Raw genomic sequence first — 47,365 nt, forward strand, 5'->3', positions numbered from 1 at the left:
TTGATATACAGCGTGCTGGCTTGGCCAACGAAGCCGATCGGGGTGCCGGAGGCGTCGGTGACCTCCGTGCCAAACGGCAAGGGGGTTCCGTCGGGCTGGTGCGCTCGCAAGAGGTAAGATTGCCGGCGATCGGTGTCAAACTTCAGATAATTGACGGCACCAAAGTAGGGAACAATATTGCCCACGTTGCCGAGAATTTCGGCACCGGACGCATTCTCCGAGTTGGATAAGGTGATGGTGTTTTGGCGATAAGGGGTGGCGTAAGGCACCAGTGCCAGGCCGTCGGCATTTGTGACGATACTTTGGTCACCGTTCACGACCAATCCTTTGGCCTGCGGCGCGTCCACCACCGTCAGAGTATTGCCGACCTCGTTCGAGGCCAGGATATGCCAAGGGATCGCCACCAGGCTGCCACGGGCACTGATGCCGGTTTGCCGGTAGTCGCGCGATTCACTGTAGGCGCCGCCAAGGGTAGAGGAGTTGGCCCGATACGCCGCGTTCAGGCTGGTCATGTTTGCCCCTTTGCTCTGGTTGGCTCCGGCAATGGAATAGCTTAATCGGTTGGATTCAAGCGCCGTGCCGCTCAAACTGACGTTGCTTTGTTGGTAGCGCGAGTCGGTCATCGCCAACCCGGTGCTCAGATAGGCGCTATTGTCGAAGGCGCTCAGCGGTACGCTGAACGACAGGTAATAACGCGTCTCTTCTTTAGCCGCGTTACTGTGCACTCGGCTGGCTGAGAGGTTGTAATTGATGTTGCCCAGCGTATTGGCGTACCCCAGTTGATATTCACGAGTTTTATCATTCTCGCTCCAGTAATCACGCTGGGTCCCGGAGAAGTACAGCGTACCCCAGTGGTCGCTGAGGCGTTGGTTCAGACTAAGGTTAAAGGTGTTACGTGGCCGTGCTGAGCGCAGGGCGTCCAGCGTATTCAAGTCCAGATCGGCCACTTCTGTTGCGGTCGCGTCGGTTAAATACTGCCGCCTTCTTTGTTCCAGTTGACGGAAGCCTTCATTCGAGTAAATGGCGTCGGTGAACGAGTAATAGCCGCGGGTAGAATAGCGGTATGCCGCCAGCGTGAAGTTGGTGGCGGTGCTGTCCAAAAACTTACTGTAGGCAATGCGATAGCTTTGTCCGCTTTCCGTTTGGTTCTTCAATCGGGTGTTGGCATGGGTAACATCCAGCGACACCGCCCCGAAAGGCAAATTCCAGCCGGTACCGAGCAGATAGGCATGGTAGTCGTTGCTGGTGGTGGTGCCACCATAGGCGGTTACCAGGTTATTCAGACCATATTGCAGGGTGCCCTGGACAAAGGTCGGGGAGTAATCGGTATTGATCTGATTCACTTTCCCGGCGATCAGGCTATATTTATACACCCTTTGCTTTAGCATATTCGGCACGGCGGAGAAGGGTACGGTAAAGGATTGCTTGCTGCCGTTCGCTTCCTGTACCACCACCAGAAGATCCCCGCCTGAGCCGGTAGGCGGAATGCTATCTATGGTGAAGGGACCTGGCGCCACATTTTCCTGATAGATAATGCCGCCGTTTTGCGAGATCTTCACCAGGGCATTGGTCTGCGCCACCCCACGGACTACCGGGGAATATCCCTGTTGAGAATTGGGTAGCATATTGACGTCGGATGCCAGCGAGACGCCTCGCAATCTGATGGAATCGAACAGTTCGCTCGACGAATAGAAATCACCGGCCTTGAAATCCGACTTGATAGACGCGATACCCTGTTGCACGTAGCGGGTGGTATTTTGCCAACGATTGCCGCTGCTTGAGTAATGGCTGAAGGTACTGCTGTCGCGTAATTGCCAGCCGGCCAGATTTAATCCGGAGTCCAGGCCGAGATAAAAGTCATCGCTGTTGGCGCCGTTGGCCGTTTTGGATTTTACGCTGTAGTAACTGGTGTTATAAGACAGCAGCAGGGCGGAAATGCCACGATCCCAAAATTGGGGAGCGACATAGCCCGCTTCTGAATGGAGCATATGGGCCTGCGGCACGCTGAGTTGCAGGCTGAGCGTTTGAACATCCATTTCTGCATGTCCGCCCTGAACCAACTGTTGCAAGGTCAGAACGGCATTTTTGGACAGGATATTTTGCAATTGACCGAGATCGATGTCCAAAGCAGCGGCATCTGCGTGGCTGATTTTGACATCATCTTTGGACTGGCCCAGCTTCAGGGTAAAACGACCTTTCCAGTTGCCGTTAACGTAAACATCGAACAACTGATTGCCTGCCGGCAGATCGGTTTCCTTATAAAAACGGGACAGGTCAGATTCTTTTGAGGCACCAGCCAGCAGACGGGTATCAAAGGTCACGGCTGCCAGGGACTTATTGAGCAGTAATAATGAAGACACCGTCAGTAAAGAGAGTACTTTTTTATTTAGCTTCATTCTGCGCACTCTTGTTTATTCTGCGGTGAATGTTTTGCTGTTGTAGGCACCGAAGTCATCCACATAGATCAGTGTGAATTTTTCTTTCCCCTTGACGGGAAAACGGCTTGCCGTTGTCAGCGTAGAAAATGGCGCAACCATGACCGGTGCGGATAAAAGTGGCTTTTTATCTTGGGCGCTGATGTTTGAAATGGAAAAGTAATAGGGGGATTTATTGGCTATCTTTAGCGTTTGGCCCAAAGCAGAAAGCAAAATCTCTTTATCGGAATAATCAGGCCCCCCTTGCAGCTTTTGCGGACGATAAAATAGCTTTAGCCTGGACTTTACCGCCAGTTGCAGCGTGTTTTTATCTTTTAAATTTTCCGGTACCGGTGGGATATCAAGCACGTTAAGGAAAAATATCGATTCGCGATCGGCAGGCAATGTCACCGCGAGTTTTTGTATGCGCAATTGCTGGCCGCTGTTTTTAGCGACTTTGACTACGGGCGGCGAAAGTAAAAAAGGGACTTTTGCCGTCTCTGGTGTGGAATTGATATCACCATTATCAATCCATGCTTGAACCAAAGAAGGGGCATCGCCGCTATTATTAAGCTGTACGACAATTTCTTTGTTTTTTTCCGGGTAAATAAATCGGGTACCATTGATAACAATATTTGCATTTGCAGAAACGGTGATAAAGATCAGGCCGCTAACCAGCGTGCTATATTTCATTTTAGCCCCTAAATGGCCAGATCCAGCAGGATGGATCTGGCCAATATTCATCGATTACTGATATGAAATGGTATAAGTCAGATTGGAGCTCAGAGGTCCGGGTTTAGCGGCCAAGGTATTGGTTTTGTAGTAATAGGCATCAAATGTCAGCGTTTCGGTATCCGGAGATTTCTTATCGCCTTTTAGCGTGGTTTTGTAAGGCACATTCAAAGGAATGGCCGTGGTTTTTCCTGTTTCGGTCAATGCGAAGCCCACATTTTTGGCCGTGGTAGCATCGTTTTCATTGACTGAGTTATTAAGCAGATATTTGCCGTCGTTAGATATGTTATCTGCAGAGGAGAAATAAATTTGTAGTGGACCTCCGGCGGTTACGGAAGCCGGTGCGCAGTCGGAAAATGTCAACGCAAACGACTTTTTGTTCTTGTTGATAAGCCCTACAACGGCGCTGGCATCAGCAACGGTGATAGGCGATAACGCCACGGTGAAGTCCGCGCTTTTACCTCCGTTAATGGTGCAGGTGGTATCGGTAATAGCGCCGGTGAATGAAATTATGCCACCCGCGGCACTGCCGGCGGCCATGACTACCGGGGTAGCAATGATACTTGCCAGCACTGCGCAAGAAAGAAGTTTCTTGTTCATATTACGCCTCGTTAACAAGTTGAAGTTTGAATATCTACTGCGGTTGTCTTGAATCATTGTTTTTTGGCAAAATAAAGCCATACACAAGAACGTGTATTTTTGTTTGAAAACCAAGTGCAATCTACAGCCAGACAGGAGGTGGGGGAATTAACCTGCTTGGCGAATATATAGTAGTTCTGATGTTTCGGTAAAATCAACAGCGGGGGTTAAAAAATACCATCACCATTTAGTTTAGTTACGTTTAATGTTTGTTAAATTGGTTAAGAATAGTCTCTGTTATTTTATTTGGTGCTTTGAGTTTCACTGCATTGCGCGATTAAATTAAGAATTATCTTTCTTTTTAGGATTTATTTTTTCGTCATAATGGGAATGTAACTTGTTTTTTCATGTTTTTAACTGTTTATGGTACGCATGATATCTGGGGAATATCCATAATGTTATAAAGTGATAGCTTTTCAAACGATTCAATAAGGGGCTTCCATTGCCTGAATACTGGTGCTGCGGCGTGAAATCTACGCATATAAAACAAGGGTATTGGTAGGTGCTGTTGATAAACACCGGTTTTTCACCGTGAGTATCACTGCTTGTTGGGCGGCCCAGGCCAGTGTTTGTTATAATTATGTGCAATAAGAGTTCGCCGTGATGGCACTGACTTATTTTTCACCAGCAGCTAGGTTAGCGAGACTTGCCATGAATAAAAAACGAGTGCTCATCATCGAAGATGATATGGATGCAGCAGAAGTACTGGAGGCTTACCTGGTGAGAGAGCATTTTGTGGTTTCCATCGCGACCGATGGTGTGAAGGGGTTGGATATGGCGCAGCAATGGCGTCCGGATCTGATCTTGCTGGACGTATTACTGCCAGGTATCGCTGGAACTGAAGTCCTTAACCGGCTGCGTAAAAAAATGGATACTCCGGTGATTATGATATCAGCGATGAGCGATGCCTCGGACAAGATAGGTGCCTTACGCTATGGCGCAGATGATTATATCGTTAAGCCTTACAATCCCGGCGAGGTGATGGCGCGGGTACAGGCTGTTATGCGTCGTTATTCAGAACGCATCGAGCACACGGACCTTCTTTCATTTGGCCCCTTGCAGTTGGATACTGAGGCGATGGCGGTATCAGTAGATCTGCCAACAGGGGAAACACGCTTTCTAACCCTGACCCCTACCGAGTTAACCCTGTTGGCCATTTTTTTACGTGCGCCCACCAAGGCGTTCACGCGCCAAGAGTTGCTGGAAAAATGCTTGCCGGAAAGCGATGCTTTGGAGCGGGTGATGGATACTCATATCTATAATCTGCGCAGAAAGCTGGAAAGTGTTGGCATTACCAATGTGTTGCTTACGGTAAGGGCGATTGGCTATCGATTTAAGCCGCTGTAAGTCACTTCAGTGTGATATTGACCTTTGCTTAGCCGGTTCGGTTTTGACGACCATGCCGGCCGAAGAGAGTACATTTTGTTAATAACAAAATAATATAAGTTATTCCAATGTCATTTCGGTATTGATAAAACATTGATAATTCATGCATGGCATCTGGATAATTGACCTGTTTAATTCGGTTAAGTAATTTCGGGGAGAGCCAGTGTGAAGCCAATAATCTTATCTCTGTTTGTTTCTTTTTTTTTGTTTCATTCAACCTACGCAGCGTCGCAGCCATCCGTGAGCGGTATTAGTGCTACGCTTAACAGTAAAGGGGTAAAATATCACGATTTTTATTTTAAAAAATTCAATTTAATTCAATCAGATCGTCAATATTATGCTTTTGGAAATAGAGTCAATAACGACGACAGGGGCCAGCAACATTTCGTACCAAAAAGTGTCCGTGGATTGATTCAGAAGCTAAAGCGTGAAAGTCGCCATGGTGCAAAGTTTCACTCAAGTACACCCAATACTGATATGGCTCACTTGCAGATTGGAGGAAATTCAGAACAGCCTGTTGAATATTTATTAACCGCTAAAACCTGATCTTCCAATAAGGGACTAATGTAAAAACGATAGGGTGATTTATGATTAGCGAAAGCCAAGGAAAAATCATATTGGCAGATCTTTGCGGTGGTATGGGACAAGCTTTTGAGGAGTTTTTTAAAACCTGTACTTCTTTTAAAACCTCATTATTGTATCTTTCGAATCCTGATTTTAAAACATTGGATTACCATGTGAAAAATAACCGTTTAACTTCCGTGGTGTTTTTTTATTTAAGCGGGGAGGTTATTTCACAGGCCTATGAGGTTGACCTTATTACAAAATTTTACACTAGAAACCCAAGGGCTCGTGGAATCATCATGCTGGGAGATACCGGATGTCTGACAAGGGTACTGCACCTTTCCTTTCCTTATACGCTAATTCATAAGCGCGACACATTGTTCGAGGTGGAACGGCTGGTGGGATTGGGGATAAGAAAAAACAAACAGCTCAGCGACTGGAGCCAGCGACTTTTGGTTATGGAAAACAGCATGCGATGGGTCGATAAATTGAATTCACTTACCCGCAGAGAGAAAACGGTGATGAGGGATTTGATGATTGGCCTGTCCCCGGTGACGATTTCCAGAAAAATGCAGCTGAGTATTAAAACTATCTCAAATCATAAACGCAATGCCTATTTTAAGTTGGGAATAAGTCACTCGGTTCATTTGTTGAACTTCAGTGCGGGATGTTTTTCAACAATGCGTTATTAGATACAAAAGGGTAAGGGGGCTTACGTTTCCCTAGCCGATCAGAGTCATGCAACAAGGCTATACTAGCCTGAAAAGCATCGCTAAGTTCCGGGTACTGTAGGGCATCCGACCTGCAGTTAGCGGTTTTGAATAAGGGTATGGTTTGCTATGGGTAAGCCTGAAAAAGGTGTTTCGTTGTGGCATTGGATCACGGTACGTATCCTGCTGGTGGCGATAGGTACTCTTGCACTTATCGCCGGATGTATGTGGTCGTGGTACACCTATCTGAATTTTTTTGTGGTGCGATCGATGCCGGACGCTGTCAGGAAAGAGTTCCTGGCCTTGGTTAAAAATCCGGAAAGCAACCTGCAACGCTTTCATGGAATTGTTGATGAATGGTATGGCGTCGATTTTTCCAGCCCTTTCTCCTTTGCGATTGACTGGAAGCTGCTGACGCTTTACGCCTGCGTTATCGTCCCATTTATCATCATTCTGGGGCTGTATACCGCCAGGCCGCTGTCAGAGCAATTTACGCGTTTGGCTATGGCAGCCCGTGCAGTATCCAGGGGCAAGTTCACGGCTCGGGCCGGGTTAACCAAAAATGCACCGGCGGAACTTATCAAGCTGACTACGGACTTCAATACCATGACAGGCCGTCTTTCAGCTTTCGATCGTGAGCTAAAAACCTCCCATGCCGCGATGGCACACGAACTTCGTGCTCCATTAACTGCCGCCATGGGACGGCTCCACGGGGTCATTGATGGCGTTTTTCCCCCTGAAAAGCATCATCTTACGATGATCATGAATCAACTCACGCATTTGAATCGGTTGATTGATGATTTGCATCTTTTGTCTCTTGCCCAAGCGCGGCAGCTGACTTTGGATAAGTCACCGGTCGATGTCATTGAGCTGTTACGGGAAAAGGAAGCCTGGCTACAGCTTCGTCTTGATGTGGCGGATTTTTCTTTTAACATCTCGGCTTGTTCACCTTTGATTGTCCTGATTGATCCCTTCCGGATGGGGCAGGTATTCACTATTCTGATGGACAATGCGCTGAACTACGCCACTGAAGGTAAGGTATTGGATATCACTCTGCGTGATTATCAGGATCATATCGCTATCACTTTTCGCGATCATGGGCCTGGGGTGAGTCATGAGTTTATACCGCTGATGTTTGAGCGTTTCTCCAGAGCGGACAGCTCAAGAGCACGCAATTTCGGCGGTAGTGGGCTGGGTCTGTCAATTGCCAGAGCAATTTGTGAACTGCATGATGGGCATTTGGTAGTTAATATTCATCCTGAAGGAGGTATGCGCTTCATTATTCAACTACCAGTGAGAAATATTTTATCCAAAGGGTGAGCTATCGGATAGCTTTTTAGGCTGTCGCGCGTGCTGCAAGTCTTCTTCGGATATATCATTTAACGGTGAGGTATCTAAGGTATCAAAGATATCTTCAATGAATTTTCTCTGCGCATCTGTCAACCCCCAGTCGCCAGGTATTTCTGGTGGGTTTAATTTCCCTGTCCGGTTTTTTATATTCATAACAGCCAAAGAACTAATAAAATAACGCCCAACCAAAATATGCTACAAAATGTAAATATTGCTATCCAAACTTTACGCCGAAGGTTCCAGTCTGTTTCGTTGTTCATCCTATATTTCCCGTCGATTACTTATTTCGGTTATTATCAGTTCAGACGATTTTTTATAAATGAGAATAGTCTCTGGAACAGCATTTTTAATATGTAACAATTTGCTACGGTACGGATAGAAATAAATAAGGCGGTCTAGTCTTACGCATTGATGAGACAATTGTCTTGTGAGGGGGAAGGGAAGATAAATTACAGGTAATAATTTTACGTATGAATGCAAAAAGCCCGCTTAAGTTTCCTTAAGCGGGCTTTTCTAATATGGCTCCTCTGACTGGACTCGAACCAGTGACATACGGATTAACAGTCCGCCGTTCTACCGACTGAACTACAGAGGAATTGTCTGAACGGGGCGCATCATATCCAGCCGCCCAGAGTGTGTCAACGCTAAATTCACCGATTCGGCGCGACTGCTCAGCATCTGAGCAATTCGGACGTGGTTATAGCAGTTCTGTGCCGCCCTCAGCTTGCCAGCGTTGCAAACGCGCGAGCGTATCTTGTTTATAGAAGCGGCAGAAATGCTGGTATAGCGCGGGAAAACGGTTGGCCAGCAGTTCGGGAGCGCTGAAAAAATACTCTGACAGCACGGCAAAGCACTCGGCCGGATCGGTCGCGGCGTAGGCATCCATGCTGGCGGCGTCTTCGCCGACCATGTCGATCTCGTCCTGAAGGTTTTCCATCGCAGCGTGCAGGTCATGTTCCCAGGCGGCAATGTCGCGTAGCGGAATAGGGGGGACCCCCGTAGCGCTGCCGCCATTGCGCATATCCAGTTTGTGCACCGCCTCGTGGATCACCAGGTTAAAACCGGAGAGATCGAAAGAGTCTTGCACGTCTTGCCAATTGAGTACGATCGGCCCCTGTTCCCAGCTCTGGCCAGATTGTACTACGGGCCCGGAATGCACCAGGCCGAAATCATCCTGCCATTCATCTTCCACCACAAAAGGGGTTGGGTAGAGCAAAATCTCATTGAAACCGTCAAGGCATTCGGCACCCAACTCCATTACCGGCAACGCGAACAGCAGGGCAATGCGCGCCTGCATTTGCGGCGTCAGCACCAGCCCCTGTAACGGAACAATGCGTTTTTGCTGCAAAATCTGCCCGGCAACGGCAACCAGCCGTTGTTGTTCCCGCTCATCCAGCGGAGAGAGCAGGGGAATTGCCAGCGCGTCTTGCCACTGGGCAAGCGTTTCCGCCTGCGGTTGATGCGTTTTCCACGGCCATTTAATCATCGCGTTGCTCGCAAAGTCTTCACTTGAACATTAGGCTGGAGGCTAACTCTGTAAAAATGCCGCAAAAAGGGGCATGATAGCAAGCACTTGAAGGAGAGATGCCGGAGCGGCTGAACGGACCAGTCTCGAAAACTGGAGTAGGGGCAACTCTACCGGGGGTTCAAATCCCCCTCTCTCCGCCATTATTCAATCACTTACAGACGATTTTGTCTGTGATCCACGCCTCACATGCCCCATCGCGATCAAAAATCACTGCTGCTGCCCAGGGCGGCGCTGCTTATTGCCTTGCCTGAACAAAACCCTTTCTTTTTATTCTGACGGCAAAGAGATAGCTGATAACCAAAAAGGCACATTGGAAGATAAAGAAAGGCTCGAACCATTGGTGATTAAGGTAAACGTAATAGCCATTGTGCAAGACATCAACGGTAATGATGGCTAAGGTGCTGGCGATGCCGGCCTTGGGCTTGGCAATGAGAAGATAAGCCGCGAGTGGGTCAAGGAATGTCAGACTGCCCCAAAATAAACGGCTGGCGAGGAATGCCTGTTCGCCATAGCCATAATCCCAGAGAAAACCAAATTTCAGGGCGGCAACAAGATGATTAATTGTCGCAATGATTAAGCAAATGGCTAAAAAATAACGCATCGCATTGGCGTTGTTCATAAGTCAGCTTGCCTTAATGCCCCAAGGGCGGCGTTATCCAGCGCAATGACGGATTTTATGCTGGAGGCGATGAGTGCAATGATGGATTCTCGGGGGCCTGAACGCCAGGCATCGCTGGCATAGAAGGCACTTTGGCTGGTTTCGAGATGTTCTGCGTTATCGTAGGCCCGGATTAAATAATAGCTATCCGGATCATGCAAGGATTGACCATAACGAACAACATCCATGCCGCAGGTCCGGTGCAACGGCACACTTATCTCATGCATGATTTGATGAAATGCCTCGCCAGTGCCTGTTTGTAGGCTATACAACAGAATTTCTACGGTTTTCATTCCACCTCCTTGATGTTGTGCCATCATGGCACGCAGAATACTGTTTTTTCAACCAGTATCCCGCAGGTGCCGTACCAACCTGTGCCCCCATAACGCCTCAGAAATAATGCCCGCCCATTGCCTTGCAGTATTTTATGGCTCACCTACTATCATTTAATCATCACTTTTTTTGCGGGTAATCACTATGTTTGCACTGTTACGCACATCAATGGTTGGCGCTGCGGCATTGTTATTGATCGCCGGTTGCCAGCAAAAGGCGCATAAACCGGTGCCACCGCTGCAAGCGCAGTTGGATCAGCTTTCTACGATGCTGGCCGGTAGCCATTTCCTGCGACAAAATTGCCACCGTTCGGACATTCCTGACGATGTAAAATTACAACGTACAGCGATGCGGGTAGCGGAGCATCGCGGCTGGGATACCCATGCAGCGGGCTATCAGCAATTACCGGCAATGGCCCAGGCACGTTATCTGGCTGTGCTGGAGGATCGTCAGTTGCTGACGGATAAATGCACTGTGATGGAGAATCGCACCGCAAACTTTATTGCCGCAGCGAAGTCCGATCAGGAGGACTATATGGAGTAGTGCGTGCCTGATGCATGCCGGTGTGGCGTGCTGCGTATCAGCCTATTCCCAATTCTTGGCGCATTCTCAAAAAATTCTTTGCAGGATAACGATCTGTCGCTCATTATTTGAAATGTTGTTTCACTTTTATCTCATGAGCCGATCTTGAACCCATATGTCGCCCTGCGTCAGCGCGTAGAAAACACCCCCTGGTATGGCAAACGGAAAAGCTACCGCGTGCTGTTTTGGCGTGAGATCACGCCGCTGGCGGTGCCGATCTTTATGGAGAACGCCTGTGTCCTGCTGATGGGGGTATTAAGCACCTTTCTGGTGAGTTGGATCGGCAAGGAGGCGATGGCCGGGGTGGGGCTGGCCGACAGCTTCAACATGGTGATTATCTCGTTCTTTGCCGCAGTGGACCTGGGGACGACGGTGGTAGTGGCCTTCAGCCTTGGCAAGCGGGATCGTAGAAGAGCGCGCGCGGCGGCACGTCAATCGCTGGTGTTGATGACCCTGGTTGCCTTGGGGTTGGCTGCGGGGATTCATTTGGCGGGCGAGCAGATTATTGATGTGATCGCCGGTGCCGCCACGCCAGAGGTAAAGGCGCTGGCACTGTCTTATCTACAAACGACGGTATGGAGTTATCCCGCTGCGGCCATTGCACTGATTGGCAGCGGTGCGCTGCGTGGTGCCGGGAATACCAAAATCCCGCTGCTGATTAACGGCGGCATGAATATCCTGAATATTATCATCAGCAGCATACTGATTTACGGCATGCTGGGCTGGCACGGCCTAGGCTTTATCGGCGCGGGGTTAGGGCTGACCATCTCCCGTTATCTTGGCGCTATTGCGATTATTTACGTCCTGATGATCGGTTTTAACCCGGCGCTGCACATCACACTGAAAAGTTACTTTACCCCCTTAAAACTCAATATCCTCTGGGAGGTGTTGGGGATCGGTATTCCTGCCAGCATCGAGTCGGTGTTGTTTAACGGGGGCAAGTTACTGACTCAAATGTTTGTCGCCGGTATGGGTACCAACGTGATCGCCGGCAATTTTATCGCTTTCTCTGTCGCCTCGTTGATCAACCTGCCGGGCAATGCCCTGGGGTCGGCGTCGACCATTATTGTGGGAAAACGCCTGGGGAAAGGGCAGATAGCTCAAGCGGAAAGGCAACTGCGTCACATTTTCTGGCTGGCGACGATTGGGTTAACGGTGATCGCCTGGGGCACGGCACCTTTGGCGGGGATATTCGCCTCGTTTTATACACAACAAGATGACGTGAAGGAGGTGGTAAAGGTATTGCTCTGGCTTAACGCTGCCTTTATGCCTATCTGGGCGGCTTCGTGGGTATTGCCCGCCGGTTTGAAAGGGGCGCGCGATGCCCGTTTTGCCATGTGGGTGTCCATGTTGGGCATGTGGGGCTGCCGTGTGGTTGCCGGTTATACGCTGGGCATTATGTTGGGCATGGGCGTTGTTGGCGTCTGGTTGGGGATGTTTATGGATTGGGCGGTACGCGGTGCGTTGTTCTACTGGCGTATGGTCAGTGGGCGCTGGTTGTGGAAGTATCCGCGCATAAAACCGGGCGTCACTGAAGAAAAAACCGTCGTGAAGTGACCCTTAGCTGTCAGTCGGCCCTGGCTGATTATTGTCCTGCCGCCATTTGGCCGGTGACACGCCGTGAACCTGCTTGAAGGCTTTGGAAAAGTGCAGTTGATTTTCATAACCGACAGAAATTCCCACCACTTTGATTGCCGTCTGGCTATTACGCAGCAGGCTGGCGGCGATATTCATGCGGAAGTTAAGTAAATACGCCTTTGGCCCGATACCGTAAGCGTTTTTAAACAGCCGACACAGGTAACTGCGGTTGATGTTGCAGTAGGCGGCCAAGCGTTCAATGGTAAGCTGTTCATGGTAGCGGTTTTCAATGAGTTTAACCGCCTTATGCAGGTGCTGCAGTTTGTCGCTTGGGAGCTCGCCGCCGCCTTGCAGTGCGTTATCGATCAGCGCAGAAAAAAACAGGTAGCTCAGGCCGAGCGTCTTTAGCCTGTGTTCATCGCCATGACTAACCAGTTGTCGCAGATAACGCAGTGCCAGTAAGGAGTCTTCACTTTGACGCGGGTGATAGATCGGAAATTGGCGGCTCAGGCGGCACTCTTCAAAAATTTTGCCGGCAACCAGCCCGTCGACCTCCAGCCACATGTAGTGCCAGGGATCTTTTTTGTCGGCGCGATAGGTGGTTACGTCGTGCGGGTGGATCAAAAAACCTTCGCCGGCAACCACGGGAAATGAGCCGTATTCAGTGCTCAGTACACCGGTGCCACTTATCACATAATGAAATAAATAGTGCTGGCGTACCGCAGGCCCAAAGCTGTGCCCCTTGTCACAATTTTCCTCACCATACTGGTACAGATTCAGTTCGATGTTGTCAGTGCGACTCAACGTAAAACTCTTGTGCATCCGCTATGGCTCCTGTTTTTTCCCCACTGTAGCAGTGTCGTTGCGGCAACCCAGTGAAATGCGCTCCAGATCCAGACCTGGCTCACAGTTTTTGCGGTGCGTCATTTTTCGCCATAACACGGTCACATTTATCCATATATCGTTCAGGTGTTGCAGGGTAATTTCAGCCTATCGAAAACACGTGCAGCGGAGAAATACGATGATTAAAGTGACATTTATGGGCGCAGGCAGCACCATCTTCGCCAAGAACGTACTCGGCGACATCATGGCGACGCCGGCATTGAAGGAAGTGGACATTGCGCTGTATGACATTGACAGTGCGCGCCTTAGCGAATCATTCGCTATGCTGAACAATATCAATCGCAATATTAATGGCGGCAGGGCGAAGATCACTCCTTATCTCGGGGTTGAAAATCGCCGTACGGCCTTGAAAAATGCCAACTATGTGGTGAATGCCATTCAGGTCGGTGGTTATGATCCTTGCACGATCACCGACTTTACCATTGCGAGAAAGTACGGCTTGCAGCAGACCATTGCCGATACCCTGGGAATAGGTGGGATCTTCCGCGCACTGCGCACCATTCCGGTCATGTTTGATTTTGCTCGGGATATTGAAGCGGTTTGTCCAGATGCCTGGTTGCTGAACTACACCAACCCGATGGCGTCTTTAACTGGTGCCATGCTGCGTCATACGGGTGTGAAAACGGTGGGCTTGTGTCACAGCGTGCAGGTTTGCGCGGAAACGCTGCTGAAAAGCGTGGATATGCCGACCGATGATGTGCAGTTCCACATCGCGGGCATTAACCATATGGCATGGCTGCTGGATGTTCGTCGCCACGGCGAGGATTTGTACCCAGAAATTAAACGTCGCGCCAATGCGTTACAGGGCAAGCATGATGATATGGTGCGCCATGAAATCATGAAAACCTTCGGCTATTACGTTACCGAATCTTCCGAGCATAACGCGGAGTACATGCCCTATTGGATTAAACGCCATTACCCAGAACTGATTGAGCGCTTTAACATTCCTCTCGACGAGTACCCGCGCCGCTGTATTGAGCAGATCGAACAATGGCAGCAACGTAAGCTGGCGCTGACCCATGACGCCAACCTAACTCACACGCGTACCCATGAGTATGCCTCTTACATCATTGAAGCAATGGAAACCGATCGCCCTTACAAGATTGGCGGCAATGTGCTTAATACCGGTTTGATTACCAATTTACCGGCAGAGGCCTGTGTCGAAGTGCCTTGCCTGGTCGATGGGCAGGGGGTCACGCCATGCTACGTCGGTCATTTACCGGAGCAACTGGCCGCGCTCAACCGCACCAATATCAATACCCAACTGTTGACGATCGAAGCTGCGGTGACGCATAAACGTGAGGCGATTTACCATGCAGCACTGCTGGATCCACACACTTCTGCCGAGCTGTCGATTGATGATATTCGTAAACTTTGCGATGAGCTGATTGAAGCCCACGGCAATTGGCTACCCGCTTACCACTGATCGCTGAACTACCCCGTATTACCTCCTCAAAACGCACAAGGCGCAGGGCTTCCTGCGCCGTCATAAATGGGATGGTGAGCCATGTTTTATTTGAAAAACAAGAACTTTTGGATCTTTGGTGCCTTCTGTTTTTTCTATTTCTTTATCATGGGGGCGGTGCTGCCGTTCTTTCCGATTTGGTTGCATGACGTTAACCAGCTCGATCAACAGCAAACCGGACTGGTGTTCGCCTGTATGGCGCTGTTTGCCCTGGTATTCCAACCCATTTTTGGTTTTGTCACCGACAAGTTTGGCCTGAAAAAACATCTGTTGTGGATGATCATCTTTCTGCTGCTGTTTCTGGCACCGTTGTTTATCTACGTGTTCTCGCCGCTGCTGCAAACCAATTTTGTGCTGGGGGCGGTGTTGTGCGGTATTTACCTGGGATTGGTCTGCAGCGGAGGATCGCCGGCGATTGAAGCCTATATCGAGAAAGTGAGCCGGCGCAGCCAATTTGAGTATGGCCGCGCACGCTTATTTGGCTGCATCGGCTGGGCGATTTGCGCGTCGATCGTCGGCTATATGTTCACGATTAACAATCAGTTTGCGTTTTGGTTGGCGTCGAGCTTTGCGCTGGTGTTGGCCGGTCTGCTTTATTTGTTTAAACCCGAGCAGGGCAACACGCTGGCGGTCGCAGAGGGTTTGGCGTTGAACAACAAACCCATCAAATTAAAAGCGGCGCTGAGCCTGCTGAAGATGCGTAAGTTCTGGTGCCTCGTGATGTATATCGTCGGGGTAGCCTGTGTGTATGACGTGTTTGATCAACAGTTCGCCAACTTCTTCACATCGTTTTTCAGCGATCGCCACGCGGGGACTCAGGCGTTTGGCTATGTAACCACCTTGGGCGAATTTCTTAATGCCTTTATCATGTTTTTTGCCCCCTTGATCATCAACCGCATTGGCGGCAAGAATGCGTTGCTGATAGCCGGGGTGATAATGTCTGTGCGGATTATCGGTTCGTCCCAGGCGGATTCGGTGACGGCGGTGATTTTCCTCAAAACCCTGCATATGTTTGAGGTTCCCTTCCTGTTGGTGGGTATTTTCAAATACATCACGACACAGTTTAACGTTAACCTCTCGGCATCGATTTATCTGTGGGGTTTTTGCTTCTTCAAGCAACTTTCGGCCATCGGCATGTCCTATGCCGCGGGTCTGATGTACGTTAATTACGGTTTTAAAACCTCGTATCTGATCCTCGGCTGCATCGCATTGCTGTTTACGCTAATTTCAGCCTTTACCTTGAGTAGCAGAGTGGTGGTGGTGAAGGAAGAGGGGGCGTTGCCCGTGGCGGTAAGTTAGCCTTAATCAATACAATAACGTCATGATGCTGAAAAACAGCAGCGTCAGAGCAATGATAAAACCGGTTTGTACCGTCTTGCGCATAAGACGACTCTGGCTCCAGCGGCTTGTGCTCAAGCGGTTGTCGATTGCGAACAGTGCCGGCACCATCAGCAGCACATAAACCAGCATCAGCATGGCGGTCAGTGGCTGTTGGCTCATAGGGTATTCTCCATGCTGTGGTGGATGTGCGTCACTTGTGCTGGTGTGACGTTGAGTGGTTGCCGACTGCTGTGTTCGATCATGTGCCTCCGAATGGGGCCGCCCGAGGGCGGCCACCCGTCTACTGCCTGTAATGTAGAGATGATTGTCGGCCACTGCCGAGGCCAACGGAACCATAATATTGCGAATGATAATCATTATCAATATATAGAGTGAAATTTTATTGCAGAGGGTTACGCCGGAAAGGAAATGCGTTGGGGGATGTTTACGGTGACGGAGCACGCCTGGCGGCGTGCTCCGTGATAGAACTACTGTCGACGATTATTTCGCATCAGGCAAGGCATAAGCGACGATATAGTCACCCAGCTTGGTGCCGAACGAGCCATGACCGCCTGCGGAAATGACCACGTATTGCTTACCATTAACCTCATACGTCATTGGCGTTGCCTGGCCACCGGCCGGCAACCGCGCTTCCCACAGTTTTTCACCGTTGGTCACGCTGAAAGCGCGCAGGTAGTTGTCTGCTGTCGCGCCAATAAAGAACAGGTTACCTGCGGTAGAGACAGGGCCACCCAACATTGGCATACCCATCTTGAACGGCAGCGGCAGCGGAGAGCTGTCGCGCACGGTACCGATGCGCTTTTTCCACACGATGTCGTTGGTCTTCAGGTCTACAGCAGAAATATATCCCCAGGCTGGCTGTTTGCACGGCAGGCCAAACGGTGACAGGAACGGATTCAATGTGACGCCGAACGGCACGCCATACTGTGGTTGAACGCCTGCCTCAGTGCCGCTGCCGCCCTTGTCGCCGGCTGGCGGTTCAATGGGGTTGCCTGGGCCACGCGGGATCAGTTTTGACACAAATGGCAGTGCGATAGGGTTGGCAATCGCGACCTGACGATCGGTATCGACAGACAAACCGCCCCATTCGAACATGCCGAGGTTACCTGGGAATACCAACGTACCTTGTTCTGAAGGCGGTGTGAAAGTGCCCTCATAACGCAGGCTGTGGAACATCACGCGGCAAACCAGTTGGTCGTAAATGGTCGCCCCCCACATGTCCGCGCCAGTCAGTTTTTTCTCAGGGCGGAAGGTCAGCTCAGAGAAAGGCTGAGTGGGTGACAAACGGTCGCCCTTGGCCGGGCCTTGTGGCACTGGTTTTTCGGGGGCCGGTACCACCAGTTCACCGTTGGTGCGGTTCAGTACGAAGATATTACCGGTTTTGGTCGGTACGTAGATGACCGGCACCTTATTGCCGCTCTTGTCGGTAATATCCGCCAGCGTTGGCTGGGCCGGTACGTCCATATCCCACAGATCGTGGTGCACGGTTTGATAGAACCAGACCAGTTTGCCGGTTGAGGCATTCAGCGCCAGCAGGCCACTGGCATAGCGTTCCATCTCTGGTGTGCGGTTACCGCCCCAGATGTCCGGTGTTGCTACGCCCATTGGCAGGTAGACAATATCCAGCTTGGCATCATAAGCAGCAGGTGCCCATGAGTTAGGTGAGTTCGGGGTAAAGTGATGCTCGTCTGCTGGAATCGCGTTAGGGTCTTTGGCACCCGGATCAAATGCCCACAGCAGTTTGCCGCTGTTGACGTCAAATCCGCGGATCACGCCGGACGGCTCGCGGGTTGAATAGTTGTCGGTTACGGCACCGCTGACCACGATCACCTTGTCGGTGATCACGGGCGGAGACGTCGGCTCATAATGGCCTGGCGTCGCATACGGCATATTGCTTTGCAGGTTGAGCTCGCCGTTATTGGCGAAGTCGGCACAAGGCTTACCGGTTTCGGCATCCAGGGCAAACAGGCGCCCGTCGTTCACTGGCAGGAAAATGCGTCGTGCGCACATTGCCGGTGAAGCATCAGTTGCTGAACCTGCTGCTGCGGTGGTTTCATGATAAGAAACACCGCGACAGGTGATGTGCTGGAAGGTCGGGTTGAAGTTCAACTGAGGATCAAATTTCCACTTCTGCTTACCGGTGGCCGCATCCAGTGCAAACAGCTTCTGGTGAGGTGTACACAGGTAGAGCGTATCGCGGATTTTAATCGGGGTGACTTCGTTGGTGATTTCCCCTGGATCGTTAGCGGTTTTCAGATCGCCGGTTTGGAAGGTCCAGGCTTCTTTGAGCTGGCCTACGTTTTTGTCGTTGATCTGGCTCAGAGGGGAATAACGCGTACCTTCCTGCGTCCGGCCATAGGCAGGCCAATCGGCGTCAGACGCCTGGGATTCTGCTTTCACCTGCGCAGGCTCAAGGGTGCCGTTGATCTCTTGCGGATCGTTAAATACGGCATAGGCCAGTACCGCGACGGTGAACACCAGCGCAATGCTCAGAGCGCTGTAGGCCAATTTGCCGTTCGCGATTAGCTTGTGATAGATAAACGGTAACACCAGCCACAGGCCGAAGAAGAAGGTGACGTCCAGGCGTGGCGTCAGCGCCCAGAAGTCCGGGCCGACCTCCCACAGTGCCCAAATTGTGGTGCCGAGTAAAAACACGGCATACAGCAGCAGTGCGGTGGCGCGGCGACGAGCCAGCAGCCAAGCGGTAACCAGCAAAACCAGGCCGGCGATGATGTAGTACAGTGAACCGCCGAGTTTGGCCAGCCAGATGCCGCCTCCCAGCAGATAGAGCCCACTCAACGCGGCAAACAGCGCCGTGATGATGATGAGCGGCGACAATGATGCTTTATTTTGCATAGTATTATCCTTACCAAAATGAAAAGTCCCCGATTTAGAGATTAAGCCATATCCAAAAAAACACGCGGTTTCTCCCTAAAAATCCGTCCCGTATGTTCGGCAACCTCTCTCATCACCAACGCCAATCGGCACTGACAGCAAAAATGGAGAGGACAGTTTTGGATGATTGAAGAAATTCTAAAATCGAGGTTAAAACCAAAACAAGACTGAATCAGGCACAGCGCTCGACAACGCCCTTAAACGGATGAGTCAGCACCGCCTGAAGCGCGGCTAGGTTACTCTAACTGTTACTCTTTAGTTACATACCTTGTGCTGTTTTTGCGATTATTTGTTGGTTTTATGAATGCAGCTCATAGGCTCAAGCACAGTTAACCCATAGTCATTTGCCGACCGTCCTCCTACAGTAATCACACTTTGTTTGCCGCGGCGTGAGCGGTGGCCAGCGTGACACTTTTGGAGGCAAAAATGCAAAAACGTAAACTGGGTAGCAGTGGTTTAGACGTCTCGGCGTTGGGTTTAGGCTGCATGGGGCTGAGTTTTGGCTATGGCCCGGCAACGGATAAACAGCAGGGGATCGCGTTGATTCGTGCGGCAGTGGATCAGGGCGTGACCTTTTTCGATACCGCTGAAGTGTATGGGCCCTTCACCAATGAGACACTGGTCGGCGAAGCGTTGGCTCCGGTGCGTGATCGCGTCGTGATCGCCACCAAATTTGGTTTTGAACTGCCCCAGCCGGATGGCAAACAGGTGCTCAATAGCCGGCCGGAGCATATCCGTCAGGCGGTGGAAGGGTCACTGAAACGTCTGAATATTGAAACGATCGATCTGCTTTACCAGCATCGGGTCGATCCCAACGTCCCGATTGAAGACGTTGCCGGTACTGTGAAGACCTTGATCCAGGAAGGGAAAGTGAAGCATTTTGGTTTGTCAGAGGCCGGGGCGCAAACCATTCGCCGTGCCCATGCCGTACAGCCGGTGACGGCATTGCAAAGTGAATATTCGCTGTGGTGGCGCGAGCCGGAGCAAGAAATCTTACCGACGCTGCACGAGTTGGGCATCGGTTTTGTGCCCTTTAGCCCGCTGGGGAAAGGTTTCCTGACCGGGGCGATTAATGAAAATACTGCCTTTGACAGCGCTGACTTCCGCAATATTGTGCCGCGTTTCAGCGCGGAGGCACGTAAAGCTAACCAGGGGCTGGTGGATGTCCTGGGGCAAATCGCGCAGCAAAAAGGGGTAACTTCAGCCCAAATTGCGTTGGCCTGGTTGCTGGCGCAACATCCGTGGATTGTTCCTATTCCAGGGACCACCAAGCAGCATCGCCTGCAAGAGAACCTGGGTGCAGTGGCGATAACGTTGAACGTGGATGAACTGCGCAGCATCGAGGGGGCACTTGCCGCCATTGAGGTGCAGGGCGCCCGTTATCCTGCACATTTGCAACAGTACGTCGGGCGTTGAAAGTGGCCCCCTGCCGCAGGTGTTTGCAGCGGGGAATTCAGGGTTGGCGCGTCTACCCGTAGGGCGAAGGCCGCAGTGTGCTGCCGACGGCTGAGGTTTCAAACCATAGGTCCTTGCGCATTTCATCCCGCTTTAGGCGTTATCCGGTGAAATGACGCGCAGCTTCTACAATTATTCTGTCCATGCCCGTCATGCTTCAAGCTGCAGGTGTGTTGGCTGCCTTTCTCACTGGGTAAGTTCATCGGGACTCACTCAGTTGCCGCCTTCCTGCCTGCAACCCGAATTATTTAGGGTATATGTTAGCGTCGGCAGCTTTTACCGAAATGGAGAAATACGTGAAAATTCAACGCAGCGGTTCCCAACCTTCTCGTCCAGGTCCAGAGGATTATTTCACCGGCAAAGTGCGCATTGACGCGCCATTTACCGGCAGCGCACCGGCCCGCATCGGCGGCGCGACCGTGACCTTTGAGCCAGGAGCACGTACCGCCTGGCACACGCATCCACTTGGACAAACGCTGATTGTTACCCAAGGGCGAGGCTGGATCCAGGTATGGGGCGACGAGATCCAGGAAATGAATCAGGGCGATATTGTTTGGATCCCGGAAGACGTCAAACACTGGCACGGCGCGACACCGGATACTGCCATGACCCATATTGCAATCGCTGAGTCACTTAACGGCAGCCCGGTTGACTGGATGGAAAAGGTCAGTGACGCACAGTATCAGAAATAGAGCTGTGACAATCATAATGAAATATATTCGGAAACTGCCTCAGCGGTGCGTGGAAAAGAAAGGCTATAAGTCCTTACCTGATTTAGATGATGGCGAATAAGAGACAGCTCTGGGAGTTGAAGGTGGTAATGGGTTGAATTCCCTTTCGCCGATCAAAGGGGAGGTGGTTCCTTACAGAATCATAAATAGGCCATTTTGGTCAGTGCTTAAAATGGCCCGACATTATTTTTCGTGAACGGATGGATGCTTTCTAAATATTCTCGTGTTGGCCTGCTCGATAGAGGGAAGTTCTTGCCATATCGCAGCGTTGCCCAAGAAGTGGGTCACATTACTGTCATGACAGAGCGACAGATTGGAGCAGGCAAAAACACCCTGTGGTATCAAATGCTGATATATCTTTTCGAGCAGACCAAACTCAGGCGCAAACCCGTCAAAGAAGACAAAGTCATAATCTTTTCCCAGTCTATCTATAACATTATCAAAATCACCTTGATGCGTGGTTATCTTCTCGGAGAGGCCCTGGAAATTGAAATTATGTCGTGCAAGAGTGATATTAACCTCATCAAGGTCAATCGTATCGATAATGGCCTTGGGTGACGACAACGCCATCACACAAGAGGTGAATCCAATGGCCGTACCGAATTCAAGTATGCGTGAAGGCTGTAGTTTACTGACAGTATTATACAATCCTGTTGCATCTTCGAAGACGTACGACCAATTTCCTCTTTTCTGCTGTAGCCTTTTCGTTTCCTGATAGAGCCTGTTCAGAGATGAGAGGATAGGATGATTTGATATATTTCTGGAGGTCATAGTTTAGCTCTTTGTTAGCGGTATTCATCCGATGACGAATACCGCCGATGATTAATTAAAACTTGCTGAAAAAATTCGAGATATGAGGAACTGCGGCGTCGACGGTCAAGGGATCCTGATAAAACTGAAGTTGGTTTCTGCCACCAAACCAGACCAACTGCTTGGTGCTGCTGCCGATGCTGTCGAACAGGCGGCGTGGAATATGTTCACCGCTGGCCGCACGCTCACTATGAACCATCAAAACCGGTTTGTTCAGGCTGGCGATCGCTTCGCTGCTATCGCGAGCCCAGATACCCGCTTCGCTCATGCGGGTCATTTTGTTTTCCCACCGGCCTCGGTGATTTGCCAAAACATCATGTTGCGCCCAAGGAGCATAGAAATTGTAAATAGCCTCCGCGGTGAGATAGGCGGATTTATCCTCGGTGCTTACCACGGGGATATACTCAACCTCACCCGTTTCTTCGAAGCGTTTTTTCGCCTTGAGCGCCAGGCCAACCCGGGTGTCTATTGCCTCTTGCGACTGCAGATAAAGCATCCATGTTTCTGGCACCAGATACTGGCCAGCAACCAGGGCGGTGGCGCGGATTAGCGGATTGGCGTTGACCGCGTCAATAGTCCAGTTCACGCCCTGGCATATGCCGAGTGCGTAAATGTGTTCTTCATCAACGTTGTCCAACTGTGACAAATAAGCGACCGCAGCATTTAAATCTTCGGTTTTATTTACGCCCCAGTCGTAACCGCGTGGTTCACCTGCGGATTCGCCAAAACCCCGTGGGTCAAAGATCAGGACGGTGAAGCCATATTTGACCAAACGACTGGCGTACTGCAGCGGAGCCTGCTCTTTCACATAACTGATAGGCCCCATGACTGCGATGGCCGATGTGCGGTTAGCCGATTTTACTGGTGAAAAAAGATTGCCTACAATTTCCACACCCTGGCTATCAAAGGTGATGCGCTCGACAATATAATCAGTGACCTGCAGACGGGATGCGTTGTCCCAATCCTGAGTTTTAAATAGACCCGTACTGGTTCTGGTGAGAAAACCAGGTTCGGAGCCGGCATTTTTCGCTTGGGAGATGTCGTTCATCATTGTACTCCTTATAATCCCAGTTCTTTTGCTATCGTCAGGGCGAACACTTCCAAATCACCCGGATTTCTTGAGGTGATCAGTACCCAACCATTCTCGTCCGAGCGGACCACGGAAGCATCGATCCAACTGGCACCGGCATTGGTCAAATCTGTTTTCATCGTGTGGTAAGAGGTGAGTTTCTTACCTTTCAGACGATCGGCCTCGACTAACAGCCAGGGCGCGTGGCATACGGCCGCTACGGGTTTGCCAGCGTTGATGAATTCGTTGACCAACCTTATGGCGTGTTTATCGATGCGAATGTTGTCGGCATTTACCGTGCCGCCTGGAATGACCAATGCGTCGAAGTCGCTGGCTTTAATCCCGTCGTCAAGCGGCAGATCGGCATTAATGACTTCATCTTTGTCGGTGTCATTAACAAACGTCTGTACGAATAAACTGTCTGCCGCTGCGTGTACCACCTCAGCGCCTTTGGCGGTAAGACGGTGTAGAGGAATAAGCAGTTCATCCTTTTCCACACCTATTTTATAAGTGATGAAAAGGATCCGTTTATTAAAATTGGGCATAGGTTCTACCTTATTCTTGAGGTTCGATAGCGATAATAGCAACGGTAAACTGTGCCGAACCAGTCTCTGACAGAGCTACCTTGTTACAATGACCTGTGTAGGTAAGATATTTTTATATTTATTAACCGGTTATGCTTGCGGTGAGTTTTGTAGTTCGTTCAATATTTTGGTGAAGCATTGCTCCTGCCTTTTTAATTCCAACAAAAATTCATGCGGTGTGAGCCGGTGGTCTATCCCTGTAAGATAGGCTAGCGCTAATTGTAAGATAGGCTAGCGCTAATTCTTTAGCCGTGTAATGATTAAACTGATACATATTAAATCCTTGGCGGAGTGAAAATGATTTTTTAAGAGGGGGCAAGTGATATAACATTAGTGCTCTTGTGAAGATTAAAACAGTCTTTTTTAGTACCACTTTGTTAATTACATTAAGGTTAATTTAGGTAGGGTTATGTTTCTGTTATGAAAATCAAGAGAATCTTTCCCTATATTAAAATTCGACCTTGATGAAATTAATTAAATATTTATAATTTTTTGGCGTAGTATGATAACAATGACTCTAACGGAACAGGATGTTGTATGAATATGTTGACCGAACAGATCCGTAGTTTCTTTTACAGCAGGCGATGTCACCTGAAACCTGCTGATCTTGGCATTGCGGATGACGGGAAAAAGAGAAGGGTCAAAGGATTACGTCGGGATGAACTGGCTGAGTCGGCTGGTTTGAGCGTTGAATACTATACCAAGTTGGAACAGGGGCGCGTTAATAATCCGTCATTGCAAACGCTTTCGGTGCTGGCAGATGTGTTACGTTTAGATGCATCAGAGCGGCAATACCTGTATTTATTGTTTAATCGTGAACGGCCTCTGGCTTCTGCTGCGATACAATCGGACATTGAGACGCTCCAATTCTATATTGAATCATTTGTATTGACGCCCGCTTATTTCCTGGATGCAAGGCTCGATATCATCAGCCCCAACTTTTTGGCAAGAAAGCTTATTACCGGCACGGCTGCGGATGTGAAAGTGTTGAATCTGGCCAGGGTGGTTTTTCTTGATAAAGAGGCAAGGAACCGATACGGCACCTGGCGTGAGAAGGCTGAGGACACAGCGGCTATGCTGCGTTTTGCAATAGCACTGTTTCCCCAAGATCCGTATCTTTTTGATTTGCATGCCGAACTGTATGAGCGAAGCGATTTGTTCAGGATGTTATGGAATCAGCATCGTGTATTAGAAAAAACCAACGGCTATCGGCCACTGTTTCATCCGGATGGAACGATGCTTGAAACCTCGTATGAGACATTTACGCTTAATCAAAACCCTTCATTGCGTTTGGTGGTTTATTTTCCAAAGGATGCAGCGACCCGAGAGCGTCTTTCGGCCTTACAGCAATAGAAGATTTCGGAAAACTGGCCAAGAATAATATATTGCTATTTTTGGCCGGTCTGCATTAAAAAACGCATGCGGTTTCCAAGTGGATTAATGAGGTTTTGGCGTCTTTCTGGTTTACAATTAATTTCTTAGCTGCGTGAGGAATATAAATAGACATTCCGACTGGCTAATGCCACAGCTTTGTTAATTTCGTTTTTAATGTCATGTAATTATAAATATAGAGTTGGGAGGTGAAATGAAATTACATCAGTTAAGCTTATTCTGCGCCATTGTTGAAAATGGGACTATTGCTGCTGCTGCAAAAAAACTGAACTGTGTCCCATCCAACATAACTATACGCCTGAAGCAACTCGAGGATCAGTTGGATACCAAACTGTTTAATAGAGAAAAAAATCGCCTGTTGATAACGCCGCAGGGCCGTATACTTTACCGCAATGCAAAAGACTTGCTAGAACGTTCCATGGATATTAAAAAGTTATTCAATAAAAATGCCGAAGTGCGAGGGGTTTTTTTTATAGGCGCTCTAGATGGCGTACTCTCGGCTCACATGCCATCATACATCGTCAATCATCGAATCAAGCACCCGAAGGTTGAGTTAAACATAAGATCTGATAATTCCTTAAGTCTGGAGAGAGACCTTCTTGATGGAGCATTGGATTTAATTATATCCGATGGGCCAATAGAGCACCCATTACTTTCCAGTTCTTTAGCGTTTAAGGAAAGTCTTGTGTTGATTGTGCCACCGTCATTGCCTGAAACAATCACACTGAGTCTTCTGGAGACGCTGGATCTTTATACATTCAGAAAAAGCTGTAGTTATCGTCATCAGATAGAAAATTGGCTCTCAAGCAACCATATTACGCCTAATATGGTGTTAGAAATGGAGTCTTATGATGTCATTACCGCATGTGTAAGTGCCGGCTTGGGTTTTTCGTTGGTTCCTGAAAGTATTTTAGAAAAACAATCGCTCTGCAAGCATGATGTTCAAACAATTAAAATACCTGAACTTAACACTAATGATGTGTTTTTTGTTTGGCGTAAAAGCGATGATAAATCGGATTTAATTTATGATTTCATATCAGAGAGTGTCAGCTAATGATATTGCATGGGTAAAATAACGGATATGTAATTAATTGTCAGGCAGAGTGACTTGTGTTATCGCTTTTACTGGTTGCGTCAAAAATATTCATGGGCAGTGGCTTTAAAATAATGGCCACTGCCCACTCAATGATTGGATTTTTTCTCGGAAGATCCCATTGACCTATAGAGTTAAAAATTAAATACGGATTTCACTCTTTTCAGTAAGCCAGAGAAAATTAAGATAATATGATTGATTCCTGTATTGTAGACTCCCTTAGCAGAATAGAATAAAAACGAGGGGTAATATCAATCTATTATACTAGGACACTCATTGCATTAAGTAAGTTACAAACTTATACATCAATACTCATCCACTTCACCTGGCTCTGATTTGAAGGTCGGAACGCCTTTAACACCAGAGTAGGTCAATATCAGCACCGTTTCTGTGTTTCCACTAATACCACGATGCACACCACCTACTGTCTCTGGGAATGCCTCGCCTGCGTTAAAGGTGATTTTTTTACCTGAGTCTCGATCTTCGAGTGTTAGCTGTCCTTTTAGTATATACCCCGTATTAGGATACGGGTGCGTATGCCAAGGAAGGGCAGTGTTTGCAGGTATTGTCATCCTAATGACCCTTAAATCAGGCTGACCAGATGGGTAACTCTTATACGGAGTTCCATCCCAAGATGAGGTGCTTTCAACCAACTGTTCTACTTTGGCCGATTCTGTTTTTTGGTCTTTGGAGAATGCTGATGTGGATGTTAGAAGAAAAAGCAATGATAAAATAATTTTACTTTTCATGTGTGACTCCAAAAATGTGCACGTAAAATTACGTTTGTGAATGAAGGATGTTTTTTGCATTTGACGGGGGATTTATATCAATGCTTATTCACGGGTGAAAGTGACTTTTTTTAAGTGTATCGGTTACTATTCTGCATTGAATAAATAATTACATCTTGAGAGTTTGTTTTTCTGGCATAAACAAATTGTCCGTTAGCGGCCCGTATTATACGGGCCGTATCATCACATCAGGTGGTTAGCTGTCTAGCCCACCGAGGCACAGGTACTTAATCTCAAGATAGTCCTCGATGCCGTATTTTGACCCTTCACGCCCCAAGCCGGAGCTTTTGACCCCGCCGAAGGGGGCGACTTCGGTAGAAATCAGCCCTTCATTGATGCCGACGATACCGTATTCCAGAGCTTCTGCGACGCGCATCACGCGGCCAATATCACGGCTGTAGAAGTATGATGCCAGGCCAAATGGCGTATCGTTGGCCAACTCAATGGCCTCGGCTTCATATTCAAAGCGGATCAATGGCGCTACCGGGCCAAAGGTCTCTTCATGGAAGATTTTGGCCTGACGCGGCACGTCGGTCAGGATGGTGGGCAAAAAGAAGTTTTTGCCCAAGGCATGCGGTTTTCCCCCCAACAAAACCGATGCGCCGTGCTGCACCGCGTCAGCGATATGTTCACTGACCTTTTCGACGGCAGCGGAGTTAATCAAGGGCCCGATGGTCACGCCATCGTCCATGCCGTTACCGACTTTCAGTTTTTCTACCGCGGTTTTCAGCTTTTCAGCAAAGGCATCATAAATGCCGTCCTGTACCAGGAAACGGTTGGTGCACACGCAGGTCTGGCCGGCATTACGGTATTTAGAGGCCACGGCGCCGATGACAGCGGCATCCAGATCGGCATCGTCAAACACGATAAATGGCGCATTGCCACCCAGTTCCATACTGGTCTTTTTGATCGTAGGCGCACACTGTGCCAGCAACTGTGCGCCCACCTCAGTACTGCCGGTAAACGAAAGCTTGCGCACGTCTGGGTTGGCGGTCAGCTCTGCACCGATGGCCTGGCTTGGGCCGGTAATCACGTTGCAGACCCCCGCCGGTAACCCCGCGCGTTCGGCCAGCACCGCAATGGCCAGTGCCGAGAATGGCGTTTGGCTGGCAGGGCGGATCACGCCGGTGCAGCCTGCCGCCCAACCGGGACCGGCCTTGCGGGTGATCATGGCAGCAGGAAAGTTCCAGGGTGTAATGGCGGCGAAAACCCCAATCGGTTCTTTCTGCACGATAATGCGGCGGCCGGGCTGGGGTTGCGGGATGGTATCGCCGTAAACGCGTTTGCCTTCTTCGGCAAACCACTCAATAAAGGACGCCGCATAGGCAATCTCACCACGGCTTTCGGCCAGCGGTTTACCCTGTTCTGCGGTCATGATACGAGCCAGGTCGTCCTGATTTTCCATCATCAGTTCAAACAGGCGGCGCAGCTTACCGGCGCGTTCTTTGGCGGTCAGCGCACGCCAGGCTGGCTGGGCTTTCTTGGCGGCGGCAATCGCCCGTGCTGTTTCCCTGGCACCCAAAGCCGGTACCTGGCCGATCAATTCACCGGTTGCGGGATTGTGGATCTTGATACTCTGGTCATCTTTGACCGGCAGCCATTGCCCATCGATATAGTTGGCTTCGCGGAACAGTGAGGCATCTTTGAGGGTGGCAGAGAAGTGATTGCTCATCGGTTATCTTCCTTTTTCAGAATTCAACACAGGGTGACCTATCCCAAACGGCTACCCTTTACCCTAGCAAACTTTCCCGGCTTCATTTGCCCCATCCGTGGCAAGAAATCAATTTACTGCCTTGAGCACCTTCTGTACAAAAAATGCCCGCGTTCGAGACGATACTGACATTAGCAAGTCTATGACCCTTTTTGAAATGACCATACCCTGGGAATTTCACGCTGTAGTCACCAACGCGGCAACGTGAAAGGCGAAGGGGATAAAAGGAGTGTGCAGAATGATGACTTCAGTGAATCGGCACCTTGCAGTCCATAGCGGCAGTAATATGGATTTTTTGGCTTCAAGCATTGCATTGATGGAGTGGCAGGGACGGGAGATTGACGCCGAGAACGTGGCCGGCAATATGTCTGAGTCTCAAAGCCGTTTGTTCTTTGAACGTTTGAATTATTTCCGCCAGCTTTATCAGGCGGCTTCGACCTTAGAACACAGCGTCTAAACGACCTCAACCGACCCCGCCAGAGCGGGGTTTTTTATACCGGCCATACCCCGGTATTCAGCGTTGCCGGTGAATACTCCAGATTGCGGCCGCGCCACGGCAGAGCCTGAGAAAAGCGCCATGCACTGCGTATATCGAAACGCCAATAGCGTTCAGCGCCCACTACGCCGTGCCCAATTTCCGTTTGCCAGAGAATTTGGGTTTCCCCTTGCAGGTGCAAAATATCCCCATGCTCAAAATCGACAAACAACAATGCCGCACGCGGCTCCGCAAGCAGATTACCCAGCGTATTCATATACCGGTTGCCACGAAAATCGGGTATCCACAGGGTATTACCCGCCAAATAAATAAAACCCGGTTTACCACCGCGGTGGGAGATATCGACCCCACCTTGTGCCAGCGTGGCGTGGGCGCAACTGGCGACAAAACAGGTATCAGCCTGGCGGATTAACCTTTCAGCGGACGCGTCCAATGTCAGGAGCTGTTCAATCGGCGTAGGTGAGCCGCTTACCGGATACAGTTCACGCCGCTGAATATACTGCGGGCAGTTACCAAAACTCTGTCTGACGTCGATCTCAATACGGTTCTTGTCGGTGCGTCCAATAATACCGTTGACGCGGTTACGACGCCGGTTGCTGAAGTCCAACCCCAACGCACCCACCGCTTTACCCGTTTCCAACGCAGCCTGCGCGGGATCGTCACTTCGCCGAGGAGCGCTGATGCGCAGGTGGCCGTTGTCCGGCGTGCGCAGGAAACCGGGCGGGCCGCAGAACAGTGTTGCCACTGGCCAATCTTGGTTGTCCAGTGTGGCGACGAACAGATAAGGCAGGGCAGCGAAAAACGCGCGATGCTGCTCTGGCATGCTGGGGTAAATGCCGCCACTTACCCGATCAAACCCGGCTAACGTCTGGGCGCGCAGCTCGTCGGGATGAAACACCGGTTGGCTCATCCGTTACCTCTTGCCGGGTTCCGGCAGCGTTGGCATGGCGAAGAAACCGGGCAGCGCAGCGATACGTGCCACCCAGCGTTGAATCGCGGGATAGGGGGTCAGAGCAATGCCGCCCTCCGGGGCCACCGCGACATAGCTGTAGCAGGCCAGATCGGCAATAGTGGCATTATCAGTTGCCAGAAACTCACGGTCGGTCAGATGCTGTTCCATCTGTGGCAGAAAACGGGCGGCGACCGCCAGTGCACTCTGATAATCCTCTGGCGCAGAGAATTGCGCGATCAAACGGCTTGACGCTGGCCCATAGCGTACTTCTCCGGCGGCTTTGGATAACCATTCTTGCACCTGAGCCGCCGCGAAGGGGGATTCCGGCAGCCAATGGCTGTCCGGGGCGTAGCATTTGACCAGATACACCAGAATGGCATTACTGTCGGCCAGCACCTGGGCGCCATCTTCCAGTACGGGGATCTGGCCAAAAGGGTTCAGGCGGCGAAACTGCTCGCTCTGACGCACCTCCGCCCCGGCCTCGATAAATTCATACGGGAGATCAAGCATCCGCAATAGCAGCGCCACACGGTGAACATGGCCGGAAAGCGGGGTACCGTAAAGTTTCAGTTTTTGCATGGTAAGGCTCCTCAACAATTATTATCAGCATACTCTTGCAGACAGCGAGCGAAATCCGGCAATGTGGAAATTGATAATTTCACTTTATGGAACAATCTATGGATCGGTTGGACGAACTGGCGATCTTTGTTGCGGTGATCCAGCAGGGTAGCCTCGCCGCTGCCGGGCGCAAGCTACGGCGTTCCGCACCGGCGATCACCCGGGCCATTGCCTCACTGGAGCAGCGCTTGGGCGCCCGGTTGGTTGAGCGCACCACCCGGCGGCTGGCACCAACCGAGGCGGGGTTACGCCTGATGGAACGCGCACAGGTATTGCTGCATGAATATCAGGCTGCCGTGTTAGACACGGCGGATACTCAGCTCACGGGCCTGTTGCGGATCACATCGCCGGTGCAGTTTGGGCGCAAGCATGTGGCACCGGTGGTGATGGCCTTTCTCGACCGCTATCCTCAGATGCAGATTGAGCTGGTGCTCAACGATCGCAATCTGGACTTGATCGATGAAGGGCTGGATGTGGCAATACGCATCGGGCATCTGCAAGATTCTTCACGGGTGGCGCGGCGGCTGGGGCAGGTCTCCAGGGTTACGGTCGCCAGCCCGGCTTATTTGGCACGGCGCGGGGAACCTCAAGAACCGGCGCAACTGGCGGATCATGACACCATCGTCGGTACCCAACGGGCGTCGCTGCGTGAATGGCGCTTTGGCCCACAGGAAAATGGCGAGCGGGTGCGCTTGACGCCGCGCTTGCTGCTTAACGAGGTTGAAACGCAGTTATTGGCGGTGCGCGCAGGCAAAGGCATCGCCCGGCTGTTGTCGTACCAGGTTGCGGACGATTTGGCGGCGGGTACGCTGGTGCGTCTATTGCCGGCCTATGAACCCTTGCCAATGCCGGTGCAATTGGTGGCTCAGAACGTACAGAGAATGCCGCTAAAGGTACGCACATTTTGGGATTATGCCTGGCAAGAACTCAGCCAATTAGCGCACATTCAACCGGTAGAATAATAAAGGCCACGACCCAATAAGTTTCACTGGTTAAACTTATTGGGCGGCCAAAAAGATTTATATTACCCGACCCGCATTGCTGTTGTTCCCTTCTTGACAATATTATTCCCGGTGCTAATAGTTAACGCATATCTTAAATAATAAACGAAGTTTAATATATGAAACTTGTTCCAGGGGATTACGATAACAGCGCTTCGGTGGACAATGAAGATGAGATCCTGACGTCGTTTCAAACACGAAGTCAGGAAGTTTATCGCCAAGTACGTAGTGAGCGTAATATTGCCTACGGCAATTCTCCACGGGACGTTTTCGATTGGTTATATTCCGACAAGGCGCATAAAGGCACATTAATATTTATTCATGGCGGCTATTGGCAATTTTGTAATAAAGATGATTTTGCTTTTATTGCCGACATGCCCCTGTCGTTGGGTTTTGATGTTGTGCTGCTGGAATATACACTGGCACCTTACGCCACGTTAGACGATATTTGCCGGCAAACGGGGGCCGCACTGAGTGCCGTTCAACAACGGCTGGGGCAGGATAATTCAGCGCCGGTTTATCTGTGTGGGCATTCTGCGGGCGGGCATCTGGCAAGCTTTTGGCAGCATCATGAGGTCGTCGATGTGGTGTTGCCCATCAGCGGTATTTTCGAACTGGCGCCTTTGTTAAACACTTATGTTAACCGGCAATTACAGCTGACCCCACAGCAAATTGCCCGGCTGAGCCCGGCGCGTCATATTCCTGAATGTATAAAGCCCATGACGTTATTTTATGGCGACGCAGAGTTGCCGGAACTGATTGGCCAGTCGCAGCACTATTACACGGCACTGCATGAAAAACACCTGCCCGTCAGCCTGGTTCCGGTTGCCGGTGCGAACCATTACAACGTGCTGGATTCGTTGTTCGCCAGGGATGGGGCACTGATCCGCCAGTTAATCACCACGGGGAAATAAACCATGCGCACTATCATCGACACGGGCCTGCCGGAGATTGGCCAACCTTTTTCCTGGGCGACCAAAGGTGGCGGCATGTTGTTCACCGCCCATGGCCCGGTGAGGTCCGACGGCACGATAGAAACAGGCGCGCCGGAAAAACAGATTACCCTGACATTCGATAATCTTGCACAGACGCTGAAGGCGGCAAATAGCCACAGCGACAATGTCTTGCAGGTTATTGTTTATCTCACCGATGTGAATGACGTTAAATTACTCGATGAAATCTATAAGAACTATTTTAATTACCCTTATCCCAATCGCTCAACGGTGATTGTAGATAAATTGGTGGTACCAGGAATGAAAATAGAAATAACGGTGAGTGCCGTCGACGAATAACCTATCGCAATAACATTTGACGGTGCTGTTCAGTGAGTCGCACCGTTAAATGCATGAGATATATTCTTGAGTAAGTTCACCTGAGAATTCATTAAATAATGAGTTAAGGAATCGCTATGTTTAATCACATTGGCCGCTCTGCGCCCGATCCTATTATGTCGTTGATGGAAGCTTATTTGCAGGACGAAAATACACAGAAAGTGAATTTGGGTATTGGCCTTTATTACGATCGGCAGGGCAAAATCCCGCTGATGCAGGCGGTTGAGGCGGCCGAACGGCGCTTACTCGACCAGCACCGCTCACACGGTTATCCGCCGATCGAAGGCTCGGCGCTGTTTGCCCAGCAGGTTCAGGCATTGTTATTTGGTGAGCAGGCATCATCGTCAATCACCACGGTGCAGAGTGTTGGCGGTTCTGGCGCTCTGAAGCTGGCGGCAGATTTTATTCATCACTACCTGTCCCGCCACGATATTTGGGTGTCTGATCCAACCTGGGCGAACCATTGGGCTATTTTTGAAGGCGCTGGGCTGAAGGTACATACCTATCCGTACTTTGATGAGGTGAACGGCGGTCTGCGCTTTGACGCCATGCTGGACACGCTCAATAGCCTGCCAGAAGGCAGCGTGGTGCTTTTACACCCGTGTTGTCATAACCCAACCGGTACCGATCTTAGCCAGGCGCAGTGGCGTGCCACCCTTGAGGTGTTACAGCGTCGTCGCCTGTTGCCGTTTTTTGATATTGCCTATCAGGGCTTTGGTGACGGCCTGGAAGAAGACTGTTTTGCCTTGCGCGAAGCACTGAAAACCGATCTGGCATTCTTGGTTGCCAACTCGTTTTCAAAGAATGTCGCGTTATATGGCCAGCGACTGGGTGGGCTTTCAGTTCGTTGTGCCAGCCCAGAGAGTGCGGCGAACGTTAAAGGCGCGCTGAAAACGCTGATCCGCCGCAGTTACTCGTGTCCCCCGATTCACGGTAGCCAGATTGTGGAAACGCTGCTGGCGGACGAAACCTTGCGGCAACAGTGGGAAGACGAACTGGCCGGCATGCGGCAGCGTATCAAACAGATGCGGCAAATCCTGTCTACGGGGCTGGAACAGGGCGGTTCGCAGTTGGACTACCGCCGTATCCGCGATCAGAAAGGCATGTTCAGCTACACCGGCCTGAACCAAGCGCAACTTGAGCGGTTACGGCAACACTATGCCATTTATCTGGTGGCGCCTGGTCGTATGTGCCTGCCTGGTTTAAATCAAAATAATGTCGACTACGTTACTGCCGCCATTCTGGATGTCACCCGTACTGCGTGAATAAGGTAGGACACTGCTATGAAACAGATGAAAGGTTTTGACGAAATAGCTCGGCGGCAGGGCGGTTTGCAGAAACAGCTCACCGCTGGGCAGATGTCGATGCTGGCGATAGGTGGCGCGATCGGTACCGGGCTGTTTCTCGGCAGTGCCTATGCCATCCAGATGGCGGGTCCCAGCGTATTGTTGAGCTATTTTATTGGCGGCGTTGTTGCGCTGCTGCTGATGGGGTGTTTGGCGGAAATGACCTCCGAACACCCGACACCGGGTTCATTCGGTGACTACGCCGAGTTTTACATCAGCCCACTGTTTGGTTTTCTGGTGCGATATTCCTATTGGTCCTGCGTGGTGCTGGCGGTGGGGACGGAGGTCACCGCCATTGGCATGTATATGCAGTTCTGGTTCCCGACCACGCCAATCTGGCCTTGGGTGCTGTTGTTCTCAGCGGCGGTCATCGTCATTAACATTATTGGCGTCAAGTCATTCGGCCAGGTCGAGTATGCGCTGTCGACCATTAAGGTGGTCGCTATCGCGGCGTTTATCGCTATTGGTATCGGTATTTTGGTGTTCTCCGGCAACCCGTCTTTTGGCATCCAAAACTTTACCGCAAACGGCGGCTTCTTCCCGTTTGGCGTCAAGGGAATGTGGTTTGCGGTGATCGTGTCCATTTTCAGCTATCTGAGCATTGAGATGATCGCGGTGGCTGCCGGCGAAGCCAAAAACCCGGTGATCGCGGTGAAAACGGCGTTCAAAGGCACGATTTTGCGGCTGTTTATTTTTTATATGCTGTCGATTGCGCTGATGCTGGCAATTGTTCCCTGGCGGCAATCCGGTACCGGCGAAAGCCCGTTTCTGGTGGCGATGAACGTGATCCACTTGCCAGCCGCCGCCGGCATCTTCAATTTTATCGTGCTGGTGGCCGCGCTCTCGGCGATGAACAGCCAGCTGTATATCACCACGCGCATGATGTTCTCGTTGTCACGCGCCGGGCAAGCACCGGCCGCGCTCGGGCGAGTCAGTCAACGCGGTATACCGGTAAGCGCACTGGCGATGTCCTGTATCGGCATTGTGGTGTCGATCGTGCTGAGCCTGGTGTATCCGCAAAAATCGTTCGCCGCCATGATGTCCATTTCGGTATACGGTGCCTGCTTTACCTGGTTGATGATTTTCGTCACCCACCTGTTTTTCCGTCGTCAGCATCGCCACACTCACCTGAAATTCCGCATGTGGGGTTTTCCATACACCACGCTGGCCGGGGCAGGACTGATGACCGCGCTGTTGATTTCGACGGCATTCACCGAGTTTTTCAAGATGACCCTGTGGTTTGGCATCCCGTTTACCCTGCTGCTGGTGGCAGTCTATTACTTCTATAGTCGTCATCAGCCGGTGCCCGCTGCGATGGAAACACCGAGTGTGGAATAAACTGGCTCAGTAAAAAATGTGATTATGTGGCTCTGTAAATAAACCACTTTAACCGGAGAATAAAGGGTCTTTCGGGATTGTGGAGTCGTATTGCAATGCGCAGTGAAACAGAAAGAAATGGCGTTATCGTCCGGGTTAGCGATGCGGAGGCACGCCGCTCGGCCCAGGGGTGGACCAGCGGCTTTTTGGGGATGTTGATTTTTAGCGGTTCTTTGCCCGCGACGCGACTGGCGGTGCTGGAGTTTGATCCGCTGTTCCTGACCGCGATGCGGGCGGTGCTTGCCGCTTTGCTGGCCATCGCTGCACTGGGCGTTATGCGCCAACGCCGGCCGCAGCGTCATGACATCATGCCGCTGGTGATGGTGGCGGTTGGGGTGGTCATTGGCTTTCCTTTGCTCACGGCGTTAGCTTTACAGCACACCACGTCGGCTCATGCGCTGGTGTACATCGGGCTGCTGCCGCTGGCAACCGCGTGTTTCGGCGTGCTGCGGGGTGGGGAACGACCGAAGGCCGCGTTCTGGCTGTTTTCGATGTTGGGCGGCATGTTAGTTGCCGCTTTCGCGCTGAGCCAGGGGAGCGGCGGTTCCTGGATCGGTGATGTGTTTATGGTGGCTGCGGTTCTGCTCTGCGGGCTGGGTTATGCAGAAGGCGCGGTACTGACGCGCAAACTCGGTGGGTGGCAGGTGATCTCCTGGGCGCTGGTGGTGGCGTTACCGCTAACGGCAACGGTTGCCATGGGGTCTGCCCCTACGGTATGGCCGCAGGTCAGTCTTGGTGCCTGGCTTTCTCTGGGCTACATTTCGTTGTTCAGCATGTGGATAGGTTTTATTTTTTGGTATCGTGGTTTGGCGCTGGGCGGCATAGCCGCCGTTGGGCAACTGCAACTGCTGCAACCGTTTTTCGGCCTGGCGCTTGCCGGACTGATACTGCATGAAACTGTCCAGCCATCCATGATTGCGGTAATGGTTGGGGTGTTGGTTTGCGTGTACGGCGCGAAGCGTTTCTCGCGATAATCTGCGAGGGCAGGTTTCGGCTTACCCTGGGTGGGCTAACGACACCAGTACCTGATTGAGCGTTTGGGCGGCACGGTGGATCTGTGCTTCATCGTAGCCGCCCAACCCGAGTATTAACCCGCTTTTCCCGCTGCCGCTGGCATACATGGGTGAGAGTGCGCTTACGGCCACACCTGCTTCGGCTGCCTGGCGCACAACCTGCAGATCGTCCAACCCGGCCTTTAACCATAGTAGCATATGCATGCCTTGATCGCTGGGGTGCAAGGCCGCCAGTTCGGGAGAAATATGGGCGTTAATGGCGCCGGTGAGCACACGCCGTTTTTCCGCATACACGCCCCGCATCCTGCGTATATGGCGATCCAGATGCCCCTGCGCCATAAAACTGGCCAGCACGTGTTGGTCGGCGCTGGGCGGGTGGCGATCCATCAACACGCGGGCACCACAGAAGGCATCGACTAACGGTGTGGGCACGATGGCATAACCCAGCCGCAACGACGGAAACAGGATCTTGCTGAAGGTCCCCAGGTAGATCACTCTGGATGGATCCACCCCCTGTAATGAAGGGAACGGATGACCGGAATAGCGCATTTCGCTGTCGTAGTCATCTTCAACAATCCAGGCGCGGCTTTCCTTGGCCCATGCCAACAGCTCGAGTCGGCGGGTCATACTCATCGGCATGCATAACGGGTATTGATGAGAGGGGGTGACAAAGGCGGCTCTGGCCCGTGGCGCGATCTTTTTACCCGCCGCGATGTCTATGCCTTCCTCATCTACCGGGACCCTGGCCATGATTCGATCCCTGAATACGCTGTTAAAGATGGCGGTAATACCGTGATAGGCGGGGTTTTCCACCCAGGCCGTGTCACCGGCATCCAGCAAAATTTGCGTGGCGAGATAGAGACCCTGTTGAGTACCGGCGGTGATAATGACCTGTTCGGGTGTACAGAGCACCGAGCGGGATTTACGGACGTATTCACAGACGGCCTTGCGCAATGCCAATGCGCCGAGCGGTTCGCCATAACCGGCGGGGGCACCGGGTCCCCGTGCGCGAATTCGGTTACCGAGCCGGCGCCAGACATCGTCGGGCGCGGTATCGTTGATTGGTACGGACACGGTGAAGGGCACTGGCGGCAGCGGCCGCAACTGTGCTGCAAAGCTTGCCAGCGCCTGTGCCTGACTGGAAAGCGGCATGTCGCAGGCTTCGGAATGCGGAGCGGGAGCAGGGGGCTGGCGTGTGAGTGACAGGGCTACGCGGGTACCCGAACCGGGTTGCGCCTCCAGGAAGCCCTCTGCGGTCAGTTGTTCGAAGGCCGCCAGTACGGTGCCTCTGGCAAGCTGTAATGCGCTTGCCAGCACGCGGGTGGAGGGCAAGAGATCGCCCGCTTTCAGTTCGCCCTTATTGATGGCAGTCCGTAACGCTCGGGCAAGCTGCAGGCTGAGTTGCCCTGCGTGGCGGTCAAGCTCGCCGATCGCAGGAACGTCAACCGTTTTGGCCGTTCTGGGCATCTATTCCGGTCCAGGTAAATGGGGTAAGTAAGAGCATTACTTTAAACCACTTTGTCCCTCAATAGCCTGTTGGGGCAGCAATTAAAGCTGACTTTTCGGAATCAGGTGGTCGCCAAAGCACAGGCGCTGTCGGTCAGGTTCAATGGCGGTTAGCGGCGCGACCTCATGCAGTGAAGACTTACAGCGCGATACCAGATCGTGGTATTCGCGTGTGCCAGCCACTTTCCACGCCAGCTCCTGTTCGGTTAAATCGCGCAAGACTCGCGCCGGGCTGCCGACCACCAATTTATTGGCGTCGATCACTGCGGCCGCCTTGACGAATGCCATCGCCCCCACGATGGTATTCTCACCGATCTCTGCGCCATCCATGATCACGGCGTTCATGCCGACCATGGCGTTGCGCCGGATGCGGCAGCCGTGCAGGATCGCGCCATGGCCAATATGACCATCTTGCTCCACAACGGTGTCTTGCTGCGGGAAACCGTGCATGACGCAGTTGTCTTGAATATTGGCACCGTCGCAGATAACCAATCGGCCAAAGTCACCGCGCAGGCTGGCGTTTGGGCCGATATAAACGTGTTTGCCGACGATCACATCGCCAATCAACACCGCCGTCGGGTGTACATAGCTGCTGGGGTCTACGACTGGGGTTAGGCCGTCAATCTGATACACGGGCATAGCTAATGCTCCCTATAGTGAAGGATCTCGCGGCAGGCCGCCAAAGCGTCGGTAATAGCCTGCTGCCGGGGCGGGCAGGGCACCGATAGTGGTTTCTGCCAGCGTGCTGACATACTCGGTAGCGGCACGATCCACGCGTTGATAAATATTGATGCACAGATTACGGGCGATTTGCCCCTCCCACTGCGTGGGCAGCAAGGCATCCGGCAGTAAAGGATCTTTTAGCACCACGCGCCGGAAGAAGTGGATCAATAATAGCTTAATCTGGAAACAGCGCTGGGGTGTCAGCAGCACGTCATCGGTTTCGCGCAGCAGCGCCATAAGCGGGCGGAAAGAAACGATAAATTCGTGATAATCGGCAGCAACATCCGCCAGCGCCCAGCAGCTCGCCACGATCTGTTGCAAGGTTTGTTCTGAGCGATTATAGGGATAGTCTGCACGGAAATAGATCACCTGTTCGCTGGCGTTAAGTTCGCCGAGCAGCGCCGTCACGTCGGTTTGCACGTGCGTCGGGGCGGCCATCAGGTTATTGGCTATTTGACCGAACCCCAACCAGCCCAGCTCTTTTTTTAGCCGTGCGCGATCGTTCTTTTCTGCCCCTTCCAGCAACAGCAAATCCCATTTGCCATCCCAGGCGGGTGGTTCGCTGAGATAGATTTTCGACTCGGCGTGGCGGAATTGGCGCATGCCCTGTTCGGTCACCCGATAAAAGCTGCGGCGGCCGATTTTTTCGACGTCCAGCCAGCCCTCTTTTTGCAGGCGAAATACCGAAGTGCGCACAAAGCGATCGCCGAAGCCCAACGCTTCCAGCAACGCGCTCAGGCTACCGAGCCACACCTCGCCACCGCGATGGCTGAGCGCATCGCCGTATAAGGAGATAATCAGTGAGGTGCCGCTGATCGGCTGAGCGTCTATGGCATGGCGGATAAACTCATCCAGTTTATGTTCCATATTTTTCCATGGGTTAGCCGTCGATGAAGCATAACATTACCACAATTCATTAAGGCGTCATCCGTGACGCCCGTTGAATCAGCGCGGTCTTAAGTCAACCACGCGCTGGGCCTTGCCTTCCGAACGCGGAATGTCGCCACAGTTGGCGATGCTGACGTCGGTGCTGACGCCGATAATCGACTTGATATGGTGGCGTAACTGGTGACAGATCTCACAGCGTTGCTGGTGGCTGAGGCTGAGCGCCGCTTCTTTCAATTCAACGCGCACCGCCAGCGTATCCAGGTGCCCGCTGCGGCTGACTTGCAGTTGATAATGCGGTGACAGCTGTTCGAACTGCATAATTTGTTCTTCAACCTGCGACGGGAAGACATTGACGCCGCGGATGATCAGCATGTCGTCGGAGCGACCGGTAATTTTCCCCATTCGGCGCATTTGGCGTGCGTCGCCCGGCAGCAGGCGGGTGAGATCGCGGGTGCGATAGCGAATCACCGGCAGCGCCTCTTTGGTCAGGGTGGTGAACACCAGTTCACCGTGCTGTCCGTCTGGCAGGGCGATGCCGGTCTCCGGGCAGATGATCTCCGGCAGGAAGTGGTCTTCCCAGATCGTTGGGCCACCGCCGCTTTCTGCGCACTCCATGGCGACCCCAGGGCCCATCACTTCGGACAAACCATAAATATCCAGTGCCTTGATGCCCATGCGGCTTTCGATCTCGTGCCGCAGCGCTTCGGTCCAGGGTTCGGCACCGAAGACCCCAAGACGCAGTGAACAGCCGCGAGCGTCGCCACCCATTTTGCGCTCCAGCTCGTCGATCAATGTCAAACAGTAGGAAGGCGTCACCATGATCACGTCGGGTTTGAAATCCAGGATTAACTGGGCCTGTCGTTCCGTTTGCCCACCGGACATCGGGATCACCGTTGCCCCAAGCCGCTCCGCACCGTAATGCGCCCCCAGTCCGCCGGTAAACAACCCATAGCCGTAGGCCACATGCACCTTGTCTTTGGCGGTGGCACCGGCGGCTCGTAGGCTGCGCGCAACAATATCCGCCCAATTATCGATGTCCCGCTGGGTGTAGCCGACGACGGTTGGCCGCCCCGTGGTCCCTGACGAGGCATGAATACGGACCACTTGCTCCATCGGCACGGCGAAGGTGTCGAAGGGATAGTTGTCACGCAGGTCTTGCTTGGTGGTGTAGGGGAAGCGGGTCAGGTCGCTCAGCTGTTTGAGATCGTCGGGGTGGACACCCGCCTGATCGAACTTGCGTTTATACATCGGCACATTGTTGTAAGCGTGGTGAAGCGTCCATTTCAGACGTTCCAATTGCAACGCTTCAATCTCATCGCGCGAGGCGAACTCAATGGCATCGAGTGGCTGTGGATTAGTTGTCATAGTTAGCCTCGGGGATCAAACTCGCTCAATAATCATGGCGATGCCTTGGCCGACGCCGATGCACATGGTGCACAGTGCGTAGCGACCGGAACGCCGTTCCAGTTCAAACAGGGCGGCCAGCGCCAAACGCGCACCGCTCATACCCAGCGGGTGGCCCAGGGCGATCGCACCGCCGTTGGGGTTTACCTGTGGTGCGTCGTCAGGCAGGCCAAGCTGGCGCAGCACGGCCAGCGCCTGGGCGGCAAACGCCTCATTGAGTTCAATCACGTCCATTTGCGCCAGACTCAGTCCGGCTATCTCCAGCACCTTGCGGGTCGCGGGCAGCGGTCCCATGCCCATCAGACTGGGTTCGACACCGCAGGTGGCGGTGGCGACGATACGCGCCCGCGGCGTTAAACCCTGGCTTAGGGCCATTTTCTCAGAGGAGACGATCAGCGCAGCTGCCCCGTCATTCAAGCCGGATGCGTTGCCAGCGGTTACCGTGCCGGGTTGGCGGAACGGGGTTTTCAGCGCCTGCAATTGTGCCAACTGAGTGTCTGCGCGTGGATGTTCGTCCCGGCTGAACAGCGTGACGACGCCTTTTTTGCCGCTGAGGCTGACCGGCTCAATTTCCTGCGCCAGCCATCCGCGCTCTTGTGCCTGAGCAGTGCGTTGCTGGCTACGCAGCGCGAAAGCATCTTGATCGGCACGGCTGATGTTGAACTGTGCCGCCACGTTTTCGGCTGTTTCTGGCATCGAGTCGGTGCCGAACTGTGCCTGCATCAGCGGATTAATAAAACGCCAGCCCAGGGTGGTGTCATACAGTTGTGCCTGGCGGCTGAAGGCACTGTCGGCCTTGCCCATCACCAGCGGTGCCCGTGTCATCGATTCCGCACCGCCAGCCAATACCAGCTCAGCGTCACCGGCTTTGATGCTGCGCGCCGCCATTGCCAGGGCGTCCAACCCTGAGCCACACAAACGGTTGACGGTGGTACCGGACACATTGACCGGCAGACCGGCCAGTAGCGCCGCCATGCGTGCCAAATTGCGGTTATCTTCCCCGGCCTGATTGGCACAACCCAGGATCACGTCATCAACCAACGACCAGTCCACCTGGGGATGGCGGGCCAGCAGAGTACGCAACGGCAGCGCGGCTAAATCATCAGCACGCACGTTGGCGAGTGCACCACCGTAACGGCCTATTGGCGTGCGGACGCCGTCGCAGATAAACGCCTGTTTCATGGTTGTTCCCCTAAAATGTGGTGGCCCAGGCGATGTGCACGGCCGCGGAACCAGGCGACGGTTTTGCCCAGTTGGTTGACGATTTCCACGTCATATAACCCCGTTGTTTTGCCCTGATGGCGTACTTCGGCGCTGGCGGTCAGGCGATCGCCTGCCAGCGCAGGGCGGATGAAATCGATGCTGCAGCCGGATGCGACAGCGGCTAACCCTTGGCTGTTGCAGGCGTAAGCGAAGGCGGTATCCGCCAGGCTAAACAGTTGACCGCCATGGCACGTCTGGTGCCCATTGAGCATCTGCGGGCCGACGGTCATGCTGACACGGGCGAAACCGGCGTCTACGGCATCCACACGCATGCCCATTGCCTGCGCGCAGGTATCTTGTTGAAACATCTGTTCGGCGCAGCGTTGCGCCAGCGCATGGGGCGTATTGGCGTTCATCATTGGGCTCCTGAAGAGAGGGATGCGTAGTGGCGCAGCAGCGGCATGGGACGGTAGCGAGGTTCACCGTAATAGTGTTGCAGGTTTTCCAGCGTGGTCAGGATCTGTTGCCAACCCAGAGCGGCTGCCCATTCCAGCGGGCCACGAGGGTAATTGACCCCGCAGCACATGGCGCGATCGGTATCGGCAGCACTGGCAACGCCCTTGTTCACCACGTCGAGTGCTTCATTCGCCAGCATGGCGAGGGTGCGCATGACCAACAGGCCGGGATAGTCCGGTAACTGAATCACTTTTTTGCCAAGGGATTGCAGCAGGCGCACTACCGTGGCGTTGTGCCGGGCGTCGTTTTGCGCCGCGCAGCTTATGGCGACGGTGGACGCCTGCGAATAGTGGGCGGACAGATCAAACAGCACCACGGGGGTCCCGGTTTCCTCGGCGATTTGGCTAGCTGTTTTACCATTTGTTAACATAAATGTAACTTCATCTATCCGGGCAAATGCGCTGGTCTGGCCAGGTTGTTTGATCGTGACCGCATTTTCCGTCAGCAAAGTGGCCAACAGAGTCATGCCCGCAGGATCGCCGTGCAGCGTGATACTGCGTGGTAACGCGGCGGGCGAGGCGGGTAAGCAGGTGGCAGCCGGTTGAGGATGATCGCCATAACGGTAAAACCCCTGGCCGCTTTTCCGCCCCAGACGGCCGGCGGCGACCAGTTCTTGCTGTACCAGAGAGGGTGTAAAACGGGGATCCTGGAAGAAGGCGTGAAATACGGACTCGGTCACGGCGTAGTTGACGTCCTGACCAATCATATCGGTCAATTGCAGTGGCCCCATGGCGAAGCCACCCGCGTCACGCATCACGGCATCGAGCGTCGTGGCATCGGCGACCTGTTCTTCCAACGCGCGGAGGGTTTCGGCATAAAAAGGCCGTGCTACGCGGTTCACAATAAAACCGGGTGTGGAACGGCACAGGACGCTTTGTTTACCCCATTGTTGGGTGAGCGCTTGCAGCGTCGCCACGGTTTCGGCGCTGGTGTCCAGGCCGCTGACGATCTCGACCAGCTTCATCAGCGGTGCTGGGTTGAAGAAGTGCAAACCAGCCAGGCGTTGTGGGTGCTGTAAGGCTCCCGCAATGGCGGTGATGGACAATGATGATGTGTTGCTGGCAAACAGAGTGTCAGGGGAGCACAGGGCCTCCAGCTCGCGGAACAGGCTCTGTTTGATCGGCAGTTTTTCTGCTACCGCTTCAATCACCAGTTCGCTGTCGGCCAGTTGACTCAATGCATCTACCGGATGAATGCGTGCCAGCAACGCTTCGGTGCTGGCAGCGTCGGCCTTACCAGACGCAACCCGTAGACGCAGCCGCTGCCCGAGCGCGTCGAGTGCCCGTTGGGCAGCGGTGGCGGCGATATCAAATAGCAGTACCTGATGCCCGGCGCGAGCCGCCACGTGGGCGATACCTATCCCCATGGTTCCGGCACCGATCACCGCGACCCTTGCGTTGACGTTCGGCAGGTTCATGATCATTTCCCGCTGAAAGAAGGAGGGCGTTTGGCGAAGAAGGCACTGACCCCTTCACGGTAGTCGTCGCTGCGGCCGCCGAGGCGCTGTAGATCGCGCTCCAAATCAAGCTGCTGATCGAGGGTGTTGTTCGCCGAACTGTAGAGGGCTTTTTTAATCAGCCCCAGCCCATAGGTTGGTTGAGTGGCCAGGTGCTGTGCCAATGTTTGGCTGGTTGACGCCAATTCATCCGCAGCCACAACTTGCCAGATCATGCCCCAGGCCAGCGCCTGTTGTGCGCTGATTTTGTCACCCAGCATGGCCATGCCCATGGCGCGGGCGTGGCCTGCCAAGCGTGGCAGGAACCAGCTGCCGCCGGAATCCGGTACCAGGCCCAAACGACAGAAGGACTGAATAAAGTTGGCGTTATCGGCGGCAATCACGATATCGCAGGCGAGCGCCAGAGCAGCACCAGCGCCTGCCGCTACGCCATTGACGGCGCATACCACCGGTTTTGGCAAGGCGGTCAGGCGGCGGATCAGCGGGTTATAGAAACGTTCCACTGACAGACCGAGGTCGGGTGCCTGTTGCTCAACGCTGACATTGCGATCATTGAGATCTTGTCCGGCGCAAAAACCACGCCCGGCTCCGGTGATCAGCAGGCAGCGTACCTTGTCGTCCCTTTCAGCGAGAGTGAGCGCTTCACTTAACTGGCGGTGCATCTCATCGTTAAAGCTGTTGAGCCGGTCCGGACGGTTGAGGGTCAGGGTCAGCACCCCGGCTTCGAGGTGGGTGAGAATCAATGCATTATCCATAAATCAGCGCCCCTGATAGTTTGGCGTACGTTTTTCGAAGAAGGCGGCGATGCCTTCACGGCGATCGTCGGTGGCCGCCAGAGTGACGAATTGCTGACGTTCAATGGCCAGCCCCTGGCTAAGGCCGGTTTCTTCAGCCTGTTTCAGAGCCTGTTTGGCGGCACGGAGTGCCAGCGGTGCTTGTAGGCTGATGCGTTCAGCTATCTGCTGTGTGCGTTCCAGCGTGAGTGCATCTACGCATACCTCACTGACCAATCCGGCTTGCAATGCACTTGCGGCGGTAATGGCTTCTCCTGTCAGCACCATTTGGCTGGCTCGAGACTTACCGACGCAGCGGATTAATCGCTGTGTGCCACCGGCACCCGGCATCAAGCCGAGGGTAATTTCCGGTAGGCCAAAGCGGGCGCTTTCACCGCAGATAACGATGTCGCAGGCCAGGGCCAGTTCGCAGCCTGCACCCAGCGCATAACCGTTCACTGCCGCTAGCAGGGGTTTGCTAAATTGTGCCAGCCGTTGCCACAGCAACGGGCGACGATCTGTCAGCGCTGCGGGCAGATCTTGTTGCTGCAGCTCATGCAGATCGGCACCGGCTGCAAAGAAACGGGCGGCACCGGTAATGACCACGGCGCCAACGCCGGTGTCGGCGTCGGCGTGTTCCAGCAAATAAACCAGCTGTTCCAGGCACGGGGTGTTCAGGGCGTTGCGGGCCTCTGGGCGGTGGAGCGTCAGTGTCACCACGCGCTGGTGTTGCTGTCGCAGGATCAAAGGGGTTTCCATTGGTGGCTCCTATACGTCAAAGTCCAAGACCACACCGTCGCCGCGAGGCCACGACTGGCAGCTCAATACGTAACCTGCCGCCAACTGATCCGGCTCCAGGCTGTAGTTGACGGCCATATCCACCTGGCCGGCCTTTAAACGGCATTTGCAGGTGGCGCATACCCCACCTTTGCACGCATAGGGCAAATCGGCGCCTTGACGCAGCGCTGCATCAAGAATGCTGTCGTCCTGTGCGCCAACCTCGATATTCACGCGACGACCATCAAGCAAGATTTCCACCTGGGTGGCGTTACGATTGCCATCATTGACCGGCCGAGCGGCAATGCCGCTGGTGTTAAAACGTTCACTATGAATGTGCCCAGTGGGCACGCCGGCCTGTTCCAGCACGCTTTGGGCATCGTCCATCATGGCTTCAGGCCCGCAGATAAAGGCGTGGTCATAGTCAGGGTAATCCAGCAGGGTCTTGCCGATAGCCAGCAGGTGCTCGCGGTCAATACGACCACTCAGCAAAGGGCTGTCCAGGTTTTCCTGGCTGAACATATAGAGTGGCTGAAAGCGCTGCGGGTAGCGGTTTTTCAGATCGGACAGTGCTTCTTTGAACATCATCGAACGGCTGCTGCGATTGCCGTAAATTAACGTGAAGCTGCTGCGTGGTTCGAGTTGTAGCGTGGCTTTGATGATCGACAGCATTGGCGTAATACCGGAACCGGCGGCAATGGCCAGATAGTTACCGCTATTTTCTGCCTGTGGCTGATAGCCGAAACGCCCTTGTGGCACCATGACCTCCAGCGCGTCACCGACCTTCAGCATGCGGTTAACGAACGAGGAGAATCGCCCCTGGTGAATGGCTTTAACGCCAATCTGCAACAGCCCCTCCTGCGGCGAACTGCATATGGAATAGCAGCGACGTAACTCTTCACCGTCAATCTGCGCCTTGAGCGTCAGATGTTGACCCGGCGTGTAGCGATAGTGACCTTTGAGTTCTTCGGGCACCCGCAGTGTGATGGCTACGGCGTCCGGCGTTTCGCGCTCGATGGCGGCGACGTTCAGGCGATGGAAGACCGTCATGGCGTTTCCTAAATACATTTGAAGTAATCGAAGGGTTCACGGCAATCGCAGCAGCGGTACAACGCCTTGCAAGCAGTGGAACCAAATTCGCTGATTTTCTCGCTGTGAGTGCTGCCACAACGCGGGCAAGGTACCGGGCCGTGCAACTGCGGTTTGTCACAGGTTTGCCCCTGTGGCGGCGCAACGCCATATTCGCGCAGCCGTGCGCGTGCAGCGGCGTTCAT

Annotated in this window: 47 protein-coding genes and 2 tRNA genes; 20 read left to right on the plus strand and 29 right to left on the minus strand. The window is 52.5% G+C overall.

The window, feature by feature from the left end; genetic code table 11:
- The 3 genes from AC2FC2_RS24815 to AC2FC2_RS24825 all read right to left on the minus strand — a co-directional run.
- Positions 1 to 2,396, minus strand: a 2,396-nt coding sequence (locus AC2FC2_RS24815; protein ID WP_490660063.1) for a fimbria/pilus outer membrane usher protein, incomplete at its 3' end; no start/stop codon positions are given.
- A gap of 15 nt (positions 2,397 to 2,411) precedes the next feature.
- Positions 2,412 to 3,107, minus strand: coding sequence for a fimbrial biogenesis chaperone (locus AC2FC2_RS24820; RefSeq protein WP_490660064.1), 696 nt, complete (start codon positions 3,105 to 3,107; stop codon positions 2,412 to 2,414).
- A 54-nt stretch (positions 3,108 to 3,161) separates the two neighbouring features.
- Positions 3,162 to 3,746, minus strand: a complete 585-nt coding sequence (locus tag AC2FC2_RS24825) for a fimbrial protein (RefSeq protein ID WP_490660079.1) — start codon at positions 3,744 to 3,746, stop codon at positions 3,162 to 3,164.
- Positions 3,747 to 4,436: 690 nt separating this feature from the next.
- On the opposite strand from AC2FC2_RS24825, the gene AC2FC2_RS24830 reads away from it, so the two are divergent.
- The 4 genes from AC2FC2_RS24830 (at position 4,437) to AC2FC2_RS24845 (ending at position 7,765) form a co-directional block, all read left to right on the plus strand.
- Positions 4,437 to 5,132: a response regulator gene (locus AC2FC2_RS24830; protein ID WP_265554196.1), complete on the plus strand. Its 696-nt coding sequence runs from the start codon at positions 4,437 to 4,439 to the stop codon at positions 5,130 to 5,132.
- A gap of 204 nt (positions 5,133 to 5,336) precedes the next feature.
- Positions 5,337 to 5,717, plus strand: coding sequence for a hypothetical protein (locus AC2FC2_RS24835; protein WP_490660065.1), 381 nt, complete (start codon positions 5,337 to 5,339; stop codon positions 5,715 to 5,717).
- Positions 5,718 to 5,758: 41 nt separating this feature from the next.
- Positions 5,759 to 6,427, plus strand: coding sequence for a helix-turn-helix transcriptional regulator (locus AC2FC2_RS24840; RefSeq protein ID WP_265554076.1), 669 nt, complete (start codon positions 5,759 to 5,761; stop codon positions 6,425 to 6,427).
- Positions 6,428 to 6,574: 147 nt separating this feature from the next.
- Entirely contained in the window at positions 6,575 to 7,765 is a 1,191-nt protein-coding gene (locus tag AC2FC2_RS24845; protein WP_490660066.1) for a sensor histidine kinase, read from the plus strand.
- Positions 7,766 to 7,944: 179 nt separating this feature from the next.
- Here AC2FC2_RS24845 and AC2FC2_RS24850 read toward each other — a convergent pair whose 3' ends face one another.
- From AC2FC2_RS24850 to mtfA, 3 genes are all read right to left on the minus strand, one after another.
- Positions 7,945 to 8,055 carry a YmiA family putative membrane protein gene (locus AC2FC2_RS24850; protein ID WP_490660067.1) on the minus strand — a complete coding sequence of 37 codons (111 nt, stop codon included), beginning with the start codon at positions 8,053 to 8,055 and terminating at the stop codon, positions 7,945 to 7,947.
- Between the two features lie 259 nt (positions 8,056 to 8,314).
- Positions 8,315 to 8,390 (minus strand) — tRNA-Asn (locus tag AC2FC2_RS24855).
- Positions 8,391 to 8,492: 102 nt separating this feature from the next.
- The gene (gene mtfA, locus AC2FC2_RS24860) at positions 8,493 to 9,281 is read right to left on the minus strand and encodes a DgsA anti-repressor MtfA (RefSeq protein ID WP_209635780.1); all 789 of its coding nucleotides are present in this window, start codon (positions 9,279 to 9,281) and stop codon (positions 8,493 to 8,495) included.
- Between the two features lie 92 nt (positions 9,282 to 9,373).
- Between mtfA and AC2FC2_RS24865 the strand changes: the two genes are divergently transcribed.
- Positions 9,374 to 9,463 (plus strand) — tRNA-Ser (locus AC2FC2_RS24865).
- 95 nt (positions 9,464 to 9,558) lie between these two features.
- On the opposite strand, the gene AC2FC2_RS24870 is transcribed toward AC2FC2_RS24865, so the two are convergent.
- Together AC2FC2_RS24870 and AC2FC2_RS24875 are read right to left on the minus strand one after the other, a co-directional pair.
- Positions 9,559 to 9,942 (minus strand): hypothetical protein, encoded by a 384-nt coding sequence (locus AC2FC2_RS24870; RefSeq protein WP_490660068.1) that lies wholly within the window; start codon positions 9,940 to 9,942, stop codon positions 9,559 to 9,561.
- Positions 9,939 to 10,274, minus strand: a complete 336-nt coding sequence (locus tag AC2FC2_RS24875; protein ID WP_490660069.1) for an NIPSNAP family protein — start codon at positions 10,272 to 10,274, stop codon at positions 9,939 to 9,941. The genes AC2FC2_RS24870 and AC2FC2_RS24875 overlap by 4 nt, the downstream gene beginning before the upstream one ends.
- A 184-nt stretch (positions 10,275 to 10,458) precedes the next feature.
- Here AC2FC2_RS24875 and gspS point away from each other — a divergent pair, with 184 nt between their 5' ends.
- Together gspS and AC2FC2_RS24885 are read left to right on the plus strand one after the other, a co-directional pair.
- Entirely contained in the window at positions 10,459 to 10,857 is a 399-nt protein-coding gene (gene gspS, locus AC2FC2_RS24880) for a type II secretion system pilot lipoprotein GspS (RefSeq protein ID WP_265554069.1), read from the plus strand.
- A gap of 144 nt (positions 10,858 to 11,001) precedes the next feature.
- The gene (locus AC2FC2_RS24885; protein ID WP_404759309.1) at positions 11,002 to 12,453 is read left to right on the plus strand and encodes an EmmdR/YeeO family multidrug/toxin efflux MATE transporter; all 1,452 of its coding nucleotides are present in this window, start codon (positions 11,002 to 11,004) and stop codon (positions 12,451 to 12,453) included.
- A 3-nt stretch (positions 12,454 to 12,456) separates the two neighbouring features.
- On the opposite strand, the gene AC2FC2_RS24890 is transcribed toward AC2FC2_RS24885, so the two are convergent.
- Positions 12,457 to 13,296: an AraC family transcriptional regulator gene (locus tag AC2FC2_RS24890; RefSeq protein ID WP_490309005.1), complete on the minus strand. Its 840-nt coding sequence runs from the start codon at positions 13,294 to 13,296 to the stop codon at positions 12,457 to 12,459.
- Between the two features lie 199 nt (positions 13,297 to 13,495).
- On the opposite strand from AC2FC2_RS24890, the gene AC2FC2_RS24895 reads away from it, so the two are divergent.
- On the plus strand, positions 13,496 to 14,803 hold the full coding sequence (locus AC2FC2_RS24895) for an alpha-glucosidase/alpha-galactosidase (protein ID WP_490309006.1): 1,308 nt from the start codon (positions 13,496 to 13,498) through the stop codon (positions 14,801 to 14,803).
- Between the two features lie 81 nt (positions 14,804 to 14,884).
- Positions 14,885 to 16,141 carry an MFS transporter gene (locus AC2FC2_RS24900; RefSeq protein WP_490660070.1) on the plus strand — a complete coding sequence of 419 codons (1,257 nt, stop codon included), beginning with the start codon at positions 14,885 to 14,887 and terminating at the stop codon, positions 16,139 to 16,141.
- Between the two features lie 6 nt (positions 16,142 to 16,147).
- On the opposite strand, the gene AC2FC2_RS24905 is transcribed toward AC2FC2_RS24900, so the two are convergent.
- Both AC2FC2_RS24905 and AC2FC2_RS24910 read right to left on the minus strand, forming a co-directional pair.
- Positions 16,148 to 16,342 carry a hypothetical protein gene (locus AC2FC2_RS24905; protein WP_490660071.1) on the minus strand — a complete coding sequence of 65 codons (195 nt, stop codon included), beginning with the start codon at positions 16,340 to 16,342 and terminating at the stop codon, positions 16,148 to 16,150.
- A 321-nt stretch (positions 16,343 to 16,663) separates the two neighbouring features.
- Positions 16,664 to 19,039 (minus strand): glucose/quinate/shikimate family membrane-bound PQQ-dependent dehydrogenase, encoded by a 2,376-nt coding sequence (locus tag AC2FC2_RS24910; RefSeq protein WP_404759312.1) that lies wholly within the window; start codon positions 19,037 to 19,039, stop codon positions 16,664 to 16,666.
- A gap of 465 nt (positions 19,040 to 19,504) precedes the next feature.
- Here AC2FC2_RS24910 and AC2FC2_RS24915 point away from each other — a divergent pair, with 465 nt between their 5' ends.
- The gene (locus AC2FC2_RS24915) at positions 19,505 to 20,494 is read left to right on the plus strand and encodes an aldo/keto reductase (RefSeq protein ID WP_490660072.1); all 990 of its coding nucleotides are present in this window, start codon (positions 19,505 to 19,507) and stop codon (positions 20,492 to 20,494) included.
- A gap of 335 nt (positions 20,495 to 20,829) precedes the next feature.
- On the plus strand, positions 20,830 to 21,225 hold the full coding sequence (locus AC2FC2_RS24920) for a (R)-mandelonitrile lyase (RefSeq protein ID WP_404759313.1): 396 nt from the start codon (positions 20,830 to 20,832) through the stop codon (positions 21,223 to 21,225).
- A gap of 222 nt (positions 21,226 to 21,447) precedes the next feature.
- On the opposite strand, the gene AC2FC2_RS24925 is transcribed toward AC2FC2_RS24920, so the two are convergent.
- The 3 genes from AC2FC2_RS24925 to AC2FC2_RS24935 are packed head-to-tail and all read right to left on the minus strand — an operon-like array spanning position 21,448 to position 23,688.
- Positions 21,448 to 22,035: an O-methyltransferase gene (locus AC2FC2_RS24925; RefSeq protein WP_265554052.1), complete on the minus strand. Its 588-nt coding sequence runs from the start codon at positions 22,033 to 22,035 to the stop codon at positions 21,448 to 21,450.
- 55 nt (positions 22,036 to 22,090) lie between these two features.
- Complete coding sequence (locus tag AC2FC2_RS24930) at positions 22,091 to 23,125, minus strand: alpha/beta hydrolase (RefSeq protein ID WP_265554051.1); 1,035 nt, start codon at positions 23,123 to 23,125, stop codon at positions 22,091 to 22,093.
- A gap of 8 nt (positions 23,126 to 23,133) precedes the next feature.
- Positions 23,134 to 23,688 carry a DJ-1/PfpI/YhbO family deglycase/protease gene (locus AC2FC2_RS24935; protein ID WP_490660073.1) on the minus strand — a complete coding sequence of 185 codons (555 nt, stop codon included), beginning with the start codon at positions 23,686 to 23,688 and terminating at the stop codon, positions 23,134 to 23,136.
- A 576-nt stretch (positions 23,689 to 24,264) separates the two neighbouring features.
- Between AC2FC2_RS24935 and AC2FC2_RS24940 the strand changes: the two genes are divergently transcribed.
- Both AC2FC2_RS24940 and AC2FC2_RS24945 read left to right on the plus strand, forming a co-directional pair.
- Positions 24,265 to 25,080, plus strand: coding sequence for a helix-turn-helix domain-containing protein (locus AC2FC2_RS24940; RefSeq protein WP_265554047.1), 816 nt, complete (start codon positions 24,265 to 24,267; stop codon positions 25,078 to 25,080).
- A 232-nt stretch (positions 25,081 to 25,312) separates the two neighbouring features.
- Positions 25,313 to 26,173, plus strand: a complete 861-nt coding sequence (locus tag AC2FC2_RS24945) for a LysR family transcriptional regulator (RefSeq protein ID WP_265554045.1) — start codon at positions 25,313 to 25,315, stop codon at positions 26,171 to 26,173.
- Between the two features lie 344 nt (positions 26,174 to 26,517).
- Here the strand turns inward: AC2FC2_RS24945 and AC2FC2_RS24950 are convergent, their stop codons facing one another.
- Positions 26,518 to 26,961, minus strand: a complete 444-nt coding sequence (locus AC2FC2_RS24950; RefSeq protein ID WP_265554042.1) for a cupin domain-containing protein — start codon at positions 26,959 to 26,961, stop codon at positions 26,518 to 26,520.
- 235 nt (positions 26,962 to 27,196) lie between these two features.
- Complete coding sequence (gabD, locus tag AC2FC2_RS24955) at positions 27,197 to 28,672, minus strand: NADP-dependent succinate-semialdehyde dehydrogenase (protein WP_404759318.1); 1,476 nt, start codon at positions 28,670 to 28,672, stop codon at positions 27,197 to 27,199.
- Between the two features lie 277 nt (positions 28,673 to 28,949).
- On the opposite strand from gabD, the gene AC2FC2_RS24960 reads away from it, so the two are divergent.
- Positions 28,950 to 29,168, plus strand: coding sequence for a glycogen synthesis protein (locus AC2FC2_RS24960; RefSeq protein WP_209635750.1), 219 nt, complete (start codon positions 28,950 to 28,952; stop codon positions 29,166 to 29,168).
- A gap of 34 nt (positions 29,169 to 29,202) precedes the next feature.
- Here the strand turns inward: AC2FC2_RS24960 and AC2FC2_RS24965 are convergent, their stop codons facing one another.
- Together AC2FC2_RS24965 and AC2FC2_RS24970 are read right to left on the minus strand one after the other, a co-directional pair.
- Positions 29,203 to 30,117 (minus strand): pyridoxamine 5'-phosphate oxidase family protein, encoded by a 915-nt coding sequence (locus AC2FC2_RS24965; protein ID WP_490660074.1) that lies wholly within the window; start codon positions 30,115 to 30,117, stop codon positions 29,203 to 29,205.
- A gap of 3 nt (positions 30,118 to 30,120) precedes the next feature.
- On the minus strand, positions 30,121 to 30,738 hold the full coding sequence (locus AC2FC2_RS24970) for a glutathione S-transferase (protein WP_404759320.1): 618 nt from the start codon (positions 30,736 to 30,738) through the stop codon (positions 30,121 to 30,123).
- 98 nt (positions 30,739 to 30,836) lie between these two features.
- On the opposite strand from AC2FC2_RS24970, the gene AC2FC2_RS24975 reads away from it, so the two are divergent.
- From AC2FC2_RS24975 to AC2FC2_RS25000, 6 genes are all read left to right on the plus strand, one after another.
- Positions 30,837 to 31,739 (plus strand): LysR family transcriptional regulator, encoded by a 903-nt coding sequence (locus AC2FC2_RS24975; RefSeq protein ID WP_209635744.1) that lies wholly within the window; start codon positions 30,837 to 30,839, stop codon positions 31,737 to 31,739.
- Positions 31,740 to 31,897: 158 nt separating this feature from the next.
- Entirely contained in the window at positions 31,898 to 32,692 is a 795-nt protein-coding gene (locus AC2FC2_RS24980; protein WP_490309013.1) for an alpha/beta hydrolase, read from the plus strand.
- A 3-nt stretch (positions 32,693 to 32,695) separates the two neighbouring features.
- On the plus strand, positions 32,696 to 33,070 hold the full coding sequence (locus AC2FC2_RS24985; RefSeq protein ID WP_209635740.1) for a RidA family protein: 375 nt from the start codon (positions 32,696 to 32,698) through the stop codon (positions 33,068 to 33,070).
- Between the two features lie 116 nt (positions 33,071 to 33,186).
- On the plus strand, positions 33,187 to 34,374 hold the full coding sequence (locus AC2FC2_RS24990; protein WP_490660075.1) for an amino acid aminotransferase: 1,188 nt from the start codon (positions 33,187 to 33,189) through the stop codon (positions 34,372 to 34,374).
- 18 nt (positions 34,375 to 34,392) lie between these two features.
- Entirely contained in the window at positions 34,393 to 35,793 is a 1,401-nt protein-coding gene (locus tag AC2FC2_RS24995; RefSeq protein ID WP_209635736.1) for an amino acid permease, read from the plus strand.
- Positions 35,794 to 35,888: 95 nt separating this feature from the next.
- Positions 35,889 to 36,806: a DMT family transporter gene (locus tag AC2FC2_RS25000; RefSeq protein ID WP_490309017.1), complete on the plus strand. Its 918-nt coding sequence runs from the start codon at positions 35,889 to 35,891 to the stop codon at positions 36,804 to 36,806.
- A 21-nt stretch (positions 36,807 to 36,827) separates the two neighbouring features.
- Here AC2FC2_RS25000 and pdxR read toward each other — a convergent pair whose 3' ends face one another.
- The 11 genes from pdxR to AC2FC2_RS25055 form a co-directional block, all read right to left on the minus strand.
- Positions 36,828 to 38,312 carry a MocR-like pyridoxine biosynthesis transcription factor PdxR gene (pdxR, locus tag AC2FC2_RS25005; RefSeq protein ID WP_490660076.1) on the minus strand — a complete coding sequence of 495 codons (1,485 nt, stop codon included), beginning with the start codon at positions 38,310 to 38,312 and terminating at the stop codon, positions 36,828 to 36,830.
- A gap of 81 nt (positions 38,313 to 38,393) precedes the next feature.
- Positions 38,394 to 38,990, minus strand: a complete 597-nt coding sequence (gene paaY / locus AC2FC2_RS25010; protein ID WP_265554022.1) for a phenylacetic acid degradation protein PaaY — start codon at positions 38,988 to 38,990, stop codon at positions 38,394 to 38,396.
- A gap of 12 nt (positions 38,991 to 39,002) precedes the next feature.
- Positions 39,003 to 39,941, minus strand: coding sequence for a phenylacetic acid degradation operon negative regulatory protein PaaX (paaX, locus tag AC2FC2_RS25015; RefSeq protein WP_209635727.1), 939 nt, complete (start codon positions 39,939 to 39,941; stop codon positions 39,003 to 39,005).
- A 78-nt stretch (positions 39,942 to 40,019) separates the two neighbouring features.
- Positions 40,020 to 41,327, minus strand: coding sequence for a phenylacetate--CoA ligase PaaK (paaK, locus tag AC2FC2_RS25020; protein WP_037417225.1), 1,308 nt, complete (start codon positions 41,325 to 41,327; stop codon positions 40,020 to 40,022).
- A 15-nt stretch (positions 41,328 to 41,342) separates the two neighbouring features.
- On the minus strand, positions 41,343 to 42,548 hold the full coding sequence (gene pcaF / locus AC2FC2_RS25025) for a 3-oxoadipyl-CoA thiolase (RefSeq protein WP_490309019.1): 1,206 nt from the start codon (positions 42,546 to 42,548) through the stop codon (positions 41,343 to 41,345).
- Complete coding sequence (gene paaI / locus AC2FC2_RS25030; protein WP_209636129.1) at positions 42,545 to 42,985, minus strand: hydroxyphenylacetyl-CoA thioesterase PaaI; 441 nt, start codon at positions 42,983 to 42,985, stop codon at positions 42,545 to 42,547. The genes pcaF and paaI overlap by 4 nt, the downstream gene beginning before the upstream one ends.
- On the minus strand, positions 42,985 to 44,502 hold the full coding sequence (locus AC2FC2_RS25035) for a 3-hydroxyacyl-CoA dehydrogenase (protein WP_490660077.1): 1,518 nt from the start codon (positions 44,500 to 44,502) through the stop codon (positions 42,985 to 42,987). Before AC2FC2_RS25035 ends, paaI begins: the two co-directional genes overlap by 1 nt.
- 2 nt (positions 44,503 to 44,504) lie before the next feature.
- Positions 44,505 to 45,296, minus strand: coding sequence for a 2-(1,2-epoxy-1,2-dihydrophenyl)acetyl-CoA isomerase PaaG (gene paaG / locus AC2FC2_RS25040; RefSeq protein WP_265554012.1), 792 nt, complete (start codon positions 45,294 to 45,296; stop codon positions 44,505 to 44,507).
- A 3-nt stretch (positions 45,297 to 45,299) separates the two neighbouring features.
- On the minus strand, positions 45,300 to 46,073 hold the full coding sequence (paaF, locus tag AC2FC2_RS25045; protein WP_265554009.1) for a 2,3-dehydroadipyl-CoA hydratase PaaF: 774 nt from the start codon (positions 46,071 to 46,073) through the stop codon (positions 45,300 to 45,302).
- 9 nt (positions 46,074 to 46,082) lie between these two features.
- Positions 46,083 to 47,141, minus strand: coding sequence for a 1,2-phenylacetyl-CoA epoxidase subunit PaaE (gene paaE, locus AC2FC2_RS25050; protein ID WP_265554007.1), 1,059 nt, complete (start codon positions 47,139 to 47,141; stop codon positions 46,083 to 46,085).
- Between the two features lie 8 nt (positions 47,142 to 47,149).
- Positions 47,150 to 47,365 (minus strand): PaaD-like zinc ribbon domain-containing protein (locus AC2FC2_RS25055; protein ID WP_490660078.1); only part of this gene is annotated, 216 nt, incomplete at its 5' end.

The organism is Serratia sp. CoH_122_TC_1, from assembly GCF_058191755.1.

Coding starts and splice junctions, on each gene's coding strand:
- AC2FC2_RS24820 (WP_490660064.1), bottom strand. CDS start 3,107: ATGAAATATAGCACGCTGGTTAGCGGCCTGATCTTTATCACCGTTTCT.
- AC2FC2_RS24825 (WP_490660079.1), bottom strand. CDS start 3,746: ATGAACAAGAAACTTCTTTCTTGCGCAGTGCTGGCAAGTATCATTGCT.
- AC2FC2_RS24830 (WP_265554196.1), top strand. CDS start 4,437: ATGAATAAAAAACGAGTGCTCATCATCGAAGATGATATGGATGCAGCA.
- AC2FC2_RS24840 (WP_265554076.1), top strand. CDS start 5,759: ATGATTAGCGAAAGCCAAGGAAAAATCATATTGGCAGATCTTTGCGGT.
- AC2FC2_RS24845 (WP_490660066.1), top strand. CDS start 6,575: ATGGGTAAGCCTGAAAAAGGTGTTTCGTTGTGGCATTGGATCACGGTA.
- AC2FC2_RS24850 (WP_490660067.1), bottom strand. CDS start 8,055: ATGAACAACGAAACAGACTGGAACCTTCGGCGTAAAGTTTGGATAGCA.
- mtfA (WP_209635780.1), bottom strand. CDS start 9,281: ATGATTAAATGGCCGTGGAAAACGCATCAACCGCAGGCGGAAACGCTT.
- AC2FC2_RS24870 (WP_490660068.1), bottom strand. CDS start 9,942: ATGAACAACGCCAATGCGATGCGTTATTTTTTAGCCATTTGCTTAATC.
- AC2FC2_RS24875 (WP_490660069.1), bottom strand. CDS start 10,274: ATGAAAACCGTAGAAATTCTGTTGTATAGCCTACAAACAGGCACTGGC.
- gspS (WP_265554069.1), top strand. CDS start 10,459: ATGTTTGCACTGTTACGCACATCAATGGTTGGCGCTGCGGCATTGTTA.
- AC2FC2_RS24890 (WP_490309005.1), bottom strand. CDS start 13,296: ATGCACAAGAGTTTTACGTTGAGTCGCACTGACAACATCGAACTGAAT.
- AC2FC2_RS24895 (WP_490309006.1), top strand. CDS start 13,496: ATGATTAAAGTGACATTTATGGGCGCAGGCAGCACCATCTTCGCCAAG.
- AC2FC2_RS24900 (WP_490660070.1), top strand. CDS start 14,885: ATGTTTTATTTGAAAAACAAGAACTTTTGGATCTTTGGTGCCTTCTGT.
- AC2FC2_RS24905 (WP_490660071.1), bottom strand. CDS start 16,342: ATGAGCCAACAGCCACTGACCGCCATGCTGATGCTGGTTTATGTGCTG.
- AC2FC2_RS24910 (WP_404759312.1), bottom strand. CDS start 19,039: ATGCAAAATAAAGCATCATTGTCGCCGCTCATCATCATCACGGCGCTG.
- AC2FC2_RS24915 (WP_490660072.1), top strand. CDS start 19,505: ATGCAAAAACGTAAACTGGGTAGCAGTGGTTTAGACGTCTCGGCGTTG.
- AC2FC2_RS24925 (WP_265554052.1), bottom strand. CDS start 22,035: ATGACCTCCAGAAATATATCAAATCATCCTATCCTCTCATCTCTGAAC.
- AC2FC2_RS24930 (WP_265554051.1), bottom strand. CDS start 23,125: ATGATGAACGACATCTCCCAAGCGAAAAATGCCGGCTCCGAACCTGGT.
- AC2FC2_RS24935 (WP_490660073.1), bottom strand. CDS start 23,688: ATGCCCAATTTTAATAAACGGATCCTTTTCATCACTTATAAAATAGGT.
- AC2FC2_RS24940 (WP_265554047.1), top strand. CDS start 24,265: ATGAATATGTTGACCGAACAGATCCGTAGTTTCTTTTACAGCAGGCGA.
- AC2FC2_RS24945 (WP_265554045.1), top strand. CDS start 25,313: ATGAAATTACATCAGTTAAGCTTATTCTGCGCCATTGTTGAAAATGGG.
- AC2FC2_RS24950 (WP_265554042.1), bottom strand. CDS start 26,961: ATGAAAAGTAAAATTATTTTATCATTGCTTTTTCTTCTAACATCCACA.
- gabD (WP_404759318.1), bottom strand. CDS start 28,672: ATGAGCAATCACTTCTCTGCCACCCTCAAAGATGCCTCACTGTTCCGC.
- AC2FC2_RS24960 (WP_209635750.1), top strand. CDS start 28,950: ATGATGACTTCAGTGAATCGGCACCTTGCAGTCCATAGCGGCAGTAAT.
- AC2FC2_RS24965 (WP_490660074.1), bottom strand. CDS start 30,117: ATGAGCCAACCGGTGTTTCATCCCGACGAGCTGCGCGCCCAGACGTTA.
- AC2FC2_RS24970 (WP_404759320.1), bottom strand. CDS start 30,738: ATGCAAAAACTGAAACTTTACGGTACCCCGCTTTCCGGCCATGTTCAC.
- AC2FC2_RS24975 (WP_209635744.1), top strand. CDS start 30,837: ATGGATCGGTTGGACGAACTGGCGATCTTTGTTGCGGTGATCCAGCAG.
- AC2FC2_RS24980 (WP_490309013.1), top strand. CDS start 31,898: ATGAAACTTGTTCCAGGGGATTACGATAACAGCGCTTCGGTGGACAAT.
- AC2FC2_RS24985 (WP_209635740.1), top strand. CDS start 32,696: ATGCGCACTATCATCGACACGGGCCTGCCGGAGATTGGCCAACCTTTT.
- AC2FC2_RS24990 (WP_490660075.1), top strand. CDS start 33,187: ATGTTTAATCACATTGGCCGCTCTGCGCCCGATCCTATTATGTCGTTG.
- AC2FC2_RS24995 (WP_209635736.1), top strand. CDS start 34,393: ATGAAACAGATGAAAGGTTTTGACGAAATAGCTCGGCGGCAGGGCGGT.
- AC2FC2_RS25000 (WP_490309017.1), top strand. CDS start 35,889: ATGCGCAGTGAAACAGAAAGAAATGGCGTTATCGTCCGGGTTAGCGAT.
- pdxR (WP_490660076.1), bottom strand. CDS start 38,312: ATGCCCAGAACGGCCAAAACGGTTGACGTTCCTGCGATCGGCGAGCTT.
- paaY (WP_265554022.1), bottom strand. CDS start 38,990: ATGCCCGTGTATCAGATTGACGGCCTAACCCCAGTCGTAGACCCCAGC.
- paaX (WP_209635727.1), bottom strand. CDS start 39,941: ATGGAACATAAACTGGATGAGTTTATCCGCCATGCCATAGACGCTCAG.
- paaK (WP_037417225.1), bottom strand. CDS start 41,327: ATGACAACTAATCCACAGCCACTCGATGCCATTGAGTTCGCCTCGCGC.
- pcaF (WP_490309019.1), bottom strand. CDS start 42,548: ATGAAACAGGCGTTTATCTGCGACGGCGTCCGCACGCCAATAGGCCGT.
- paaI (WP_209636129.1), bottom strand. CDS start 42,985: ATGAACGCCAATACGCCCCATGCGCTGGCGCAACGCTGCGCCGAACAG.
- AC2FC2_RS25035 (WP_490660077.1), bottom strand. CDS start 44,502: ATGAACCTGCCGAACGTCAACGCAAGGGTCGCGGTGATCGGTGCCGGA.
- paaG (WP_265554012.1), bottom strand. CDS start 45,296: ATGGATAATGCATTGATTCTCACCCACCTCGAAGCCGGGGTGCTGACC.
- paaF (WP_265554009.1), bottom strand. CDS start 46,073: ATGGAAACCCCTTTGATCCTGCGACAGCAACACCAGCGCGTGGTGACA.
- paaE (WP_265554007.1), bottom strand. CDS start 47,141: ATGACGGTCTTCCATCGCCTGAACGTCGCCGCCATCGAGCGCGAAACG.